Below are 57,438 nucleotides of genomic sequence, written 5' to 3'. Positions count from 1 at the left end.
TCGGCTCATGAACCCAAAACAACGAAGGAGAAGCCTAGGAACTTGACCACCACCAACACGAGCGATACCTAAAGGCGGGTCACTTCTCGGCGCAAATCCCGGGTCAGCTCTCAGTGCAAATCAACAACCAAGTCTTCGCCGGACTTTTTCGTCACCTCTGGCGGGAACTATGAATTCAACATCGAAGCTGTAATATCGGACCAACCTCTAGGCCAGACCGGGGAGGGAGGGAGTGTACTGAACTTCAAAAACCGCTGCGCGCTTAAGCTTGCCGGAAAAATTAGAGACAAGTTGAGGCTCTACCGAGGCAGTGACGGCAAGAAGCATCCATACAACTCCCTGAGCCACGTTCGGGGAAAGCCGTTTGTGATCGCAATAGCGCCCTTCGATAGCGAACACTCTCTTTTGCAGAACAACGAGCTGATAAATCTCGTGCTGTTCGGGATTGGTTCGCCCGTAGTTGAGGGAGGCGTAATCAGACAAAACAAGGTGGCTTCGATCATAACCGCTTCCGGAGCGCCGGTCGAAATGGGGATCTTCACAAATGACTCCTTCAAGGAGATCAGTGCAGTAATTTTCTCGACTGTCGCGACATTTGGGAAAGCAGTCGTAGAGAGCAAGATCGAGAGACTCGTGAGGGCAACTCGCTATAGAACGATCGAGAAGGAAAGACTTCCCATCTCCTCACCCCTATGGCAGCTCGGCGTCCACCGATTTCAGCTTGATAACTTTTACTATCTCCTGACCCAAAGATGGGATTTCGGCCACATTGTCACGGGGTCGGATATGCACATCCGGCATTCTAGTTTTCATCGGGAAAGCCACCTGGATGGGTTGCATCTTTACTTCAATCCATACGCGGAGGTGCCATTTGAACCGAGCTTCATGTGGCCAAATGAAGTCTCTCTGAACTATTATGACCCGGCGACTAACCAGCCGGACCAGATACATCCCGATCAGGCGCTCGTTTCTCGACAGGTTTTCGAGCCGAACTTTTTCTGGATGCAACATCTCCTCAATAGCTATGGCTTTCTTTGATTTAACCTACTGCCTCACGTGAGGTCGCACGGACGACGTCGATGCTTTGTTGTCAGTGAAGGCGACCGGCGACCTGACTGCGCTGTACTACCTCGACAAACCGCTCAGAGAGCACGTCGCAAAAACCATGCGGGAAGAGTGAAATTTCAAATACTTAGCGAAAACAGAGATGGGGCGAAGGTTCGATACCCGTCAAGGCGAAGATTTGAACCGAGAGTCTTCTGTGGTGATGGGAACACACGTTCTGATAATGCCCCAAACTATTTATCTGTAGACGGAGCCGAAACGATCGGGTGGTTCAAAATATCATTTACTTATGGCACTGGGGCAGGGCTGCTATCGCTTGGTGATCGCCAGAGGATTCGTTTAGTCGGCCGTTCTCCAATGACAATTTGCCAACAACGAAAACCGGCTTTGAGCTTTTCGGCCGGGGGAGTTCGTCGCGAAGTGTAATTGGAACACCTCGGCTGAAGGAATTCTCGCGTTTTGCCTGTATAACCAGCCGTGTGTCCGTTCGAATGACAGTTCCGAGAGGGATATCATTCTGGTCAGGATCGAACAGGGTGGTTTCATCGATTTCCACGCGGACGTCAGGCACGATGAGCCCGCGCCAATCATGATTATTTGCACTCTCAAAGAAATGAAATGCGAACCGCCCCGAAAGGATCACCGCAGCCGCTGCTCCGTCTATAGAGCCAATCAAAGCCGTTTCCTCATACGAGCTACGTGGCAAGATCAAGCTCAACGGAGCGGCATTGGCGAACGTTCCTACTGTAAATTCATCTGGAGATAACATCTTCTTCCTTTAGTATTGGGAACCTTGTAACGGACCGATCAAAATGTCCCAAAGCAACTCGGCTGCTCCCTCCTGCGAGAGCTTCTGATTGCGATTCCTCCCAAACGAGGCCATACCCATGCTTGTCAGGTAGAGGGTCTGGTCATCGGCCTCAATGTTCAGTGATTCGTTCATACTGTTGCTCGTGGTAGCTTCTCCTTGGACATAGTTGATGCCGCGTCCCCAAGCGTCCCCACCGATGTACACCGTTCCCCGCGCCACATCCTTTCCATCGCGATAGATCGTTGCGAAGAACCGAGTGGCGTCTACCCGCCGAAATGCTCCGTCGAAGCCGGGGCTGCGGGCGCCAAGTTCCTCTAGGGAATTCTCGAAGAACCGGGCAATGTATTCAAATGTGTCGTGTTTGAACAGATCCTTCTCCCGCTGCGTAAAGGTCTTGCCAAGCCGCAGATTGCTTGATCGCGGACCATCCGCCAAAGGGGAAGGGGTGGGCGTTGTGATCGAGCTCGTACGGATACCGTGGAAGGGAGGCTTGGCTGTTCCAACGATACGCGCTGTGGCTTCCCGCACTGCTTTGGCTACCTGTAGGAAGGCGTCATCGATGTCCGTCCATTGTGTGACTGGCTTGCCGTCCAGCGGAACCGCTTTGAGTTTGCCGAACGGCGAATGGTGCCAATCGCACGCCCGAAGAATAACGGGAATGACAATAGCCTCTCTTTTCTCGTGACGCTCCATAGCGCGACTCATCTCGATGTCGTAGCAGTAGTCGGATGCCAAAAAGTCTGCGCTGATGAGCAGGAGGATAATCTCATCCGTGTTGATATGGTCGTCGATCGCTGGGTGTATCTCTTCCCCGGCGCCGATGCGCCGGTCGTGCCAGGTTTCGATAACACCCTGCCGTTTTAGCATGAACAGCTGCTTTTCAAGCTGATCCCTCAGCGCCTCATCTACATGCGAATATGAAAAGAAAACGCTCGGCATTTTTCCCCCTTTGTTGAGTGAAATATGGAGTACTTTGCCTGCGACTGGCAAGGTACTAACCGAGGGTTTCCAATTTTCATAGCACACGGCAGAAGTTCGGTATGGAAACTTGCCGCGTCTCATCCCAAAGATATTGTTATCCCGGCAACTTTGATTATGAGCGATCGTTAATCTGTTTAGCAGAACACACGATTGCGTTTGGCAGCTACCGACCTCATTGTCGCGATTCAGTTCGCTCCACGCGCTACGTGAAACTTGCCGTTCTTTTGCTCGCGATGAACGGCTAGGCGAGACAAAACAGGGTTTTATCGGAATTGTAGACCTTTACGCTACAATCTAAAACGCTTGAAATTCGTCTATTATCGGCATTTTCAAAGGAAGATTTCCAAGACGTCTGCGGCGCGTACAACTGATGGTTTACTGATCACCGACGATTTTGTACAAGGTTGATGAAGGGAGATGCATCAGCACGTATCTGCAAGGCCGTCGCCTAAGTTCAAGGTCTGCCGTGTCTGAAATTCAATCTTAAACCTTCAGAGTCGCGCGCCAAGCGATGGCGTCCTTTGAAAAGGTTGTCTTCCCGAAAGTACCGAAAATACAAGCCAGTTTGAATCGCGACACTATGCTTGGCAAGGCGGACGGCATTACATCATCGGTGAAAGTTAAGTCAGCACCACTATTTTACCACCGGCCCTGTTCTCTTCCATGCAGCGATGCGCCTCGACGATCTCGTCAAGCTGAAAGGTCCTGCCCACTTGCACCCGTAATTTCCCCGCCGCGATCTGTTCGACCAATCGCTGGATTGGTGTCAACATGAAGTCGTCCGGGCCGCCATCATATGTCGTGAGGCCGACGGTCGACGGGATTGAGTCCATTGGACTGAAATTGTCGAATGCCCATTTGTTACCGACCATGCCCGTCATGCAGACAATGCCATTTTGCCGGGCGCAGCGCAGGGAATCCAAAAGCGTTGTCGTGCCCACCAGTTCGAGCACCTTGTCAAAGCCATTGGTGTTCATGTCTTCGATCTGGGGAGCTATCAACCCTGCATCAATAAACACCTGATCGGCTCCGTTTGTGCGAAGCAGTTCTTCACGGTCCTGATTGCGGGTCGTTGCTGCAACAAAAGCACCGTGGTTTTTGGCAATTGCCGCAGCGGCCAGGCCGACTGATGTTGTACCTCCGCGGATCAACAGCCGATCGCCTTTTTCCAGCCGCAGCGATTTGAACAGGGACCCCCACGCCGTCTGAAGCATTTCAGGGACTGCCCCGAGCACTTCCCAAGGGAGTGATGTATTCAGAACCTGCACTTGCGCTACGGGAACACAGGTATATTCAGCGTAGCTTCCGTCGAATTGGCGGCCCATTCCGCCCATCGCAGTCGCGACGATATCGCCCTTGCGAAACTCACCGCCAGGTGCATCTTCGACAAGACCAACGGCCTCGATACCGAGAACGCGTGGCAACGTCACGCTTGGTGACAGACCTTGCCGCGTGAATAATTCAGAGCGGTTGAGACCGAATGCCCTGACCCGGATCAATACCTCACCAAGCTGTGGCACGGGGACTGGCCGGCTCTCGATTGTAAGAACTTCAGGCCCGCCTGGTTTCCGCATTACTGCTGCCTTCATGTTTGTCATCGTCTGGATCCTATCCTGGATTAAAGCTGGTCAAGTGAAATCCACTGCCACAACGCATAACCTGCCAAACTTATGTGCCTGCGGCGTATATGCCAACAATTGCTCGGCAGGCTTGATCTGGTCACTGTTGGATCATGCTGACACTTATGGACTTGCCTTCAATTCTGTGCGGGTGGATTGGTTGACGAGAAAATATAACGGGCAAAGCGCCATGTACCGTCATTATCGCGCCGGAAGAGAAACATTTCTTGATTGCCTTCCATGGTTTGTTTCTTGTTGGCCAGCACCGTAGCGGTTCCCTTCGAGTGGGTCCGGGCATATGCCCAGCCATCGGAAAACTCTCCCATCTCATCAATACCGAAGCGAACATCCAGCTTGATGGCCTGGAAGATTTTGCCATACGTGTCGCGAACGGCGTCCCTGCCGATCTGGGTGGGGAAGTTTTGCGGCATGAAAACCGCATCATCGGTGTAAAGCATCATCACCTCGTCGAGATTGGAAGCATTCAGCGCTTTTTCATAACGGTCCAATTGCTTTGTCAGGGCCGCCTTGACTGCCGGACTCGCTTGAGGTGTTTGAGCAATAGCCGAGGTTGCAGCCAGCGTAGCCACGGCAAAGGACGAAAGTGCGGTGCGCACAGACATTTTCATGGGACTATTCCTTTTGTTTGAGTCAAAGACGAACGACAAGTTTGCCAAGACCGCGATTGCTCTCGATCACAGTGTGGGCGCGACGTATGTCGTCAAAATTGAACGTTTCAGAGCGCAGCGACGGAATTCGGCCCGCGGCAACTTCTTCCGCAACCCAGCGAAGTGGTGATTCAGACAAAGGCATGGCAGGTGTTCCCAGCAATCCACTCTGGAAGAAGTTCAGTCTTATTGCGGCCGGCAGATCCTGCATCAGATGAAACTCGTTGAGCACAGGTGCTCCGCCAAGAAGGCCGATCATGCTGACGGCTCCAAACGGCTTCAATGTCTTGATCGTGTCGCGCAGTGTCGAAGCGCCGACAACTTCAAGGGCACTGTCGATCCCGTTCGGAAACAGTTTGCGCACTTCATCTGAGATTGTGCCGTTGTCGACAACGACATGATCAGCGCCAGCTTTGCGCAGCCGGTCGCCGTTTCCAGCTGATCGGCTGGTTGCGATAACGGTCAATCCCCGTGCCTTGGCATATGCGACGGCGGCGAGACCAACTGACGATGTTGCACCACGTACCAGAATGGTTTGGCTCGCCTCGATTGCGAGGCTCTGGTCCAGCGCTCCCCAGACAGTGAGATAGGCTTCAGGCAGTGCGGCCAGTTCTTCCCAGGCAAGATCAATACCATCAAGGCTGACGACATTGCTGCGCAAAACCGTTACCTCTTCGGCGTAACTGCCCGGGCGGCTGAACTGCATGCCACCCATGGCAGTAGCAACACGCTCGCCGATCCGGAATGTACCGGACGCGTCGCTAGCAATCTCGCCCACAGCTTCAATTCCCGGGGTGCGTGGGCCCGTGATGTCTCCCATTTTTCCGGCACGAAGATAGGTCTCTGCCCGGTTCAGGCCAAATGCACGAACTGTAATCTTTACCTCGTCCGCAGTTGGCTGAAGTGATTGCACATCTTTCATTTGCAGGACTTCAGGGCCGCCCACCTTGTCGATTACATATGCTTTCATTTTCGATACTCCGTCAGGTATGTAGCTTTTGATTTGATGAGTATCTTCCTATTGTTTTGTGTAGAATAGCCGGGAAAATGGCACTTTAACTTTCATATTTGAGAGGATTATATGGATCTCAATGCTGTTCAGATGTTTGTCATGGTTGTGCGTACAGGCAGTTTGACCGCTGCAGCGGAGCGGCTTCAGATACCGCTGCCAACTCTCAGCAGGCGCATCCGTGAGCTCGAACGGGAACTCAAGGTGCAACTTCTGGAAAGAAGCGTGCGAGGGGCGAAGCTGACGGCATCGGGCATGAGGCTTTACGAACATGCAGGCCGAAGTATTGAAGTATTGGGAGAATCCATGGAAGCGGTGATGGGTGATCAGGCCCAACTGCGGGGGTTGTTGCGGTTATCATTGCCTCCAAGTTTCAAACCCTGGTGGGATTTACTAGCGGCATTTCAGAAGAAGTATCCCGATATCCGACTCCACATCTATTCCACCGATCGCCGTGTCGATCTCGTCGAGGACGGTGTCGATGTCGCTCTTCGGGTGGGTGCGATTGCCCATGAGGCCATGGTTGCCCGAAAAGTCATCGCTTACCGCCATGTCGTCGTTGCCAGCCAGGCGCTGTTGGAAGAGTTCGGAATTCCATCGACGCCCGCAGAGCTCCATCGGTTCCCCTGCGCCATTTGGAGTCAAGACGGACATTCCAACAGAACCTGGCGGCTTGGGAATGACACGTTCGAGCACTCAGCCCTTCTTTCGACCAACGATTATGCCCATCTGTGCGAACGAGCACTCAGTGGTGACGTCGTGACAGAGCTTCCGCCATTTTTGGCTGAGAAGTACATTCGCGAAGGTCGCCTTGTTGCGCTCCTGCCTGACCATTTGATGCCCACCCAGCAGATAAATCTGCTTTACCCCTCACATCGGCATCCTTCGACGATCGTGCGGGCGTATCTGGAATTCTGTAAGAACGAGCTTGGATCGGTCATGCATTCCACCTGAGAACGGGAGTGGGAAACACTTCAAATATCCAACCCGCGTGATTCAGTAATGTGCGGGTGTTCCATAAGACTCGCTCGCTAATTTTCATTTTCCGCGAGCGCGAGAGGGTACTCGCTTCTTAAACCTTTGTTTTTTATAATCAATCCATCATTTTCTAGTGACTTGCGGGTTTGTACGAACGGCTGACCGAGGTTAGGAACCAATGTTTTGCGGAGAGGGTTATCGATTGAGATTGGTGATCATTGCCAAGGTAATGAGCTTGTGAAACGGTATGATAGCAGGAAGGTAGAGCTTGCCGAACAGGTTCTTGCGCCTTACCAGCGTCATCACGCTGACAAGTTTTTCCCCGCCATCATTGTGGACATCGATCACGGCGCGGAAGTCGAGATGGCGATCGTCGAAGCCAAGCACCACTTGGTGCACGGACTGGCTGACAACTGGAAAGACGCCAACCATTTCCATCTCGGCGGGAGAATGGGCCGTAGAAGACTTGATGCCGAAGGGCGCAACAACCGTATTGCGGATCGCCATCAGCACCCGTACCCATCGCGGAAAATGCCCAAGCACCAATCTAGCAGCATCCATGGCCGTCAGATCACGGTCTTTGATACGCAACTGGTAGCAATCCGCCCAGTCGGCCTCGGCCAAAGCCGGATGCGGCAATCTTGGATGGACCTTGGTTGGTTTCTGGAGGGTGCGCACGAGTGGACCTTTTGCTTGCGTTGCTGCCGAAATCTACCACACTGGAAAACTCTGCCGTAGACAAACCGGCGGCTGTGACAATGTGCTTCAGAGCTGAGAAATCCGATACATCCTGTCGTAGAAGCCAAAAGCTGGCTTTCTGGATGGCCAAATTGATAGGTTGCCAGCGACCATCGGAACAAGTCGTAGAGAAATCCTCAAGTACATGGGAGCAACGCTAGTGATCAGCACGACGCCGGCCATCGCGGACGGAAAGCATACCAACTGGCAAATCGCTGCTCCGGGCGAGGCAGGATTCAAATCCGATCCGGTAAAGCGCTTTGACGATCTAGGGGAGCATAAGCATTTGTGGGGCGGTCAGGCGGCAAGTGCCGCTTCATCGTATTCTTGATTGTCGTTTGCTATGCTGGTGTACCATCGCTGGAAGGTCGAACGAAGGGAACCATCAAGCGTCTGAGTGCGGGTTTGCAGCAGAAGATGGGCACCTTCTCTGCTCCATTGCATTTGCTGCTTCTTGGCGAAACGCTGGGATATGACAGCATTGACGGTTGCCTCGACGAAAGCTGAACAGATGCGTTCACCGCAATTGATCAGGCGTGCATTGTTGGAGGCGATGTAGGATCGGAACTCGTCGATGGCGGTCAAGAACTTGCGCATGTTAGGATAGTCCGTTTCGAGAGCTTCCGCATCAAATTGCAGGTCTGCGATTTCGTCGCGCGGACGATAGCCGTTGCCATGCCAGAGATGCCATTTGATTTTGCGTAAGCCTTCAAGCAGATCCTGCCCAGCCTGCTCGTCGTAGTTTTCGACTCCCTGCGCGAACTGGCGAAGGACTGTGATGCGCATGGTGATGTGGAACCAGTCCAGGACATGCTCACTCGCCGGTGCGATCATTTCGGCAAGCGATCGAACCTCTTCGCCGCCATCGGTGATGAAGGTGATATCCTGATTGGCCTGAACACCTTGCTTGATGAGATGGTCAATGATGCGGCGTTGCGGCTTGCGATCATGACCTTGGACGAAGCCGATATAGCGCGGTTCACCGTTGTCGGGTAGCGAACGACCCACGATCAGTTCGAAATTCTTTTTGCGGTTATCGCGGTCTCGGATGTAGCCGCCATCCAGACCGATAACGATGCGGCCATCCGGAACAGGCAGATTCATCCAGCCACGCGGGCAGGGCATCCTGCATAAAGGACACTCGTTCTTCGGTCAGCTCCCGCTCGATGCGGCGCGCCGCGCGCAATGCATGCTGCCGAACTGTCGTGGCATTGGCACCGCAATTGATCGGCAGCACATCAGCCAACAGCTCCGCAGCGGCGGCATAGGGCACGAGTGAAGCCCATCGGGTCTCCAGATAAAGGCGTTCGGGCGCGATGTGATCGGAGATCAGTTCCCGCAGCGGTGAGATTGTTGCAGGACAGTTCGCACCGTCAACCCGTGGCAGGTAATAGCGCGGGCTCTTCAGGCGTTCATTCGTTTTCCGGCGCTCGGGCTCCGGTTTCCCACGAGCCATACCGTGTCGTGTGAATAGTGAATTGGTAAAGGTGGATGCCTTCCCATCCCATCGCGACCTGAAGGACGCCATGAAACTCGCACAACGTCATTGTCGAGGCAACCTGAACCCTACGCCATACCATCGGGCTCACGCCCTTTAGCCATATGCGGAATTGTAGTGTGAAAGCCTCATCCTCCGAAGCTGCCGTTTGTTCAGCAGTTTTCCGTACCGCCCGTTTTGCCCTCTTCACATCCGCCAGTCCCATCGAAATTCAATGACGGCGACATACTCCTTTCTATCCCGCCCCACAAAAGCTTAAGCTCCCCTACTTGAGAATTTCTCGACGACTTTTTCCGGTGGTCATTGGTCACCTCTCAATTTGCTGGGCGCGGCATCGCCTTCGGATATCTGCTTTCACTTGGAAGAACCGGTTACTTTAACGCTTCCCGGATCGCGTGGGTGGCGGCTAGAGCGGTCTGGCTCCGCTCGACATTCAGAAATTCCGGCCAGCTCGAAAACTTGACGACGGCGAAGTCGGATTGCCGATCGATGTAAACAAACTGCCCGAAGACACCACGCGCCATGTAAGCGCATCGCTTGGAATCCTCGATCCAGAACTGATTGTGATAGGCTCCCTCGGGAAGCACGTCGTGGTAAATGCTGCCGAATAATTCCGGGCGTCCTCCAGTGCTCGTTTCCAAAATCCAAGTACGTGGAACTATCTGACGTCCGTCGTAGCCCCGTCCGGCGTTCAGATGAAGCAGGGCGAAGCGGGCGTAATCGCGGAGCGTCGCGTTGAAGCCGCCGTCGGCCAGTGCGAAGCCTTTCGCGTCGACAGTGAAGTATGCGTCTTCGCCTGCCCCCATGGGTACCCACAATTCACGGCTGACTAATTCGGCGAGCGGAACGCCAGAGGCGTTTTGCAGCACGAAGGCAAGCACATCGGTTTCGATCGACCTGTAGCGGAACGAAGCGCCATGAGCGCATTCGCTAGCCTTTAGCGTCAGTATCAGATCCCATACGCTTTTTGGCCATAACGGGTTGCTAGTCTGTTTCCAACCGGAAGCGGCGTCCAGTTGCGCCATATGCGAATCGACAGCCGTGTAGGTTTCATCGAAAACCACGCCGCTGGTCATGTCGAGCACATGCTGGACGGATGCGCCACGATAGGCGGTGGCTTCCAGTTCCGGAAGATAGTGCGTCACCGGCAACTGCGGATCGATCATGTCGCGTTCAATCAAAATCCCGGCAACAGTCCCCACAATCGACTTGGAGACCGACTGCGAAAGATGCGGTGTGCGCTCGGTCATACCGTTCAGATAACGCTCGGCAACGATTTTGCCGCGATGCAGGACAAGGAAGCCATCGGTAAAGTCTGTCTGCAAGAAGCCGCCGATCGTTTCTTTCCGTCCATTGATTTCGAAACTGACCGTTTCGATATCCTGCAAGTCGACGTGCAGCGGGCTCGCAGGACCTGGACCGCGCCAGACCTGTGCGGTCGGCGTCATATCGCGCACGTGCTGGAAGGTCCAGCGGTTCCACGGAGCACGGTCCCAAGCATCATGCGGAACAACCATCTTGCCAAACGTCATCGGGTCACTAACGGCGCTAGAATTATTGTCATTCATAGTCGATCGATTCCTAATCGATTTTATTTTCAGTCCTTGCCACGAGCATAGCTCCCGCCGACAAATTCGCCGAGCAGGGACCCCATTTCGTTCATTGTGGCAAAGTTCTTTTTGGCCATGGGGCCGAGCCGGATGGCGACTGTATCAATCATCAGATTCAGAATGACACTGAGGCTGGCAGTGGAATCCCAGAATGTTTTTACGTGGGTATGAGCCTCGAATACGAAGTGCGTATAGGAGAACGCCCAGTGGCTGAACTTGTCGGTGACGATGACCAGCGGCATGTCGAGCGATTTCAATTTTTCCGCGAGCTTCACCCCTCGCGTGGCATAGGCGGCGGTGTCGATCAGAACGACCAGGCTGTGTTTGGGGTCGGCGGCGATAATTTCGCCGAAAGTGCCGCTGGAATTTTCGACGAAGATGACGTTTGGGCGGGCCCAGAGCAGACGGCTGGCGAAATCCATGGCCAGACCTTTCGATGCCTGGAAGCCGACCACATAGATTGTCCGGGTCTTGGCCAAGGCCTCAGTGGCCACATCCCAAATGTCGGTTGCGGATAGCGCGTAGGCCTTGACGATGGCGTTCAGTTCTAGGCGCAGGCTCTCCTGCAGCGCTTGCTGGCGGCTGTCGCGCACCTGGAAGCGTGCCATATAGTCGTCAATCTCACTGTCTTTCTCTGCGACCGAATTTCGAAGCCGGTTCTTCAGATCGCGCAAATTATCGAAACCCAGACCGCGAACGAAACGCGTTACGGTCATTTCGCTGACGCCGACCGCATGGGCAATGCTACCGCCGGTTTCGAATGGCAGCATCTGAACATTGTCGAGCAGGTAGCCGGCGAGGTTCTTTTCCGACGGCGAAAAATCGTTCATGCGGGTGCGCAGGATCGCCTCGATGTCGATTCTTGTTCCGCCGTTGTCCGCATTTGATCCTTTGCTGGCGGCATTTGTTCTGTTTTTCATGCGAGCTCCATGGTGGAGGCATACATTTCCGGCAGGCCCTGATTCCAGATACCCTCGCCGTCAAGTCCTTGTTCAAGCTGACGTGCCACCGCGAGCAGCATATCCTCACGGCCAAAACGCGCCACAAGTTGAATGCCTATCGGCAGGCCCGTCACACTCCGGCCCGTCGGCAGCGAGATTGCCGGTTGGCCCGTCGCATTGAACAGCGCCGTAAAGGTCTCCTTGGGCTCGAGATCGGCGAATACCCCGTCCGCATCGATGCCGGGTCGGGCGGGATCGTAGGTTCCGATCGTTTCAGGCAGGATGGCACTGGTGGGGGTCAGCAGAAGATCGTAGCCGGAAAGGAAGCGTCCCAATTGGCGGGTCACCCCATCGTAAATCGCAAGTGCTTCCATGAGTTGGGCGGCGCGTAACGTCAAACCATGGCGGTGCAGGGCGAGGACGCTGGCCCCCAAAGTTTTTTCATCGATGTCCCTTCCCATTTGCCCGGCCAATCCCACCAGTCCTGCGGCGCTGTCCGCCGCCCATATGGTTATTTGGGCGGCCAGGAACGTGGCATAGTCGAACTTTGGCGAAGCCTCTTCAACGTGGTGGCCAAGGTCGGCGAGCCTGGCGGCGGTGGCTTCCACCGCGGCCGTGACTTCTCTGTCGACTTTGCAGCCCGACCAGGGTTTCGTGCAAAACGCTATGCGCAATTCTTTCGGAGCTACATTCATGGCATCGCAATAGCTGCCTGGGGGCGGTGCGATCTCATAGCCGTCGCCTGCATCTGGGCCATGACACAGGTCGAGAAGCAGCGCCGTGTCGCGAACCGATCGAGTCAGCATGAAAGACGTGCCCAACCCCAGCAGGGGCGCGACAGAGCCCGGCGATCCGGTGACGCGGCCGCGCGACGGCTTGAGGCCGATCAGCCCGCAAAAGGACGCCGGGTTCCGGATCGATCCCCCGCCATCGCTCCCCTGAGCGAATGGAACGATGCCGGCAGCGACGGCCGCCGCAGCCCCGCCGCTGGAACCTGAAACGCCATGAGCCAAATTCCACGGATTGCGCGTGGCACCGTAGAGCAGCGTCTCGGTGGTTGCCGGCACGCCGAACTCCGAGCTGGTGGTGCGGCCCGCGTTGATGAGCCCACCGTCACGCAGGCGCGTCCAATAGACAGCGTCGCGCGGAGCTTTGAAGCCCATGGCAAGACGGCTTCCGAATTCAGCTGGCCGTCCTGCCTCGACAGGAAAGTCTTTGGTTAGCGTTGGGATGCCATGAAAGGGGCCGCCAAGCGGCCGGTCGGGGAGTGCGTCGATGGCGTCTTGATAAAGTTCGACAACCGCGTTTATTGCAGGATTAACCGCTGCAACGGCCTGCACGACGCATCGCCCCAACTCCTTCGGCGTGACATCGCCCTTTTTCAGCAGTTCGCTGAGGCTGGTTCCGTCGTTGGCAACATATTCGTCGAGGCGCATGGTCAAATCTTCATAATGCGAGAGTAGGTGAAGGAACGAGGGAACCGATCGATTCGACAAGTTCTTGGGTGTATGGATCGCGCGGTTTGGTCAGCACTTGCCGCGCTGGGCCGCTCTCTACGATACGGCCGGCCTTGAAGACATAAACGCGCTGGCAGAAGCTGCTCACGACACGGAGATCATGGGAAATGTAGAGCAGCGTGAGCGCGCGCTCGCGTTGCAGGCGGGTCAATAGGTCCAGGATTTGGGCCTGGGTCGTCACGTCGAGTGCCGATGTGATTTCGTCTGCGATAAGGACTTGCGGTTTGAGAGCAAGTGCCCGGGCCAGGCCGACGCGCTGGCATTGCCCTCCCGAAAGCTGGCGCGGCTTGCGATCACGCAGTATGCCCGGTAATTCAACCAACTCGAGCAGTTCATCCGCTTGGCGTTGTGCCGTGCGCCGGTCTGCCAGCCCGTGCCGCCAGATCGGCTCCGCGATGGCTTCCGAGACAGTCATGCGGGGGTTCAGCGAATCGTATGGATTCTGGAACACCATCTGGATGCTGCGGCAAAATCGGGTCAGCGTTTCGCCACGCAAAGCCTGAACATTCTGCCCGTCAAACCGGATGGCTCCGCCGCTTGCGCCGTTCTGCCGGATGATGGCGCGCGCCAGAGTGCTTTTGCCCGACCCGCTTTCACCGACGATTCCGACCGTCTCGCCCTCGGCGATCTGCATATTTACGCCGTCGAGAGCAAGAAATTCGCGGGCACTTTTGAGACGGAGGCCACTGGCGAGGTCGCGTTTGCCGGGAAACGACACGGAGAGATTTTCGATCGTGAGCAGGGGGGAGCGCGCCGGGGCTGATCCGGCTGATCCGGCCCCTGCCGGGCGACGGCCAGGTTGGGAATCGATGAGCAGTTTCGTATAGGGGTGCTGCGGCTTGTTGACAATCTGGTCAGTCTTTCCCTGCTCCACTATCTCGCCGTGACGCATCACCACGACCCGCGAGCAGACATCGGCAACGACGCCGAGGTCGTGCGAGATGAGGACGATCGCGAGACCGCGCTCGCGGTTCAGTTTCGTCAGGAGTGTCAAGATACGAGCCTGCACTGTCACATCCAGCGCAGTCGTCGGTTCGTCGGCAATCAGCAGTTTGGGACCGCAACCGATTGCCGCGGCGATCATGGCGCGTTGCTTCATGCCGCCCGAGAACTCATGCGGATACGAACGAGCGCGAAGTTCCGGATCTCGAATCCCAACCGCCTCGAGCAACCTGACGGCGCGATCTTGGCCTTCGCTTCGGCCAATCCCCTGATGCCGGATCATTGGCTCAGCGATCTGTTGACCAATTCGCTTCAGCGGATCGAGGTGCGAAGCCGGATTCTGGAAAATCATTGCCATTTCGGGAGCGCGGATAGAACGCCAACTGGCTTCGTCCAGTCCGAGCAACTGGCGACCGTTCAATTTTACACTCCCAGAGGCGTTGGCGGTGCCGGGCAAAAGTCCCATCAAGGCACGGCAGGTAATGGATTTTCCCGAGCCGCTTTCTCCAACAATGCCGATGATCTCGCCGGGCTGAACGGCAAAGGAAATGCCCTTTACGACGGCCAAATGGCCAAACGCAACGGTAAGCTCTCTGACGTCCAGCAGCGGCTGATTTTTTTCCTCTGTCATGACGCTTGCGCTCGTTGCAGTTGCCCGAGGCCGTCGCCCAGAAAAGCAAAACCGAGTCCGAGCGAGATTGCCGCAAGACCGGGAAAGAAGCAGATCCACCAAGCTTGGAGCACAAAGGACTGGCCATCGGCGATCATCACGCCCCATTCGGCGAGCGGCGGTTGCGCACCCATTCCGATGAATCCGAAACTCGCGCCCGCAAGCATCACCAGCACTGCATCGCTAACACCGTAAGCGATAATTGATCCCATGACATTTGGCAGGACATGATGCAGCAGGATGGCGGGCTGTGAAAAGCCAAGACATTGTGCAGCCTGAATGTACTCGGACTCCTTGACGACCAATACCTCGGCCCGAACCAACCGTGCATAGGTCACCCATCCGACGAGTGCCAAAGCGATAATGAAATTGCTCAGTCCAGGCCCCAGCACACCGACAATCGCGAGCACCAGGACGAAGAATGGGAACGCTGCGGTCAGATCATAGATGCGCATGAAAATGACATCGACCACGCCGCCGAAGTAACCGCTGAGCAGTCCAAGCGTTGTTCCGATCAACAGTGGCGGCAGCACACCGACGACACAAAGAAGCAGATCCACCCGCGATGCATGGAGAACGCGCGAAAACACGTCGCGGCCAACCTGGTCGGTGCCGAACCAGTGCTCGGCACTTGGAGCACCCAGCATGTGGACGATGTCGATCGCGTCAGGATCGTGGGGCGCAATGAAGTTCGCCGTCAGTGCGACCAGGAACCAGCCGCCCAGGATAGCGGCCGCCGCGAGCATCGGCCCGGTCAGCCGCACCGACCGCAAGGTCTCGAACAGGATTTTGACATGCCGCATTTTCTGTTACCTCAAAGCCGGACCCGGGGATCAATGAAAGCCGTTAGTAGGTCGACAACGAGCGTGATGATCACGGTGGCCAGCGCAAACGTCAGCGTCAATCCCTGCACGACATAGTAGTCGCGGCCCAGAAGCGAGCCGATCATCAGCGCGCCCAGTCCGGGGACGGCATAGACAGTCTCGACTATGATCGTTCCGCCGATCAGGAAGGCCACCATGACACCCAGCAGATTGAGCGTCGGCAAAACCGCGTTGGGCAAAATGGTGCGCCAGAAAATCTCCCCTTCCCCAGCACCTTGAGCACGTGCGGTCGTCACGAAATCAGCTGTTGTCTTTTCGATCAATGCGGCGCGCAGGCTCTGCGTCAGGACCGGAACGAGCCAGATTGATGTGGAGAGCGCCGGCAGGAACAAATGGTGCAGATGGCCAAAAAAGCCCTGGCCATAGCCCGACACTGGAAACCATCCGAGTCCGGCCCCGAAGAAACGCGACATCATGATGGCCAGCCAAAATACCGGGATTGTGAGGCCTGCGATGCCCAAAACGCGGATGATCTGATCGGCAACTCCGCCTGGTCTGCGGGCGCTAGCGATTGCCAACATGATCGTCGGAGGCACGGCAAGCAAGACGACGTATCCGGTAAGAAACAGCGTCGGCCACATGAATTGGTGGATTAATGCGCTTACCGGCCGCTGGAAACGCAGCGACTGGCCAATATCGCCTGCGAGAAGGTTGGCGACATATGTGATAAATTGTTGCCACAGCGGCTGATCCAACCCGTTTTGATGGCGGATTGCAGCAATCGTCTCGGCGCTGGCGCGGTCTCCGGCGAGCAATCGAGCAGGATCGCCCGGAGCCAGATGGAGCAACATGAACGTCACCACACAGATGCCAGCCAAAACACCCGGCAGTTGGAGCAAGCGACGCGAGATGAGTGGAAGTAGGGTCAATCCAGAGTCCTCCGAAGGAAAAGGGCCGGCGACGTGCCTTCGTGAGGTAGCGTCGCCCGCATTGCATCATCTCATTTGGCGATGACCATATCTTCGAGCGTCCACTGCATGGTCGGCGTCAACTTGATGCCCGTAAGACGCTTGGCGTAAGCGACCGCGTTCGGCGCGTAGTAAAGCGGTATCTGTGACACTTCCTCGGTGGTGATCTCCTGGATTTCCTTGTAGATGGCGGCGCGTTTTACTGGGTCGGTCTCTTTGGTGCCCTGTTCTACGAGCTTGTCGACTTTCGCATTGTTGTAGAATGTGTTGAAAGAATTCGAGCCGCAGGTACCGCAAAGCGCCCAGCGAACCGCCAAATCGGGATCGGGTGTTTCATTATACCACCAGGTTGCGGCGGCATCGTAATCACCCTTCCCGGTCGCGTCCCACCAAGCGCCGGAATCGACGTTGACTATGGTCGGTTTCAAGCCAATGGCCTGCCATTGCGCCTGAAGCAGAAGGGCCAGCTGCTGCTCTGCCGCGCCTCCAGTGGCCAGTATTTTGACTTCTCTCCCCTGCATGCCGGATTCAGCCAGCAACTGTTTGGCTTTGGCAGGATCAGGGGCAATGCCGGGATTTTCCTTGTCGTGAAAATCGACGGCCCCCGGCAACGTCGTATTGGCTGGTTCGGCGTATCCGTTCGTTACCGCCTTTGTCATCGCCTTGTTGTCGACGGCATGCGCGGCGGCTTGGCGCGCCTGCAAATTGGAAAACGGCTCGCGCTTATTGTTGAGCAACGTCACGTAAATTGTCGTGGAAGGTTCAAGGCGCATATCAATGTTTTCGCCCGTTTTCAACTCGTCGATCTGCGCCCACTGCACCCCGCGCACTACATCGATATCGCCAGCCTTCAACATCGCAATCCGGGTCTCCGGCGAGGCGATCTCCAGAAGTTCCACCGTCGCATCGGATTTTGGATAGCCTTTGCGCCAGTAATGTTCGTTGGGCAGAAGCACGAGCTTTTCGTTGGGCATCCATTCCTTCACCACATAGGGGCCCGAAGTGAGCGGGACGCCCGAGAATGCCTTTTCTGCGCCCTGCTTTTCAACATCCACCTTGGAGACGATGCCCATGTTCCAGATTTCGAGATTGCCCAGAAACGGTGAGAACGTGAATTTCAGCTTGAATGTGACGGTCTTGGGGTCAGTTGCCGTCACAGAGTTCACTGCGCTTAGCGGGGCAGGATAGGCAGATTGCTTGTCAGTGCGGATGCGCTCGAGGCTGAAGGCCACATCTGTCGCGGTTAGCGGCGAGCCGTCGCTGAACTTCGCTTCCCGCAAATGGAAGGTGTAGGTAAGCCCGTCTGCCGAAACATCCCAGCTTTCAGCGAGGCCAGGCTCGAGATTCCCGCTCTGCGGATTGCGTTGCAACAACCGGGCATACAGTTGGCCGTAGGTTTCAATGTTGCCGGCCGCCGCCGAGCGTAGTGGATCCAGAGTCGTGGTCGGAAAAGGCGAAGCGATACGGATTGTCTCGGCGGCGACAGCGGGTGCTGCAACTCCCGCACAATACGCGATGACTGCAGTTCCCGCCGCCAGTGCGCGGGCCGTCCTGAACAGGTGCATTTTGGTAGTCCTCCTAAGCGTTCTGCGTAGCGTCCACGCCTTTCGCACAAATGTTATGTTATTTATATCACAACAGTCAATAGTAATTTTATAAATCTAACTTTTTTGACTTGCAGCGGCGTTCAGGCTGGTTGATCCGGGCAATCGCCTGATCGCCGACACTTTGGAACGGGAATGGAACGACAATCAACGCATGCTGGCTGATGTTCGGGAGGAAAGAGAGCGTGTTTTACACGAGAGACCGGTAACCTTGCTGGGGTGCACACGAATTGTTAATGCCGGGTGAGCCATGAGGCAGAGACCTATTCCCTTTTTCGCCGGGTCTGCCCGGACTGCCATACGTTCCGCGCTATCAAGGATTACACGACGCGCCGCATCAGAACTGTCTTCGGCACGGTGAAGGTTCGCAACCCCCGCGGGATGCTGTGCAGGGATTGCCATCCTGGCATGGTGGGCGCCTTCGCTCCGCTGAAGGAAATCTGCCCCGATCGGGCGACGTCTGAGTTGATGGAACTGACGGCGCGGCTGGGAAGTATTATGCCCTATAGGCAGGCAGCGAATGTACTCACCAAATTTCTGCCTGTTGAGCCAACCGAGACGCACGCGACCGTGCGCAAGCGCACCATCAGGGTCGGCGAGCGGATCGACGATCAGGTTGCAAAGGAAGAATCGCACGCGAGAAGGAAGATGGAGGAGCGGCAGCAGCTCGAACTGCCGCTTCCCGGTGATCGACGTAGAGAGTTCATCATCAGCATCGACACGGCCCATGTCCGTAGCGCAGAACCCAATTCAGCGCGAAACTTCGAGCTCGTTGTGGCCCGATGCAGTCGTGGCGGTAGTGGTGATGTCGGTGGCCGCTATTTCGTCACCGCCAGCACCCAGCAGAAGGCAATCCGGGATCGAGCGCTGCATACGCTTCGACGGGAAGGGTATTGCGGCTATGGCGGCGTCACCGTGCTCTCAGATGGCGCTGAAATCCTCAAGCGCCTGCCTCGCGCCATGCCGAGACCGACAACCCATATTATCGACTGGTTCCACATTGCCATGAGGGTCCAGCCCATGCAGCAGATCTCGGACAGCATGGTACGATCCCAATCCGGTCTCTCGCAAACTCTCTCATCCATCGACAAGGAGATCAGAGCCGTGAAGTGGCGGCTGTGGCACGGACGTGTTGATCGCGCGATCCGTGACCTTGAGGGGTTATTGGCAAGGCTGAAGCCCTCACAGCAAAAAAGCGTCGTCTCTATTGCAAGGCTTCACAGTCTCGGTTCGCAACTCCTAACCTATATTCGTTCGAACCGCGGTGCGATCGCCAACTATGGACAGCGCTACCGAGAAGGACTTTGTGTCGCCACCAGCCTCGCCGAGTCTGCCGTGAACTCGGTGGTTGGAAAGCGGATGGTCAAGAAGCAACAGATGCGCTGGACTCTCCATGGTGCTCACATGCCAATGCAGGTTCGGACGGCCGAGTTCAATGGTGAGCTACGCGATCGATTGCGGGCACCCTTCCGACAGCCAGCGCCGAGCTTGCCTTCCCTGTTCAACCCCAAACCGCCGCTCCTGCGCGCCGCCTAACCCCACAGAAGTTACCGGTCTCGAGCCTTAAGGCTGACCGAGCGCAGCCTGCGCGCCGCTTGATGTTCTTCTTCCGTTCGAGCTTAGCGTGTCTGGGGGAACAGCTCTTGTTCTGACCCCAACATGCGCATTCCACTGCAAGCCACCGCTTGATAACAAGTGCGCGGCGGCTGGGAGATCGCTCAAGAGCGAGCGACGACCGATGTGAGAATGCCGAGCAAATATATGAGACGTTTGTTTCCGCTGCGACCACACCAAAACCGAGGGTCTTTATATGGGATATGTCTCGTCGAAATTTCAGTTGCGGGTAAGAATGCGCGTCCTGCGATTGAACCGTTCATGCAATTTAGGACTGACCAGAATTGTCCAGCGATGGATCGCAGAATGATCGATCAAAATGACGGCCCTTGAACATCACCATTCCCGTCTTCACCATTCGGCAAAGGAGCCGTCCTTGTGCCGCCAGATCGGGTTGCGCCAGCGGTGTCCTTCCTTGGCGCGTTCGACGACGTATTCCTCATTGATTTCAATGCCGAGGCCCGGACCTTCCGGAATTGCCACATAACCATCCTCGTAGTGAAAGACGGATTTGTCCTTGGCGTAGTCGAGCAAATCATTGGTACTGTTGTAGTGGATACCGAGGCTTTGTTCCTGGATAAAGGCGTTGTAACTGACAGCATCAAGCTGCAGGCAAGCTGCCAGTGCGATCGGGCCAAGCGGGCAATGGGGTGCCAGCGCCACGTCGTAGGCTTCGGCCATGGCTGCGATCTTGCGGCATTCCGTAATGCCGCCCGCGTGAGACAGGTCGGGCTGGATGATATCAACGGCCCCTTGCTCAAGAACGCTCTTGAAATCCCAGCGGCTATAAAGGCGCTCGCCCAGTGCAATCGGCGCTGATGAAAAAGCGGCAATTTCCTTGAGCGCCTCACGGTTCTCGCTCAGCACCGGTTCTTCGATGAACATCAGGCGATAGGGATCGAGTTCCTTGACCAGAGCCCGTGCCATCGGCCGGTGAACACGGCCGTGAAAATCGACGGCGATGCCGATGTTCGGTCCGACTGCCTGGCGAACAGTCGCGACACGCTCGATGACGGCATCGATCTTGTCGTGGCTGTCTACGATCTGCAATTCTTCCGTGCCGTTCATCTTGAGTGCGGTGAAGCCGCGGCTGGTGACGTCAAGGGCGCCGGCGGCGATGTCAGCCGGCCGGTCACCGCCGATCCAGGAATATACCTTGATCCGGTCGCGGAGTTTGCCGCCGAGAAGCGCATGGACAGGCACGCCCAGTGCTTTGCCCTTGATGTCCCAAAGCGCCTGATCGACACCGGCGATCGCACTCATCAGGATAGGGCCGCCGCGATAGAAGGCGCCGCGATACATCACCGTCCAGTGATCCTCGATCAGACGCGGATCCTTGCCGATCAGATAATCGGCAAGTTCCGTGATCGCGGTTTCAACCGTGTGCGCCCGGCCTTCGACAACGGGTTCGCCCCAGCCGCTGACACCCTCGTCGGTTTCAATTTTCAGAAAGAGCCAGCGCGGGGGAACAATGAATGTCTTGAGTGCGGTGATTTTCATCGTCTGTCTGACCTTTAAACGGTTTTGCCTGCATTGATGGATTTTGCCGCGGCAAGATCGCGTGCGGCGAGGTCCAGGATGTCACTGGCGGCCTTGCGTGCAGCGGCAGCGTCGCGCATCCGCAATGCTTCGACCATGGCGCGGTGCGCTTTGATCGCCTCGCTTCTCTGATCGTTGGAAGTGGTGGCGGTGGTTTCGAGAACGAATTTCAGTGCCGCGTCGATCAGTCCGCCAATCTGACGGAACACCGGGTTGTGGCTCGCCGCATACAGAATCTGGTGGAACGCTATGTCTGAACGCGAGAACTGTTCCACATCGTTCGCTGCGTCGGCCATGCCCTGCCAGGCAAGTTCGAGATCGGCGATTTCCTGCAGCGTGGCCCTGCTCGCTGCAAGTTCCGCAACCAGCGGTTCTATGGCGCGGCGTGTTTCAAGGATGGCGTCGAACAGGCGGTCGTCCAGGAGGTGCGGCGCATGCCATTCCAGCACCTGGGGGTCGATGATGTTCCAGTTATCCGGATCACATACGGTTGTTCCGATCCGCGGACGGCTGCTGACCAATCCCTTGGCGGCCAAAACCTTCAGCGCCTCCCGGATAACCGTCCGGCTAACGCCATAGGCGTCGCCGAGGTCGCTTTCCCGCGGCAAAAGGCTGCCGCTTGGATAACGGCCGGCAAATATGTCACGTGCAAGCGCGCGCACCACATCCGGCATCACGCGGGGGCGGCGTGTTTTCTGCGCGCCTGCAGTCGACGGATCAGTGGTTTGGCTCATCATTTCTTCCCCTCTGTGACGCAACGGCGTCACAGCCTTATCGATCATCGTGTCGAGAATTCCAATCCCTCGAGCAATAGACTATTTATCATACCAGAGCAATTGACGAGTATGATAAAAATGATTAATTGTACCATCACGATCGGAAAACGGGATCGTGCTTTTGGGAGGAATGACAATGAATTTAATCAAGACGGCGATTCTCGCCGGCGCACTCGCAACGATGTCTGTCGTGTCCATGGTTCCTGCCAGTGCGCAGGATGCCAAAATCGGATTCATCGTGAAACAGCCGGAGGAGCCCTGGTTCCAGGATGAGTGGAAATTTGCCGACCAGGCAGCCAAGGAGAAGGGATTTACCCTCGTCAAGATTGGCGCTGAGGATGGCGAGAAGCTGATGTCGGCAATCGACAATCTTGGCGCGCAAGGCGCTCAGGGCTTTGTCGTCTGCACGCCCGATGTGAAGCTCGGACCGGGCATTGTGGCGAAGGCGGCTGCGAACAATCTCAAGATGATGACGGTCGATGACCGTTTGGTCGATGCAGCCGGCAAACCGCTTGAGGATGTGCCGCATATGGGGATTTCCGCCACCAAGATCGGCGAAGCCGTCGGGCAGGGCATCGTTGACGAGATGAAGGCACGCGGCTGGAAGCCGGAAGAAGTGGGGGCCATTCGCGTTTCCTACGATCAGCTGCCGACGGCCGTTGACCGTGTCGAGGGTGCCATTTCGGTGCTGAAGGCAAATGGCTTCAAGGCTGAGAATATCTTTCCGGCCCCGCAGGCAAAGACGGACACCGAAGCTGCTCTGAATGCTGCAACCGTGGTGTTGAATGCGCATGCCGGTATCAAGAAGTGGGTCGCTTTCGGCCTCAATGATGAGGCGGTGCTCGGCGCTGTGCGCGCGACGGAGAGTGTGGGCATTCCGGCGGACGGTGTGATCGGCGTTGGCATCGGCGGGGCGGACTCGGCGATCAACGAGTTCAAGAAGCCGACAGCTACCGGTTTTGTCGGGACTGTTATCATTTCCCCCAAGCGTCATGGCTATGAGACCGCCACCAACATGTATGAGTGGGTGGCGAACGGCAAGCAGCCGGAAAAGCTTACCCTGACATCGGGCGCTCTCGCCAAGCGGGATACCTTCCAGCAGGTGCGCAAGGAACTCGGTATCGAGTAATCCTCGCCGTATATTGAAATCCCTGGCGGCGGTTTGTTCCGCCGCCAAGCTGGAGGGGAAGCCACGTGTCGTTTTTACAGTTCTCAAATCTTACGAAGACCTATCCCGGCGTGAAAGCGCTATCCGGCATCAGTTTCGATGTACGCAAGGGTGCCGTGCATGGATTGATGGGTGAGAACGGTGCCGGTAAATCAACCCTCATCCGAATTCTGTCCGGAGATCAGCATGCCAACGAGGGCGAAATACGCATTGACGGCGACGTTCAGGCGTATGGCTCTTCAAGAGACGCGTTCGAACATGGTGTGATCGTCATCCACCAGGAGCTGCAGCTCGTGCCCGAGTTGACCGTGGCGGAAAACCTGTATCTAGGCCGATTCCCGGCAAAGGCGGGTGTAGTTGCCTCTGCAAAAATGTTCGCCGATGTCACCGAAAAACTGAAGAATGCAGGAATCGATATCGACCCGCGCCAGAAGGTAAAGGCGCTGTCCATCGGTGAACGGCAGATGGTGGAAATCGCCAAGGCAGTGATGCTCGATGCACGGGTGATTGCCCTTGATGAGCCGACCTCTTCGCTTTCTTCCCGCGAAAGTGAAATTCTTTTCACGCTGATTGACCGCTTGCGGGCCGAAGGCAAGGTTATCCTCTATGTTTCGCATCGGCTGGATGAGGTTTTCAGGCTTTGCGACAGTTTGACGGTTTTGCGCGATGGCAAGCTCGCAGCACACCATGAGACGTTGCAAGGTGTAACGCGTGATCAGATCGTAGCCGAAATGGTCGGGCGGGAAATCAACGATATCTGGGGCTGGCGCGGCCGTGAGGCAGGCGCCGTGCGTCTGAAGGTGGAGAATGTTTCCGGAGAACGCCTGCCGGAGCCTGCGAGCTTTGATGTGCGCGCCGGCGAGATTGTCGGCTTCTTCGGCCTTATAGGTGCGGGCCGTTCCGAACTGATGCGACTGGTCTTCGGGGCCGATCCGCAGTTTTCCGGTGCAACCTCGATCGACGGTGCCCAGGTGAAAGCCGGGAACCCGCGTCAGGCGATCCGGTCGGGGATTGTTCTGTGCTCGGAGGACCGCAAGCATGACGGTATTCTCCAGGGGCGCTCGATCGAAGAGAACATCAATGTTTCGTCACGCCGCCATTACAGCCCGTTCGGATTGCTTGACCGGAAGAGGGAGGTGGAGGTTGCGGAAACCTTCATCAAGCGCCTGAAGGTACGCACCCCTTCGCGCAAGCAGGACATCGTCAACCTCTCCGGCGGCAATCAGCAGAAAGTCATATTGGGCCGCTGGCTGGCGGAGCAGGGTGTGAAGGTCCTGATCGTCGATGAACCGACGCGTGGCATCGATGTCGGCGCCAAGTCCGAAATCTACGAGATTCTCTACGAACTTGCCGAAAGCGGGATGGGCATCGTCGTGGTTTCGAGCGAACTGCCCGAGGTGATGGGTATCTGTGACCGTATCCTGGTCATGTGCGCCGGGAAAATCGCGGCCGGGTTGAACCGTGACCAGTTTGAAGAAAATGCGATCCTGGCAGCGGCGCTTCCGGACGTGAAGCAGCCAACAGAAATTGCGTATTGAGGACACAGGCATGACCAATCAGTTGAAGAAGATTTTGCTGGGGGACCAGGGCATCGTCCTGATTTTCATCGTGGCCTTCACGATCGTGGCATTGCTGGTTCCCAATTTCCTGACCGAACGCAATATGCTTGGCCTGCTGCAGTCGGTGGTTACGGTGGGGATTGTCGCCTGCACCATGATGTTTTGTCTCGCAGCGCGGGACTTCGATCTGTCGGTCGGCTCGACTGCGGCTTTCACCGGGATGGTGGCTGTCATGGCGTCGAACACCACCGGATCAATACTGGTAGGGATCGGTGCAGCACTTCTGTGCGGTGCGTTCGTCGGGTTCGTCAACGGCTTCGTCATTGCAAAGTTCAGGATCAACGCTCTCATCACCACATTGGCGACCATGCAGATTGTGCGCGGCCTTGCCCTGATATCGTCGGATGGGCGCGCCATAGGCATCAATGATCCGGGTTTCTATCAGTTGGCGCTCTCGAAATTGTTCGGCATCCCGACGCCGGTCTGGATACTTGCTGGCCTCTTCGTGATCTTTGGCTTTGTCTTGAACCGCACGGTCTTCGGCAAGAATACCCTGGCCATTGGCGGCAATCCGGAGGCGTCGCGCCTGGCCGGCGTCAATGTCGACAAGACCAGAATCTGGATTTTTGCCTTGCAAGGTGTGGTCTGTGCCGTGGCGGGGATATTGCTCGCGTCCCGTATTACGTCAGGTCAACCGAATGCGGCAGTCGGCCTTGAACTTTCAGTCATATCCGCCTGTGTTCTCGGCGGCGTATCGCTTGCGGGCGGACGAGCCACGATGGCGGGTGTCATTGTGGGCGTGATGATCATGGGCATTGCGGAGAACGTCATGAACCTCATGAACATTCCCGCCTTCTATCAGTATATCGTGCGCGGCCTCATCCTGCTCTTGGCGGTGATGCTCGACAATCTGCGGTCCAGCGCATTCATCAGGCGATAAAATGCCATCCGGGAAACAGTCAGCCCCAGCGGATTTTCTGGTCCTGCACAATGCGCATATGACTGTCCGCGTCGCCTCAAAGGGCGGCGCGGTGGTGGATGGCAAGACGTCGGATGGCCGTTTCTTTCTGCGCCCTTACACCGGGACGGAACAGAAATTCACGGTGCAACGGGCGGCATGTTTTCCGCTTGTTCCAATCGGCAACCGGGTCGCCGGCAACGGTTTCCACTTTGGCGGCAAGCGTCGATCATTCGTTCCGAATACGCAGGAATGCCTTTATCTCCATGGTGACGGCTGGCTTGGCGACTGGAATGTGCTGGAGGCATCGGTTGAAGCGGTGACACTGGAATTCAGCAGGAAGGCGGATGAAAATTCCCCTTATGCTTACAGGGCAATGCAAACAATCCGGCTCACGGGCACCACGCTTGACATGCAGCTTGCCATAACCAATAGCGGCGACGAGACACTGCCTTTCGGTATTGGATTTCATCCCTTTTTTCCGCGAACGCCCAAAACGACCTTGAAGGCATCGGCAGTCCGTTGGTGGACGGAGGCGCCATCGCATCTTCCACATACCCTTGAAGCGTCGCCTGAGGATATGGTTTTTGCAGGTTCAACGTCGCTACCGGATCGCTGGATCAACAACGCATTCGAGGGTTGGGACGGCAAGGCCACCATTGCATGGCCGGAGCACAACCTTTCTCTCAGCTTGGAAGCCATGGAAGTCTTCGCGCGGTTCATGCTCTTTGCGCCAGACACTGACCGCAGTTTCTTCTGCTTCGAGCCGATGAGCCATACGCCGAATGCGCTGGCCTCGGTCGAAGCCGATCCCATGGGGCTCGCATTGCTGGCTCCGGCGGAGGAAATCAGCGGCGGACTATCACTGACAATTCTTGATGGGAGTGAAGTGCCATGACGAACCGACTTGCCGGAAAAAGGATAGTCATCACAGGCGCTGCGCAGGGGATTGGTCTGGCAATCACCGAGGCGTGCCTGGCGGAAGGTGCCCGGCTTTTTCTCATCGATCGGGACCGTGCATTGCTCGAAAGCGCGGTAGATGAATTGCGGGCAAGGTCAATTTCCGTTGGATTTGCCATAGCTGATATCAGCGATGCTGCGGCTGTTCTTGCCGCCGTCAATCAGGCTGCATCTGAAATCGGCGCGATCAACGCCCTGATCAACAATGCCGGCATCAATGTGTTCTCCACCCCTCTCGGAACCACGGAAGAGCAGTGGAACCGCAACTTTGATGTCAATGTCAAAGGCGCGTGGAACTGCAGCAAGGCTGTACTGCCATCGATGCTGGAGCAGGGCGGCGGCGTCATCCTGAACATCGCCTCGACGCACAGCTTTACGATCATACCGCAGACTTTTCCCTATCCGGTCGCCAAACATGCCCTGCTTGGCCTGACCAAATCGCTTGCACTCGAATATGCGGGCAAAGGGGTGCGGGTGAATGCGCTGGCACCCGGCTATGTGGAAACGCAGAAGGTGCTCGACTATTGGAACAGCTTTGAAGACCCGGCTGCGGCGCGCGCTAAGACACTCGCCCTTCATCCGGGCGGGCGCATCGCCTCCCCGCAGGAGATCGCGCAGGCGGCTGTGTTCATGATTTCCGATGAGTGCCCGTTCATGAACGCCGCCTGCCTTGTCGTGGACGGCGGTCTCAGCCAGCAGCAACACCCGAACAATTAGCAAAGACAGAGCATTTATCATGACGAAGAGACGATCCCAGCATTGGTTTGGCGGCAACGGCAAGGATGCATTCATCCATCGCAGCTGGATGAAAAATGGCGGATTGCCGGATGATGCCTTTGATGGCCGTCCGGTGATCGGTATCTGCAATACATTTTCTGAATTCACGCCGTGCAATGCGCATTTCCGCGGTCTCGTCGAACATATCAAGGCGGGCGTGCTGGAGGCGGGCGGGTTGCCGCTGGAATTCCCCGTCTTCTCCTGCGGCGAATCCAATCTGCGGCCAACGGCGATGCTGTTTCGCAATCTGGCGTCGATGGACGTCGAGGAATCGATCCGGGGCAATCCCATGGACGGCGTGGTCCTCATGGCAGGCTGCGACAAGACCACGCCATCCCTGGTCATGGGCGCGGCATCCTGCGACCTGCCGTCCATCGTGATATCGGGCGGCCCCATGCTGAACGGCCGCTTCAAGGGAAAGCAGATCGGTTCGGGAACGGATGTGTGGAAATTCTCGGAGGATGTCCGGGCAGGCGTCATGAGCGAACAGGAGTTTGCCAATGCTGAAAGTGCCATGTCCCGGTCGCCGGGACATTGCATGACCATGGGCACCGCGTCGACAATGGCATCGATGGTTGAGGCATTGGGAATTGCCCTGCCGGGAAATGCCGCCTATCCGGCGGTCGATGCGCATCGCGCACGCCTTGCCCGCATGACCGGGCGCCGTATCGTTGAGATGGTGCATGAAGATCTGCGGCTTTCGGCGATCTTGAAGCGCGAGGCCTTTGCCAATGCCATCCGGATAAACGGGGCTATCGGGGGCTCGACCAATGCCGTCGTTCATCTGCTGGCCATTGCCGGACGGATCGGTTGCGAATTGTCACTCGACGATTGGGACAGGTTCGGGCGCGACATTCCCACCATCCTTGATCTCATGCCATCGGGGCGTTTCCTGATGGAGGATTTCTGTTACGCAGGCGGACTTCCGGCCGTCATGAAAGAGATAGCTGCCCTGATCGAGCTTGATGCAATGACCGTCACCGGCAAAACCGTGGGCGAAAACATTGCCCAGGCGGAAAATTTCGATCCGGAAGTTATCCGTCCGACGGAAAAAGCTTTGACGGCGCAAGGCGGCATAGCTGTGTTGCGCGGCAACCTTGCGCCCTCGGGCGCGATCATAAAGCCCTCCGCTGCATCGCCTGAACTCATGCGCCATCGCGGGCGTGCCGTGGTTTTTGAAGACATCGACCACTACAAGGCCGTCATTGACGATCCGGCGCTGGATATTGACGAAACCTGCATCATGGTATTGAAGAATTGCGGCCCCAAGGGGTATCCTGGAATGGCCGAGGTCGGCAACATGGCTCTGCCGCAGAAGCTGCTGCAGAAGGGCGTGCGCGACATGGTGCGTATCTCCGATGCCCGTATGTCAGGGACGGCATTCGGGACGGTTGTCCTCCACGTCGCACCGGAAGCGGCCGTCGGCGGTCCGCTGGCCCTGGTGCGCAACGGCGACTTCATCGAACTCGACGTCGAAGCACGCAAACTTCATCTGGATGTGTCTGACGCTGAATTGGACCTGCGCCGTCAGTCCTGGCAGGCTCCTGTCCCGGCAATGGAAGGCGGGTACCAGCATCTTTATACAGAGCGTGTTCTGCAGGCTGACCGCGGGGCTGACCTTGATTTTCTGGTGGGGTGTCGCGGTGCCGGGATACCGCGTGAGAGCCATTGAAGCTTCGCTCGCTTCAACCGACGGACTGCAGAAACCCCGTGGTATGCTGCAGGACCTTCTCCATATTGGAGCGTGCGGCTTCGGGATCGCCGCGCGCTATCGCATCGGCAACCTCGCCGTGATTGTCGAGGTTGTGGGTGAATGTGCCAACCGTATGGGGGAAAATTGCGTCCAGAATGGACTCGATCGTCTGGCGCAGGCTCTGCAGAACAGGGTTGTGCGTTGCGTCCAGAATAGCAAGATGGAACTGCTTGTCGGCGAGTATGGCCTCCTGCGGTGATGCGTGGCCTGTCTTCATCCGTTCATAGGCTGCGACGATCTCCGCGCGCTGTTTCTGTGTTGCCCGCAGGGCGGCAAGAGCTGCAGCGCCGGGCTCGATGATCTGCCGTGCCTCGGCGAATGCCAGAAGATCGCTCTTGGCGGCCTTGCCGTTTGCCAGCCAGCTGATGAGCTCGCCATCCATCCACATCCACTGCTCACGCGGGTTGACATGGGTTCCATGTCGCTGGCGCACGGTCACCAGGCCTTTGGCCGACAGGATCTTGGTGGCTTCGCGAATGACGGTACGGCTGACCTCGTATTCTTGCTCAAGCACCGTTTCCGAGGGCAGGAGTGCCCCGGGCGCAAACTCGCCGCTTGCGATGCGGGCCCCGAGCGCTGCCACTACAATCCGGGTTCGGTTCGGCTTCCGGATACTCATGGCTTTTACCTCATCGACCAATTGTTGCGTGCTTCATCACCCATACACAATCGGAGTGGAACTCCAAAAAAGTTTCTTGCCTATCAAACATCATATGTTAAACGTATGATGTTTGATAGGCCGCTTGGGAGAGCGGCTCTGGGGAGGAATAAATGACTGCTTACAACACGTCCGACGCGATCAGGCGCGTCAACCGACGCATTTTGCCCTTTGTGATGCTGCTTTATCTGGTCGCCTATATCGACCGGTCGAACATCTCCGTAGCGGCATTGGGGATGAACGCGGAATTGCAACTGACAGAGCGCATGTACGGGATTGCGGCTGGCCTGTTCTTTGCCACCTACATCGTCTTCGAAATTCCCAGCAATATCGCGCTGACGCGATTTGGCGCACGCCGGTGGATCGCCCGCATCATGGTAACATGGGGAATCATCGCCGCAGGCATGGCGCTGGTAACAAGCGCTTACCAGCTTTACGGCATGCGTCTTCTGCTCGGCGCAGCGGAAGCCGGGTTTACACCGGGAATCATCTACTACCTTGCCAGATGGTATCCATCGAGGGATCGCGCCCATGCCATGTCGTTCTTCTATATCGGCGCTGCTCTTGCTTCCGTTATCGGCTTGCCTCTTTCAGGATTGCTGTTGAATGCCCACGGTGTACTGGGCGTTTCGGGCTGGCGGTGGGTTTTCCTCATCGAAGGCGTACCGGCCATCCTGTTGGGTTTCCTGGTTCTCAGGTTCCTGCCGGACCGGCCCGCCGATGCACGCTGGCTGACGCCGGAGCAGCAGAGCGGTCTGGAACAGGCGATCCAGAGCGAACAGGCGGCGGTTGTATCACACAAGACCGCGTGGGTTGCAGCGTTTGCTGATATGCACATCTGGTTGCTGGCGGTGTTCTGGCTGCTGCAGGCCTTCGGCACAATCGGGTTGACACTTTTCATGCCTTTGATCGTCAAAGATCTGTCGGGCAGCAACAATCTGATCGTCAGTCTGCTTTCAGCAGTGCCATTTGTTGCAGCCTGCATTTTCATGTTTCTCAATGGCCGGCATTCCGATGCGACCGGCGAAAGAGCTCTGCATCTCGGCCTTCCCCTTGTCGCGTCAGGCGTTGCGATCATCGCGGCAGTGTTTTCCGGTGACATCTATGTCCGCTACGCCTTGCTCGTTCTTTCCGTTGGACTGAACTGGGCGGTCATTCCGATATTCTGGGCTGTCACCACGGAATATGTATCCGGCGTTGCCGCTGCTGTCTCCATCGCGTTGATCAACGCCCTTGCGAATGTCGCCGGTCTTGCTCTGCCACCGGTTATCGGCAGCATCCGGCAGGCAACAGGCAACTATAATATAGCCTTGGGCCTTGTTGCTGCTGCGCTTGTCATCGGCGGGATATTGGGCATTGCCCTTGCACGCCGTGCTCGTTCCAATCTGCCATTGCCTATTCTGGGGAAACAATTTTGAACGCTACATCCAATGATTTTTCCGGCATCCACGCCATTTTGTACGCCTTCTTCAATCGGGACGAAAAACTCGATCGCCAAGCCATGCGCAAGCAGACCGAGATTGCCATTTCGACCGGCGTGCAGGGTATCGCCGCGCTTGGGTTGGCGACGGAAGTCGCCAAATTGACCGAACATGAGAGGCGGACGGTCATGGATTGGCTGGCCGAGGACAATGCCGGACGCCTGCCGTTGGCCTTTACGATCTTCGGCACATCTGTTGCCGAACAGATCGCGCAGGTGCGCCATGCCGAACGGGTGGGGGCGAACTGGGTTATCCTCCAGCCGCCCATTGCCGGAAGCTTCAATGCACAGGAATACATAGCCTTTTTCGGAAGGGTGGCCGATGCCACGTCATTGCCCGTCGCCATACAGAATGCGCCGGCATTTCTGGGCCGCGGCCTCGGGGCAGCGGATATGACGGCTCTTACCACCCGTCACCCCAATATCCGCCTGCTGAAAGCCGAGGCATCGGCTGTGGATGTCGAAACCCTCATTCAGGCAATAGGCAGCAGCGTTCCGGTGTTCAATGGCCGCGGCGGACTTGAACTGATCGATGGGCTCAATGGAGGCTGCGCCGGTTATATCCTTGCGCCGGACATCATCGATTATGCCGTACGGGCCTATAAGGATTACAGGTCCGGCAATCTGGCATCGGCGGAAGACACCTATGCGCAGATGCTGCCCGCCGTGGCGTTTGTCATGCAGGGAATCGAACATCTGATGTGTTACGGCAAACGCCTCTTCGCCGCACGGGCTGGGATCGAGGTTTTCGATCGAGCTCCGGCGATGCGCCCGACCGCCTTCGGTGAGCGGCTGGTGCAGCTTCACGCCCGGCGCCTCGGCCGGTTCGGACAAACACCAGTAACAGGCACCCAGCAACAGCCGGCCTGATGGATTCGGCTGCTTCACCCACAATGCCTCTTGGAGAATATCATGGTCGTAGAAAAACAGTTGATAAGCAAGATATCGTGGCGCTTGATGCCATTCCTCGGCATCCTCTATCTGATCGCCTATATCGATCGGCAGAATGTCAGCTTTGCCAAACTGCAGATGGTCGATGCTCTCGGCATGAGCGAGTATGCCTATGGGCTCGGAGCGTCGCTGTTTTTTATCGGCTATTTCATCTTTGAAGTTCCAAGCAACCTGTTTCTGGAAAAATTCGGTGCGAGCCGATGGTTCGCCCGAATTCTCGTCTCATGGGGCCTGGTGACCATAGCGCTGGCATTCACGCAGAGCGCCGGCATGTTTTACGTCCTTCGTTTTCTGCTGGGTGTGTGTGAGGCCGGCTTTTTCCCCGGCGTGCTTTATCTCATGACGCTGTGGTATCCAGCGCGTTATCGCGGCGCAATGGTCGGTCTCTTCATGATATTCAGCGCCGTGGCCAATGCGATCGGAGCGCCGCTTGGCGGATCGTTGTTGGCCATGGATGGCCTTCTTGGCCTCAAAGGCTGGGAATGGGTATTTCTTGTTACCGGCGTTCCCGCGGTGATTGCCGGGATCGTGACGTGGTTCTATCTGGACGACCGGCCGGAAAAGGCAACATTCCTGACAGCAGCGGAAAAGGATTGGCTGAAAAAGCGCATCGACGACGAGAATTCAAATCTTGGGACGGAAGGCGGCCATGCATTCAAGGCGCTCCTTGACCCGCGTGTCCTGCTCATGTCGGTATGTTTCATCGGCTTTCCGCTCTCGGCCTATGGTTTGAGCTATTGGTTGCCAACCGTTCTGAAAAGCTTCGGCATCGGCAATGTTGCCAACGGTTTTCTGAACATCATTCCCTGGGTGGTGGTGTCTGTGGCGCTTTATGTCGTGCCGCATATGGCGGCGCGGGCACGCTGGCAGACACCCTACATCGTCGTACCAGCCTTTTTTGGCGCGATCTGCCTGGTCTTATCTGCCGTGATTTCCAATCAGACGCTGCAGTTTGCTTTTCTTTGCCTTGCCGCCGGTGGAATATTCGCCGGGCAACCCGTTTTCTGGAGCATGCCCTCGCGGTTTCTCAGAGGCGCCGGCGCGGCAGCGGGGTTGGCCGCGATCAATTCGGTCGGCAATCTGGGCGGGTTCATTGCTCAAAACGTCGTGCCATGGATAAAGGATGCGACGGGCAGCACGATTGCACCGATGTTCTTTCTCGCGGCATGTTTAACGGTGGCGGGATGCCTTGTATTCATCGTCGAGCGGCTGATTTCTCGGGGTGAAGAGCAGCCTCAAGTACGCGAGAAAATTTCATGAAGCGGCTTCAGACCCTGGTTGGCCCACCCGGTTGGTCAATGAAGATTGGAGACCGGTTCAGTCGACAGCGTCAACATATCAACTTCAGGCAGCCGCAGCACTGACAAACCAACAATTCCTGCTTTGCTTGAGGGCGATGTGCTGTTGCCGTGGATGGATGTGGCTGGACCCACCTCCGAGAGACCATTAGTCTGTCAATGTTCGCCATAGCGGGTTTCATTTGATTGACCACTGTGGACGCGATAACGCAATGCGAATGAGAGGGAAGCTCATGAGACTGGGATTCATCGGATCCGGCGCGATAACTGAGGCGGTCGTGACCGGCCTAATGAAATCAAGATCCGATGTCGAAACCCTTGTTGTCTCGCCTCGCAGTTCAAGCGTCGCTGCCCGACTTGACGAAATGTTTCCGATCGTGCGCGTAGGAAAAGACAACCAGGATGTGGTTGACAGCACCGACATCGTGTTTCTTGCGGTAAGACCGCAAATTGCCGAGGAAGTGATCGGGGAACTCAGATTTCGCGACGATCAACATGTGGTGAGCTTTATTGCCGCTATCCAAATCGAAGCGCTTGCCAGGTGGATTGACGCGCCCGTCACGATTACCCGGGCAATTCCTCTTCCATTTGTGGCTGATCTACAGGGCGCCACAGCCATATATCCGCCTCATGACCAGATAGCTGATCTGTTTTCTTCGTTGGGAACCGCAGTTCAGGCAAAAGATCTCAAGCAGTACGATCTTTTTGGCGCGGCGAGTGCGTTGATGGGCACATATTTCGGCCTGTTGGAAACAAGCGCCCGCTGGCTTGAAGCGGAAGGAATGTCCTATGACCAAGCGAGCACCTATTTAAGGCAGCTGTTTGGGGGCCTGTCCCACGCAACGGGCGCAGCGGAGGCGCGATCGTTCGAGGCGATGGCGTCCGATTTTTCGACAAAGGGCGGTCTGAATGAGCAGGTCTTGACGGAGTTTACCGAGAACGGCGGCACACAGGCTCTGACGCTGGCTCTTGGATCCGTACTCAAACGCATAGAGCAGCGATAATGTGTGCCGAACAGCTGCCACAGGCAAAGTGACGTTGCAGCGCACAGGAACCACCGCAGGATGTACCACGGTGGCAAGTCACCTATTCGATGACTGCAATCACTGCGGCACAGTCCCCGGCATTGACCAATCCGGGAAAATGCCGGGCGGCAAGAATCCCTGAAAGTTGGGCCTTGATCTCCGCTGGCGCTGTTCCGGTTCGGCCGATGGGATAGATACGGGCGATGACCTGACCCGCGGTGACCGGATCGCCCAGATCGGCCATCGTTTCGATCATGCCGGCATCTTCGGCGAACGAGAAACAGTCTGCCGAGGGCATGTCGATCCACCGTGTTTCATGCAGCTCGACATCACCGCTCAAAATACCGGTATGCCGCAGAAAATTGCTGACGCCGCGCTTGGCAATACGGATTGTTTCAGCACTGGCTGTACCGCCCCCGCCAAGCTCGGTTGTAACGAAGGTCTTGCCCAGTTCTTCAACCGTGGTGTCGTACATGCCGACCGCATCGATCTCCAGCATCCGCATGGACCAGGGCGCCGAGAACGCCTTGACCGCATCGAAACCACGCGCTTCCTGGGCCTTGTCTGGCAGGACGTGAGCAGCGGCGAACGGCAGGAAATCGAGTGTCTTGCCGCCCGAATGAAAATCCAGAACCACATCGGCGCGGGGCAACAGCTCCCGCGTGAAATAGTCGGCGATCTTCTGCGTGACGGTCCCGTCGGGCCGCCCCGGGAAACTGCGGTTCATGTTGCCCTTGTCAATGGGCGAAGTGCGTGTCCCGGCGCGGAAGGCCGGATAGTTCATGGCGGGGACGATGATCACAGTGCCGTTGACCTCTTTCGGGTCGAGCGTGCGCGCCAGATCCGAGAGAGCGATTGGTCCTTCGTATTCGTCGCCGTGGTTCCCGCCCGTCAAAAGCGCTGTCGGACCCTTGCCATTGCGGATGACCGCAATGGGAATCATGACCGACCCCCAAGCGGAATCATCCCTGCTGTAAGGCAGGCGCAGGAAGCCATGCTGCACGCCGTCCCTGTCAAAATCGACGGTCGGCGTGATGGGGGATGGGGCTAGAAGATTAGCTGATGTCATGGGTATCAATTCTTCACAAAAAGCTGCCGGGGCACGTTGGCAAGACATTCGACGCCGGTTTCCGTGATCAGAATGCTTTCGGTGATCTCGAGACCCATGGTTTCAAGCCAGAGACCGGTCATGAAATGGAATGTCATGCCCGGTTCCAGCACGGTTTTGTCCCCGGGGCGCAGGCTCATGGTGCGCTCGCCCCAATCCGGCGGATAGGAAATCCCGATGGGGTAACCGGTGCGGTTGTCCTTGATGATGCCGTATTTCATGAGCACGCCGAAAAAGGCATTGGCAATGTCTTCGCAGGTATTGCCCGGTTTGGCGGCGGCAAGCCCTGCTTCCATCCCCTCAAGCGTCGCCTTTTCCGCATCCAGAAACGCCTGGGTTGGTTTGCCCAGGAAAACCGTACGGGACAGCGGTACGTGATAGCGGTTGAAGCAACCGGCGATTTCGAAGAACGTGCCTTCGCCGCTCTTCATGGGCTGGTCATCCCAGGTCAGGTGGGGGGCAGATGCATCCGCCCCGGATGGAAGCAGCGGCACGATGGCCGGATAGTCGCCGCCGAATGCTTTGGTTCCGCGAATGCCGGCATCGTAGATTTCGGCAACGAGATCGCATTTGCGCATGCCGACTTCGATTTTGTCGACGATCCGCTGGTGCATGAGTTCGACAATGCGTGCGGCCTTGCGCATATAGTCGAGCTCAGTCTTGCTTTTCACGGCGCGCTGCCAGTTGACGAGTGCGGTTCCATCGACAAACCGGGCATTGGGCAAATGTTTTTGCAACGAGGCGAAGGCTGCTGCCGTGAACCAGTAATTGTCCATCTCGACGCCGATGGTCTTCTTGCTCCATCCGCGCTCGTCCAGAAGTTTTGACAGAAAATCCATCGGGTGACGTTCAGTGGATTGAACGTAGTGATCGGGATAGCCGACGATATTGTCGTGCTCGAGATAGGCGGTACGCTTCGCGCCGTTCGCATCCTGCCCGCGGCCGTACCAGATAGGTTCGCCTTCCGGTGGAACGATCACTGCCTGATGCACGTAAAACGACCAGCCATCATAACCCGTCAGCCATGCCATGTTGGAGGGATCGCTGCAGATCAGTACGTCGATGCCCTTTTTCTCCATGGACTTGCGGGTTTTTGCCAGCCTCTGCGCAAACTCGTCGCGGCTGAACTTCAGATTGGGCTCGGTCATTCTGGTTTCCTTACTTTCGAATATCAACTTTCAAACGCCGTACCGGCACCGGCCCTTTGGGCACGGTCACGGGCAAGCGTGGCAATGGCGGTGTCTTGGACGCCGGTACCGGTCAGATCGGTAATGGTGATCGCATGGTCCGATTGTCGGCCGGCGCTGGTGCCGGCAATGATGGCACCGAGTTCCGGAAAGGCCTGGTTCTCGGGAATAAGGCCTGCGGCTATGGCGTGATGGAGTTCGCCCAGCCGCCGCGTCTGTTTCAGGCTGTCGGCCACATAGAGATCGGCAAACCGGATAACGGCCGGATCAATTTCGTTCTTGTGCTCGGCATCGGACCCCATTGCGGTCACATGCTGACCGGGTTCCAGCCACTCCGCCCGAAGCAATGGCTTCTCGGATGGCGTTGTCGTGACGATGACATGGCTCCCTGCAACGGCTTTCGACGGATCGCTTTCAACGAAGATCCGGATGCCAAGCTCTGCCCGTATATTGGCTGCTGTCGCTTCGGCTTTTTGCGGATCACGCGCCCACAGGCGCGCTTCGCCAATGGGACGAACCAGTGTCAGTGCCTTGAGCTGCAGTTGTGCCTGCACGCCCGCACCGAAGATCGTTGCAATGCTTGCGTCCTTGCGGGCGAGATATTTCGCTGCCACTGCTCCGGCGGCCGCTGTGCGGACATCCGTCAGATAGCCGTTGTCGAGCAGCAAAGCTTCGACCAGTCCCGTCTTGCTGGAGAACAGCACCATCATGCCGTTGACGCTGGGAAGGCCGATCTGGGGATTGTTGAAAAAGCCGGGGCTGATCTTGATCGCAAAGGCATCGATACCGGGCACATAGGCGGTTTTGACATCCACTTCGCCGCGATGTTCGGGGATGTCGAGCCGCAGGATCGGCGGCATGGCAACGGCCTTCGTAGCAAGGGCTTCAAAGGCAGCTTCGATGCATGCAACCGCATCCAGATCGAGAGAAACGATGCGGCGCAGTTCGGCTTCGGTGAGAATGGTCATGCGGGACATGGCATGGTCTCCCCTGCCTGATATCCGGCGACAATGCGGCGGTGCTGGTCCATGTCGATATTGCGGCCGGACAGCAGGGCGATCACCGTTCCCTGCAACCGGATCTTGCCTGCAAGGAGCGCTCCGATACCGACGGCCGCCGCGCCTTCGATGATTTCCCGCTCCTGCGCGTAGGCGTGGACGATGCCCGCCGCTATTTCTTCTTCAGAGAGCAGCACGACCTCATCGACGAGCGCGCGCACCATCCCGAAGGTCACGTTATTGCTGAGGCCGATGCCGCCGCCGAGGGAATCCGCCAGGCTTTGCCGTTCCACAACGCTGACGGGGTGACCGGCTTTCAGGCTGGCGGCCATTGCCGCGCCGTTCTGCATGGAAATGCCGATGATCCTGGTTTTTGGCTTCAAGCCTTTGATTGCCGCAGCAATCCCGGCGATGAGCCCGCCGCCGGAAAGCGGGACGAGAACGGTTTCCACGTCCGGCACGTCCTCGACGATCTCCAGTCCAATCGTTCCCTGACCGGCAACGATAGCCGGGTCGTCAAAGGGCGGAACCATGACGAGACCGTCCCTTGCGACGATCTTCTCGACTTCCTCCTGGGCCTCATCCTGCGACGTGCCGACAATCCGGATTTCCGCGCCGAGCTTGCGGATCTCATCCACCTTGTTGCCAGGCACAAGGTTCGACATGCAGATAACGGAGCGAATGCTTTGCAGCCCTGAAGCATAGGCGAGGGCGCGGCCGTGATTGCCGGTTGACGCGGTGACAACACCGCGCTGTCTTTCATCCGGTGACAGGCTGTTCAAGGCGTTGAGGGCGCCCCGCAGCTTGAATGCTCCGGTGATCTGCCGGTGTTCCAGTTTGAGATGGACGGGCAGTCCCATTCGTTCGGTCAGGCTTGCCGAGGGAACCGCGGGGGTGCGCAGGATGTGCGGTGCAATCACGGCGCGGGCTGCCTTGATCTCGGTCAGGGTGACGAATGTTCGGGTCATGCTGATTTACCAGGCAGCCAGGGGATGGGTCATCAACTGTCCCAGTTCCGGTCGTGGTTGATTTTCGCCGCACAGACGCAATGTTGCCCATGCCGTGGCGAGATTACTTGTGACAACGGGTTTGCCGATCACTGCTTCGATCTGCGGGGCGGCGATGGCGGCGCGCAATGCGGTGCAGGATATGAACAGGGCATCGCAATCCGGAGCCGTGGCTTCAGTTGCTGCTGCTACGAGCGATGCGGGCTTAATGCGTGCCATTTCCCGGTCGTCTTCAAGACCGAAACAGGTGAAGCGGGCAATATCGAAACCCTTGGCCTGGAAATAAGCCAGCATCGGGGTACTTGTCTCGACTGTATAGGGCGTAAGCACACTGATCCGGCGGGCGCCGAAGGCATTGAGACCCTGAACGGCGGCGAGCGGTGGAGTAATGACCGGCACGCCCGGCTTGGCGGCCTTGATCGCGGCCTCGACCGCATCGTCACCGATAACCACCGATGCGGAGGTGCAGGAATAGCAGATCGCGTCGAGATCCTCGTCGGGCAGGATCAATCCGGCGCCAACCGTCAGTCCGGGCTGCATGCGACGCAGATTCTCCGGTGTCGTCGGATTGGCATAGGGGATGCGCGCCGTATAGAGCCCGATCGTGTCGCTGGCGACCAAGCGCTGAAAGTCCGGTTCCGTCGTGTGATCCGTGGCCAGGATCACGAGACCGATGCGCCTGGCAATGGGGCGGTCATCGAAGCCAAGCGGCGTCATCGTCTGGGTGACCTTGCTCGGAATACCCATATTATCTCTCCTCGATCTGCCCATAGCGGCGTTCGAGCCAGCGCAGGGCAATGACGGACACAAGACTGATCACCAGGAAGAATGCGCCTACCAGCGTGATCGGCTCAATGTAGCGATAGTTGTAATTGGCGATGCTGCGCGCCTGGTTCATCAGCTCAAGCACGGTGATGGCGGAAAGCAACGGCGTTTCCTTGAACATGGCGATGAAGTAGTTGGCGAGTGCGGGGATCATCGGCGGCAGGGCTTGCGGCAGAATGATCCGGGTCCAGGTCTGGAACGCCGAGAGATTGCAGGCGCGGGCAGCTTCCCACTGGCCGCGCGCCACGTTGTCAATGCCACCGCGATAGACCTCCGCCGTATAGGTGCCGTAGTGCAGGCCAAGACCGATGACGCCGGCGACCAGCGGTGAAAGGGTAATGCCCGCATCGGGCAGCACGTAGAAGATGAAATACAGCTGCACGAGCAACGGCGTGCCGCGAATGAAGTCGGCAAGAAAGCCAACCGGTTTCGAGACAAAGACATTCTTCGAGCGGCGCAGGATGGCCAAGCCAAGGCCGATAATGGCAGCAAGCACCGATCCCAGAAGGGTTGCCAGAATGGTGATCTTCACGCCCTCGATCATGGTCGGAAGAATTTCGACAACAAAGGCCCAATCCCACTCCATCTCAGGACCTCACGCCGTCAAGGCCGCGGGTCAGATAACGCTCCAATCCGCGGATCGAGGCGGAGATGACCGACGACATAAGGAAGTAGAGAACGAGAATGGTCAGGAATGGCATCAATGTGCTGCCTGTCTGCGCGCGCACGACCTGCGCCTGGAACGTCATGTCCGAAAGTGAAATCAGTGACACCACGGCGGAGGCCTTCAAAAGCTCGATCGCATTGTTGCCAAAAGTTGGCAGCATCAGCACGAAGGCCTGCGGCAGAATGATATGGCGCAAGCTCTGCCAGCGGCTGAAGTTCAGCGCAATGCACGCCTCATACTGTTCCCGGCCGATGGACTTGATCGCGCCGCGTACGACTTCGGCGCCATAGGCTCCCACGTTGAGACCCAGCGCCAGAACACCTGCCTGCAGCGGTGTGAGCGAGAAGCCGAGCAGCGGCAGCACGAAATAGGCCCAGAAAAGCTGGACAAAGATGGATGTGCCGCGAAAGAATTCGATATAGGTGGTGGCCAATGCGCGCACAGCCCGGAAGCGCGATATCCGGCCGAGCCCGGCGATAAAGGCCATGATCAGCGCAAGCACCGACCCCATCAGGGTCAGCTTGATCGTAACCAGCGCCCCTTCCAGAATCAGCTGTAAGTATCCGGCCCATTGGCCCATCGGTCATGCTCTCATTCGTGACGGAAATTGCGGGTGATCACTCCGGTTTCAACACCGGAGTGATCGTGACAGGGTGTGTGTCAGCCGGCGCAAAGCTTGTCGCGCGTGGTTGACATGGCAGCCTTGGCGGAGAAGCCGTAGGGTTCGACAATCCTTGCAAATTCACCTGATGTCTTCATCTCGGCGAGGACCTTGTCGAACTCGTCACGCAGGGTGGTCTGGTCTTTGCGGAAGGCAGCGCCATCGCAATAGACCGGCGCGTTGACGACGGGAGCGAAGACTTCGACATTCGGATCATTGGCCTTCTTGACCAGATCGTTGATCGAAAGAACCGGCAGGGAATACACATCGATACGCCCGTCCTGCAGCATCTTGATGCCGCTTTGGCCATCGGGGACAACGATCACGCGGTCACGCGGCACGCCGGCTTCCAGCGCCAGCCGCTCTTCCGTGCCGCCACCGGGCGCACCGATCGTCGCTTTCGCATCCACGGCGATATCCTTGTAGCTCTTGAAGCCCTTGGGGTTACCCTTCTTGACCAGAAAAGCTTCGGCATCGCACAGGATCGGCTCAGAATAGGCAACGGCCTTGCAGCGCTCCGGTTTCATGAACAAGCCGGCTGTCACCACATCATGACGTCCTGCCTGAAGGCCCGGGATCATGGCGCCATACTCGGAAATGGAGGCGACCACGTCGGCGACGCCGAGCTTCTTGAAGACGGCCCGGGCGACATCAGGGCCCGCGCCGGACACCGTGCCATCCGGCTTGACCGCGGTGAAAGGTGGTTCATTGGCAATGGCAATGCGGGCAAAGCCCTGCGCTTTCAGTTTGTCGAGCGCTTCATCCGCTTTTGCAGGCATGGAAAGCGCCATGGCGGACAGTGCAATCGCTCCGATCGACGCACTCATTGTTTTCAAGTTCAACATGTTCCCAACTCCTCAGTTTTCTTTGTTTTAAGGTGTGCAGGTGCCGCCCCGGTCAAACCCTGTGACCGGCGGCGATGATCTTTTTCAGGAATGCCTGCGTGCGTTCCTGTTTGGGATGGCGGAAAATTTCTTCGGGTTTGCCATCCTCGATGATCTTGCCCCGGTCAAAGAACAGGACCCGATCGGCAAATTCGTGGGCAAACCCCATTTCGTGGGTGACGAGCAGCATGGTCATGTCCGTTTCCTCGGACAGACGCCACAGGACGTTGAGCACTTCCTCGACCAGTTCAGGATCCAGTGCTGACGTCACTTCGTCAAAAAGCATGATCTTGGGTTGCAGCGCCAGGGCACGGGCAATGGCAACACGCTGTTTCTGCCCGCCCGACAGCTGCGAAGGCATTGATTTGGCCTTGTCGGCAAGCCCGACCATCTCAAGCAATTGCACGGCCTGCTCTTCGGCCTGCCTGCGCGGCGTGTTTTTCGTCAGCATGGGTGCCAGCGTCACGTTATCGAGAACGCATTTGTGGGGGAACAGATTGAAGAGCTGGAACACCATGCCAATCTGGGCGCGCATTTTGTGCAGATGGTTTTCGTCAGCCGGTTGCAGGCCGCCATTCTTCTGCATCCGGTAGAGATTTTCGCCTGCAACGCGAATATCGCCGCTGTCGATGCCTTCCAGTGTCATGAGAATACGCAGGATCGTGGTCTTGCCGGAACCGGACGGTCCTATAAGCGCCAGCTTCTCACCCGGCGCGACATTGAATGACAACTGATCAAGAACCTTGAACGCGCCGAAGCTCTTGCTGATGCCGTCGATCTCGATGATCGGCGGCTGAGCCGTGGTTGCTGTTCTTGTGTCGTTGATTGGCGGCATGCGTCTCTCCCTCTGGTTGAGACCGGCTATGCCTAAACGATGAGAGACTTATCAAATCATGTCAATTATAAAAATTAAATCATGACAATATAAGTTTTATTGCCATGAAATTGCGCGCTTTGACTAAATGGCGAGCAACAGGTGTTCGGGATCACCCTGCAGCAGACTTCCGACGACCGTGAGGCCACGCAGCAATTCCTCTTCCGTGGTGGAGCCGAGGGATATGCGCACGGCCGGTGTCCAGTCTTCCTGCGAAATGCGGAATGATGCACCGGGTGCAATAGCCACATTCTGCAGGCGCGCCTGAGCGACGAAGGTCTCTTCCGTTCGCCCGTCAGTCAGTGGCAGCCAGATGTGCAGGCTTTGCGGATGCGAGCGAAAAAATGTGCCCGAAAGCACCTGGGATGCAATTTCATGTCTGCGCCGCAGAGCTTCGCGCTGCCATTCGACCAGCTCCATGGCCGTGCCGTCCTCAACCCAGCGTGTGGCGATCTCCGCGACCATCGGGGTTGCCATCCAGTTGGAAACGAGGTGGCGGTTGGCGACGGCGGCGACGTAACGGTCGGGTGCCGCGAGATAGCCGATGCGCAAACCGGGTACGACAGTCTTGGTAAAGCTGGTGAAATAGAGGGTCCGCTCTGGAGCCAGTGCGGCAATCGGCGGCGGGCGATCCTCGACCAGAGGGCCGAGTATGTCGCTTTCGACGATGGCAATATCGCGCTTGCGTGCAACCTCGACAATCTGGGCGCGGCGGACCGATCCCATCACCGTGGCATACGGATTGATCGCTGCCGGCTGTACAAATAGCGCGCGAATGCTGGATTCCTTGCACGCGGCGTCCAACGCCTCGGGGATGATACCCTGATCGTCAATGGCGATGCCTTTGAGCGTGAGGCCCAGATAGGAGGCGAGTGGCACAAGGGTATGGTGCCCGGTGGCCTCGGTCGCAATCGTTGAACCGACAGGCGCAACGCTCATGATCGCGACTGTCATCGCAGCGGTCGCGCCGTTGGTAATGCTGATATTCGAGGCAGGGACATCAAGGCCGCACGCGCGCAGCCATTTGACTGCAGTGGTGCGGTGGCGCGGAAAAACCACGTTCGGGCGGAACGACAGGGCCGAACTTGCCGGCAGGGTTTCGGACAACCAGCCCAGCGCCTTCTTCAAACGCTCATGATGCATTTTCTCGCAGACAGGCTTGAGAATCGAAAGGTCAATCACTTCGCCGAGCCGTTCCGGCAGATAGGGTTGATCGATTTCGCGCCGCTGCGCCTTGACGAAACTGCCGCGCCCGGTTTCGCCAGAAAGCATGCCGCGGCGAATGAGTTCCTCATAGGCGCGGCTGACCGTCTGAACGGACAGGTGCAGATCCTCTGCCATCTTCCGGTGGGTCGGCAGGCGGGCGCCTGCTTCCAGCGTGCCGTCACCGATGGCGCGCGCAATCTGGTCCGCCAGGGAGAGATAGGCAGGGCGGGTGAGTGAACTGATATCGGGTCGCCATAATGTCATGATTTTAGATTGATTGAAATCAGGTCAATTGACAATGAGAAAAACACAAGGCCATGATCAATCCACTCTTTGAACTGGAACAGTGATGGGCGCACCAAGGCTTGACGCAATCGACATCCGTATTCTCGACGCTATCCAAAGGGACGGACGGATCACCAAACTCGCCCTTGCCGAACGTGCTGGTATCTCTCCGACGCCGTGCTGGACAAGGCTTCGCCGGCTGGAAAAGGCGGGGATTATCACAGGCTACCATGCGCGTCTGGCTCTCCGGCTGGTTGCGCCGGTTGCCAGCATTCTGGTGGAAGTCACTCTTGCATCGCACAGGCAGGCGGATTTCGAGCGGTTTGAGCGGGCGATCAAGCTTTTGCCTGAGGTGACCTCGTGCTGGTCGGTTGGCGGCGGTGTCGATTACATTCTGAAAATTGTCGCCCGGGACATCGATGCCTATCAGCGGCTGATTGATGATCTGTTGCAGCGGGAGCTCGGTATCGACCGGTATTTTTCCTACATCATCACCAAGACGGTGAAGGAGGAAACGGCGTTGCCTGTTCATGACCTGATGCAGCCGGAAGGCTGACACTCCGGTCCATCTCTCCAAATCAGGGGGCTTAATCAGACAATCTTTCTCTGCGGGCGGCGCGTTACAGTCACTCTCTCCAGACGGGATGGGCGAGCATCGCTGGATATTCTCAGGGAGAGCCCGATGTCTGCCCATTTCGCACGACCCGAACGCCATGATGGACTTGACCGCCTGCAGGACCGCAGGATGTTGCGCGATCTTGCCTATATTGATGGCCATTGGAGCTCAGCTAAAGGTGGGCAGACATTCGAGGTGCGTGACCCGGCATCGGGAATGCCGGTGGCATGGGTCGCCGCTCTCGGTCCGCAGGAAACGTCTCTTGCCATCGATGCGGCGTCACGCGCGTTCCGTTCATGGCGCTCGTTGCTGCCGCAACAGCGTGCTGCCGTTTTACGCAAATGGTACGATCTCGTTCTGGCGGCAAAAGAAGATCTCGCGCTGATCATGACGCTCGAGCAAGGCAAGCCGCTGGATGAGTCGCGCGGAGAGATCGAATACGCCGCATCCTTCATCGAGTTCTACGCGGAGGAGGGTAAGCGGCTGAACGCGGAAGGCGTGACCAGCCATCTGCCCGGTGCGCAGATGATGGTCAGCCGTGAAGCGATTGGCGTTGTCGGCATCGTCACCCCGTGGAATTTCCCGTCTGCCATGCTGACCCGCAAGGCAGCTGCTGCTCTTGCGGCCGGTTGCACCGTTGTCGCGCATCCCTCATCCGAGACGCCGTTGTCAGCCCTTGCCCTGGCGGAACTGGCAGAGCGGGCCGGGGTGCCAGCCGGTGTTTTCAATATCATCACCGGCAAGGCAGCACCTATCGTCGAGGCGCTTTGTGCCGATCCGCGTGTGCGGGCCTTGAGTTTCACGGGCTCGACCGAGGTCGGACGTCTGATTGCAGCGCAGTGCGCACCGACAATGAAGAATCTCGTCATGGAACTGGGTGGACACGCGCCCCTGATTATCTTTGCCGATAGCGATATTGATCGCGCCGTGGAAATTGCGATCGGCGCAAAGTTTGCCACTTCTGGCCAGGACTGTCTGGCGGCCAATCGCATTTATGTGGAGCGGTCGGTGCATGACGTTTTTGTTGCTGCGTTTGCCCGGAAAATTGCGGTGTTGAAAGTGGCATCCGGTCTGACGCAAGGTGCGGAAATCGGCCCGTTGATGCACGAAAAGGCCGTGCAGAAGGTCGAAGAACAGGTGCAGGATGCGCTCGGTCGCGGTGCAGAGTGTCTTGCCGGCGGCAAGCGTCACGCAGCCGGCCCTCTGTTTTTTCAGCCGACGCTGCTGACCAATGTTCCCGACACCGCGCTGATCATGCGCGAGGAAACATTCGGACCGGTGGCCGCTGTGACCGTGTTTGATGACGAGGATGAGGTCATCCGCCGTGCCAATGATACGGAATATGGTCTTGTGGCCTATGTCGTTACCCGCGACGGCCAGCGCATGCTGCGTCTGGGCCGGGCGCTCGAATATGGCATGGTTGCGATCAACCGGGTGAAAATCACCGGTGCACCCATCCCCTTTGGCGGCGTGAAGCAATCCGGTCTCGGACGGGAAGGATCGCGCCACGGCATCGAAGCCTTCACCGAACTCAAATATCTCTGCCTCGAAGCAAGCTGAGGCAAAAAAGCAGGAGCAATAGACATGTTGGACCGTTCGAACGAGCTGAACGCCTGGGACCGCGACCACTTTTTCCATCCCTCCACCCATATGGGCACCCATGCCCGCGGCGAAAGCCCGACGCGGGTGATAAAGGGCGGCGAAGGCGTGCATATTTTTGATGTGAACGGCAGGAAAAGCCTTGATGCCTTTGCTGGGCTCTACTGCGTCAATGTCGGGTACGGGCGGCAGGAAATAGCCGGTGCGATTGCGCAGCAGGCCAAAGAGCTTGCCTATTATCATGCCTATGTCGGCCATGGCACCGAAGTCTCGATCAAGCTGGCCAAGATGATCATAGACCGGGCGCCGGAAGGAATGAGCCGGGTTTATTTCGGTCTTTCCGGGTCCGATGCCAACGAAACCAACATCAAGCTGATCTGGTACTACAACAACGTGCTTGGACGGCCGGACAAGAAGAAGATCATTTCCCGCTGGCGCGGTTATCATGGCTCAGGCGTCATGACGGGAAGCCTGACGGGTCTCGACCTCTTCCACAATGCCTTCGACCTGCCCCGGGCACCGATCCTGCATACGGAAGCGCCGTATTATTTCCGCCGGGAAGACCGCTCGATGAGCGAAGAGCAGTTCTCCCAGCATTGTGCCGACAAACTGGAGGAAATGATCCTTGCGGAAGGGCCCGAGACCGTGGCGGCATTCATCGGCGAACCGATCCTTGGCACCGGAGGTATCGTGCCGCCGCCTGCCGGGTACTGGGAGAAAATACAGGCCGTTCTCAACACATATGATGTGCTTCTGGTCGCCGATGAGGTTGTGACGGGTTTTGGCCGTCTGGGCACCATGTTCGGTTCCGATCATTATGGCATCAAGCCTGATCTGATCACGATTGCCAAGGGCCTGACCTCGGCCTATGCGCCGCTCTCCGGCGTCGTCGTGGGAGACAAGGTCTGGCAGGTTCTGGTGCAGGGCTCGGACAAACTCGGATCACTCGGTCATGGATGGACCTATTCGGCTCATCCGATCTGTGCCGCTGCCGGCGTTGCCAATCTGGAACTGATCGACACGCTGGATCTCGTGACCAACGCAGGAGAGACCGGCGCCTATTTCCGCAACGCACTTACCGAAGCACTGGGACATCATCCCATCGTCGGTGAGGTGCGTGGTGACGGCATGCTGGCTGCGGTTGAATTCGTCAAAGACCGGGACGACAGGGTGTTCTTTGACGCGTCGCAAAAGGTCGGCCCGCAAATTGCGGCAGCACTGGCGGAACGCGGTGTGATCGGGCGGGCCATGCCGCAGGGCGATATCCTCGGATTTGCGCCTCCATTGTGTCTCACGCGGGACGAGGCGGATATTGTCGTCAACGCGGCCGTTGCGGCTGTCGATGCCGTTGCAAAAGCGCTCTGAGGTCCGGGATGATGGATACGGTTTCCCGAACAATGTCAGCCGTCTTGCTGACGGGGCACGGCGATCTCGACAAGCTGGTGTACCGGACCGATGTGCCGGTGGCGCAACCGGCGGCAGGCGAGGTTCTGATCGAAATCTCCGCCTGCGGCATGAACAACACGGATGTGTGGGTGCGCCAGGGCGCTTATGGTACGGAGAATGATGCGAGCGCGGTTTCCAGCTGGCGGCGGCAGGACCCGACGCTCACCTTTCCGCGCATCCAGGGCACGGATATTGTCGGCCACGTCGTGGCTGTAGGCGCAGGTGTTGCCTATAGTCGTATCGGCGAGCGCGTCATGGTGGATTTTTCCATCTATAACCGTGAAGACGACAGTCTTGCCGACATTGATTATATCGGTCATGGCCGCGATGGCGGCTACGCGGAATATGTCGCGGTGCCCGGTGAAAATGCCCATGTGGTCAACACCGATTTGAGCGATATCGAACTGGCGACCTTCTGTTGTGCTTATCTGACCGGCGAACAGATGCTTGAGCGAGCCGGATTGAAATCCGGTGAACGGGTTCTTGTCACGGGTGCTTCGGGCGGTGTTGGCTCGGGCATCGTTCAATTGGCGCGGGCGCGCGGTGCCATTCCCTATGCGGTGGTTGGCGCCGGCAAGGAGCAGGCGCTGCTTGATATCGGCGCCGAGGCAGTGATTACCCGCGGTGACGGTGATCTTGTCACTGCCGTGGAGCGTGTTCTCAACGGCAAGCCCATCGATGTGGTTGCCGATCTTGTCGGTGGCCCCCTGTTCAATGATCTTCTGCGCATCCTGCGGCCGGAAGGCCGCTATACGACGGCCGGTGCCATCGGCGGACCTGTGGTACAACTCGACCTTCGGACCATGTATCTGAAACAGCTGCAACTACACGGATCGTCCCAGGGCACACGCGGCGATTTCCGCCGCATTGTCCGCTATATCGAGGAAGGCAAGATCAAACCGCTTGTCGGTGGTGTCTACCCGCTCTCCGAATTCCACCGCGCGCAGAGTGATTTCATGGCGAAGGCATTTGTCGGTAAACTCGTCGTCGTACCCGATGCGAAATATGAGCTGGCTTGAGTAAGGGTAGAATGGCGTCGCCCAGCAGCGTTACCCCGCCGGTTTGCCATGGCTGCTGCGCGCTCGATCTTTGCCGGCAGGCGCGTCACGGCGCACTGAACTCGATGACCGATCCAAGACACCGTCAGAGCTTTATCGGGTGCGTCCGCATCAAGTTGTCAAACGACAGATTCCCGGCGCCTCCAACGACCAGGGCAAACATGCCGCCCGCAATGGCGAGATCCTTTTCGAAATGCAGCAGCTCGTTCTGGTTGGCGAAATTGGTGTGGAACAGTACCGCGGTCAGCAGGCAGAATATCCCCAGCGCCAAAGCGCCAAGGCGGGCGTAAAAGCCAAAAGCAATGGAAATGCCAGCACAGATCTGAAGGGCGATGGTCGCCAGGGCAAGCGGTGCGTTCACACCAAGTTTTGCCATGACTGCAATTGTCCCATCCAGGTTTGCGGCCAGCGTAAAACCCTCGTGCAGAAATATCCAGGCCAGCAACAGCCGGCTGAACAGCATCAAAACATCGGCGAGATGCGTGCCTTTTGCCATCATGTTCACGACGTTTTCTCCCTTTGGGCTGGCGAAAAGGCAGGCGGCGGTGGGCCGCCTGCCGTAGCGTTATCTGGTGCCGTTTGAGGCAATGAATTTTTGCAGGTCTTCAAGCTCTTCACAGCCATTCGGACAGAGCCGTGTCAGCGATGCCACCTGCTCGTTCGCCTTGTCCATTTTGCCGGTCTCGACATAGAGCTCGCCCAAATATTCACGGGCGGCCTTGTGATCAGGCTGGAGTTCCAAGGCTTTGGTATAATAGGTCAGGGATGTCTCGAAATCACCTGTCTTGCGCAGTGTGTAGCCGAGAAGGTTGTAGACGTCGGCCTGTGGGCTGTCTTCGGCCAGCCCGCGCAGCTCCTCCAAAGCGCCGGTATAGTTCTTTGCTGCGATCTTTGCGCGCGCTGATGTCAGATCCGGAGCGCCTGCCGTCTCCATATTATCGACGGCGTAGGCCGGGGCGACAACGGTGCCGGGCATAAGGGTTGCAGCTGTGACAAGGCTTACAAAGCCGATGAATGCAGTCTTGATCATGATCCTATCTCCTTTGTGTTTCTAAGCTTGGACGGTGGCCGTGAAGCCATAGGCGTTGCCGTCCTTGACGAAGGTGCCCGAGCCGGGGAACGGAAAGTGAGAACCGCAGATCTGTATCTTGTCAGCGATCACACGATCGATGAGCTTGCGGCGGGTGGTAATGGCGGTCGGGCCATCCTGATCGTAGCTGCCTTGCCATTCCGGGTGGGGCGCGAGCAGGGCAGGCACGTACATCGTGTCGGCCGAGACAAGCAATTGCTCATTGCCGGAGGTGACAAGGAAAGCGGAGTGTCCGGGTGTATGACCAGGTGCCGCAATCAGGTGTATGCCGGGGGCGACTTCCGCGCCGTCCTTGACCAGATGCCAGTTCTTCCATGTCGGGAAAACCTGGGCAATACGCTTGCCGGCCGGTTTGCGGCCCTCTGCCAGCTTGTCAACGCGTCCCGGTTCGGTCCACCAATTGTATTCGGTCTCGTTCACGACCAGTTCGGCATTTGGAAATACCGGGGCATTCGTCTCCTTTTCCATCAATCCCCACACATGATCGGGGTGGAAGTGCGAGATGATGACGGTGTCGATCTTTGTATGATCTATTCCGGCCGCCTGCATGTTTGCCGGCAGATGGGTGGCATTCGCCTGCCATTGGCCAACGCCGGAGCCCGCATCCATCATCACCAGCCGGTCGCCGATTTTCAGTACGACGACAGTCAGCGGAATGGGCATGAATTCAGTGGTCAGGCCCGCCTTTGCCAAGGCCTGCTTGGTCTCGTCGACAGAAGCATTTTTGATGAATGCCGGGTCATGCGGTTTGCGCCAGATACCGTCATAGATGGCCGTGATCTCGACCGATCCGACCTTGTATTTGTAGAAGCCCACGGACGGTTCGATTGGCGTTTCAGCCCATGCCGGCGGGATAAATTCGAGTTGCCTGGAAAGCCCGAAAGCCGCCGCAGCGGCCGCGGACCCGAGAACGGCGCGACGTGTAATGTCGAACATTGGAATTCTCCTTCAATGGAAAGCTCTAGCCAAACGGAGAACATGGTTCGATCAAGTGCCTCCGCTGATGAAATAGATTGAGATCAGCAGGGGTTTATTCGCATTGGCCGCAGGTTTTTATGCAAGGCATTGAAAATGTTGGAGCAATTCTGACGGACAGGAGCTGCGCAAGGCACCGTAAAACGGTGTAAGATGAGCATTCTGCGCCAGCGGCGAAATAATTTGCGGGTTTCGGGAATATTCTGACGTTTTGTTCGATCTAGGTAACAAACGGCTTGTGGAATTTCGGAGAGGATTCAAGCGCGGCGACCGTGCCGCTTGGGAACACCATGACACAAATGCACCTGGCGACCATATCCATGCTTGTTCCAAATTCCACCCGTGCGGCGCCTGCCTGGCGGTTGCGGCTTGTGGGTATGCGCGCATTTCTGGCAAATGTGCTGTCGCGGTGCACCCCTGGCAGGCAAGGCGGGGGATTGCCGGGCCTCATTGTGCATATGGCAGGGCTGGCAGGTCATGACGTCGCCTCGGAAAGGGTGCGCCCTGCGGCCGACACTGCAGCGCGATTTAACCGGCTGATCATTCCGCATTTGGACGCTGCTTACAATTTTGCCCGCTTTCTGAGCCGTGACGGGGACGCCGCGCAGGATATTGTTCAGGATGCATTCCTGCGCGCCTATCGCAGCTTTGACGGGTATCGAGGCGGTGACGCGCGATCCTGGGTCTTTGCCATTGTCAGGAATTGCTACCATGTCTGGCTGCAGGAAAATCGCCGCAAGTCTCGCGTTGAAATGCCTCTGACGGACAACAATGACGGGGCGTCACCCTCTATCGCCGAAAACATCGCCACCGAAGAGGATACGCCCGAGGCCGCTTTGATCCGCAAGACGGAATCCGAGCATGTCCGTATGGTCATATATTCGCTCCCCGATGCGTTGCGTGAAATATTGGTGTTGCGCGAACTCGAACAGCTTTCGTATCGGCAGATTGCCGACATCACAGAACTGCCTATTGGGACGGTCATGTCACGGCTCGCCCGTGCCCGGCAGGAATTCGCCAAGGCTTGGCACGGTGAAGCCAGCAACGAGGCGGCAGCATCATGAGCGAGACCAAACCGGAAAAATGCTCCGACTGGGCTGTCATGCTGCACGGCTTCATCGATGGCGAGCTCGATTCAATGCACGCGCTGCAATTTGAAGAGCACCTTGCCACCTGTGCAAATTGTACGGCGGAGCTGGAGAAGTTCGCGGAACTGAAAAACATCATTGGTCAGGGTGGTGTTCGGTGGCAGATGCCCGAGCGTGCTCGCGAGCGGATCGTGACAGCTCTTTCCCGTGAGATCGACGGAGCGTCATCAAGCTCCCCCGCATCGGCATATCGCCTCGCCACGTGGCGGACAGCGGCGGATTTCATCAGGCGCTGGAGTTTTGTTCCGTCATTCGCGGCATTGGCTGCAAGTATTTTTCTCGTATTGTCGGTGCCGCCCCAGACCGCTGTACTCCAGGATGAGATTCTTGCCAGCCACGTGCGATCCCTGCTCGTCGACCACCTGACCGATGTGCAGACATCCGATCAACATACGGTCAAACCCTGGTTCAACGGCAAGATCGATTATTCTCCGCCGGTCATCGACCTCTCAGCACAGGGCTTTCCCCTCGTGGGCGGCCGCGTGGACTATATCAATGGCAGGGTGGTGGCGGTTCTGGTGTACCGCCGGCACGGTCACGTCATCAATGTGTTCATCTGGCCGGCATCTCCCATTGCGGCGGCAAGCAGGACACGCGAGGGCTATAATTTTGCCGAATGGTCCAGTGGCGGCCTGACATTCTGGGCGGTGTCGGATGTCAGCGTTGCTGATCTTGCGGCCTTCCGCGCGGATTTTGTCGCGGCTGTCGAGAAGTAGGGATCACAGGAACAGGTCTTCGGATGACGTGCCGCAGCGGCTCATCCCTATCTCATGTTCGTCAGGCCGGCTGCACGAGATTGGCCATCAGTCTGAAAGCGCCTGGAACCAGCTTGTCGAGCTGATGATGCAGGACAAGGCCGGTGTGGGTGTGCCTGCCCTTGCCGATGCGGGCCGAAATCAGCCCGCCGTTCAGCGGCTGTTCGTTGGCATCATGCATGGACAATAGCGGCTCATAGGCATCGTCAAAATCCGACGCGAAATAAAGCCCGCGTTCCTTGTCCCATCCGTTCCAATCGGCTGGCCCAATGATATTGGGGCCTGTCAGCAGGGGGTGTCGGGGTGACAATATCGTTACCGGGGCATGGGGATCGGTCACGCGCCAGCGCAGTGACGGTGATCCGATTTTCAGATAGCGCGGCGGCGTGACGCTGGAAATCCAACCGTCACTGGGACGATGGTACAGCGTGACGAGATGACCGCCGTTTTCAACGAAGCTGTGCAGGCGCGCTGTCGCTGCACTCAGGTCTTTCCGCAGGCCGAATGTGAAAATGCCGACGACTATGGTGGTAAAGTACGAGAGGTCGCCGCCAAGGGTCTCCGTGTCGAGTTCCGTGATATCCAGTCCCATGCGCTGAAGCCACAGGGCGACCTTGTCGGCTCCGCCGCCGACGTAACCGATCTTGGCGCCTTCCGGCAGCTTCAAGTCCAGCGTCAACACCCGTAGCCGTTCAGGGGCGATGAATACCGAGCGTCCGGTGTGCGGGTAGGAAATGGATGTGGTGCGCATGGCCGGGTGCCCGGATATCTCCGGCGTGATCTGAGTGATCCCGGCGGGCAGCGTCTCGGGGGCAGACAGCAGCCATTTGCCGTCCTGCGGCTTGATTGTCCAGCCGGGCGGCGCGTCAAAGCGCAAAGCAACCGCGGGATCCATCCCGTCGACCCCGATCTGCCAGCTGCGCATCGCATCACCGCGTTTGGCGATGATGGCCTCGGGCAGGAGTGCCAGGGAATGCCTGGGCACGATGCTCAATGGCTCTTCAAGATCGAACGTGCCTCGAACCTGCCGGTTGCCAATTCTGGCGGTAACATTGGCGAAAGCCACGCCGTTTCCACCGAGGCTGGACCAGCTGCGTCCATATGGATTTGTCAGCGCTGCCGCTGCAGACGCTTCGATGTCGAAGGACCGGGACCTTGCGGCGTCCTGCGATCGCGTAACAGCTACGCCGGATGGCAGCACGATCGATATATCGCCGGGGAGCGGAATGGACGGATTGTCCATGTGCACCGTAATGCGGCCGGTGCTTTCGGGTGACAGGTGCTGCGGTTCTGTAACCGCCCGCACGTCTATCCCGGCCGTTTCAAGCAATGCCGCGTCAATTTCCCGCCGCTTGCGATCCAGCCGATGTCCGTGTCGTGTCATGAAGTCCGGCGAGGCCAGCATTTCGATACTGTCGATATGGCCGGCAGCATCCAGGAGAAGCGTGGTGATGCGGTCGCGGTCTGGAAAGGCCTGGATGGCTGCATTGATAGCGTCGTGGGCCGATGCGAGCGCTTGGCTCACGGAATGATCTGCGGTGTTGGCAAGCTCTGCAAATGTCGCCGGAATGTCTTCGAGAATGGAACGTTCGGATCGACTTCCCCTCGGACCATACATCAGATGCAGCGGCCACGCCGATCGCGGCGTATCGCGCCAGACCCCCATGCCCTGGGAGGCATGATAGGCGCGTGACCATTCGCCGATATGATCGTATGCGGCTCCCGTTGCCGCTTCGGTACCCGAGGCGTCGATGGCAATCGTTGCATCCGGCGGGGGAATCTCGTCATCATAGGTGTCGCCGCCGCCCGGCCAGGCGGGAAGGTAGTACTTGGCCACGCGCCATGGTGTCAGGCCCTCGGCAAAATGTTCGGGATAGGCCTCGGCATCCGCTGCGAGGGCAATGGCCGCTTCGGCAGCGCGGGTCATGGCGCGGTGATGACCATGCTGTCCCGGAACATCCAGAAATGTTGGAATGACGATATCCGGCCGCTCCTGCCGATAGGCGCGCACCAGGCGCTCGACGATGCGCTTTTCGTCCCATCGCGCAAATGTCGCGTCGCCGTCTTTGGAAAAACCGAAATCATGCACCGGGTCTTCCGGCCCGTGTCCGAGCCAATGGACATCCGCATCGAGCTGCCGGGCCGCCTCCTCCAATTCACGCGATCGCAGCACGCCGAGCGCGCCCAGCCGCTCAGGCCCGAGCGCATTCTGCCCGCCTTCGCCACGGGTCGAGCAGGCGATCACAACCCGCATTCCCAGGCCGAAGCGGAACATGGCCAAGAGACCGTTCTGCTCGTCATCGGGATGAGCGCCGGTGTTCATGACAGTCACGGTCGATGTCAATCGGGACAGCGCATGGTGCAGCCGGACGAGGGCCGGCCGGGACTTTTGTCGTTCGATCCGCTCATGGGACGTCAGCACGGTATCCTCCTGCCGCTTATAACGTGTTGTGGGCTATGTCTGTTGGCGATGTATCGAGTTTGGGGGTCACGACTTCGAAGAGCGGCAGCGCGGCCGCGCCAAGTGCGGCGGTCAATTGACCCGTCTGGCCGCGCTGGACGCGCGGGAGGGAGCGCGCACGGCGGCTCGCCACAGACACCGGCAAATGATGCATGGCGGAAATGATGTCATCGATGATTGCATCCGGCATGGCTCCGCCCAGCATCACGGTTTCCGGATCAAGAATATTTTCCAGCATCGAAACCATCGGGCTCAAATAGTCCGCGGCCTCGCCAATCCACGCTCTCAGAACGGGATGGTTGGCGGTATGAAGGGCTTCAAGGTCGGAAAATTCGCTGGCGGCGATGCCTGCCTCGCGCAGCTTTTCCTTCAGGGCATGCAGCGAGGCATAGAGTTCGAGGCAGCCGCTCTGGCCGCACGGGCATTGTTTTCCGCGCGGTGCGACCACGATATGTCCGATTTCACCGGCATTGCCGAAAGCACCGCGAAACGGTGTTCCCTCGTGGATGACGCCAAGGCCGATACCGGCTCCGAAGTAAATCATGCAAAAATCAGAAATCGCCTGGCCGGCACCGAATAGCCGCTCGCCTACCACGGCGGCGGTGGCGTCGTTTTCAACGATGACCAGTTCGCCGCTCGCCTCGGATAGAACTTTTGCAGTGTCAATCGCTCCCCAGCCGGGAAGGGTGGTTGGGCCGACGGATGTCATACCATCGATCTCAAACGGTCCGGGCATCACCACGCCGATACCAAGCAGCTTCGATTTGAAGAGGCCCCGAATCTTGTCCACCTCGCCGACAAAGCGGGGAATGAAATGTTCGGGCGTGGTGTTTCTGACGGGAACGATTTCCTTGGAACGCACTTGGCCCGCAAGGTCCAAAACAACGATCACCATGTGATCCGCGGCAATCTCGATGCCGATGGTAATGGCGCCCTCGGGATTGACTGCGAACTGTATGGGAGGCTGGCCACGACCGGACCGCAGGCGTCCGACTTCCATCAGCAGGTTGTCGCTTACCAGTTCATCAACGATATTGGCCACCGCCTGGGCGGTCAGCTGGGTGAGCTTGGCGATGTGCATGCGTCCCAGCGAGCCATGAATGCGCACGACATCCAGCACAACGCGCCGGTTGTGATGCCGGCTGCGCTCGGGGTTTTTGCCGATGGCAATCTGATGCGTACCGCTCATCTGTCGGGTCATGTCGCAAACCTTCGATTCCAGTCTTTTACCGATACCTCCAAGAGGTGTTCTGACGCAATACAATAATTCAAGTAAAGTATGTTATTGACAAATCATCGCTGACGGTGAAGCTTATAAGTAAGCCGCGACAACGTTCGCGGTTGCTGCAGCAGAAACATTGCCATGCGGTGGGATGAGGTCATGGGCATCGCCGATGCCTGGGGAACAAGGAAGCTCTGCATCCGATGATGGATATGGCAGGGCACAGGAGGTTTATATGCGTAAAGGAATTCTATTGGCCGGTCTGCTTGCCGGATTCGCCACGTTTGCCGCAAGCACGGCGCAGGCGGTCGAGATCGAATATTGGCAATATGTGTACGAAACCCGCGTCAAGGCAATGGATCAGCTGATTGCCAATTTCGAGAAGGCCAATCCCGGCATCACCGTCA

General features: G+C 57.5%; 52 protein-coding genes and 2 pseudogenes (1 of these 54 running past the window's edge). 20 read left to right on the top strand and 34 right to left on the bottom strand.

What is annotated here, in order from left to right; all coding sequences use genetic code 11:
- Positions 1-366 precede the first annotated feature (366 nt).
- Entirely contained in the window at positions 367-1,038 is a 672-nt protein-coding gene (locus tag J1W56_RS21670) for a hypothetical protein (RefSeq protein WP_223615367.1), read from the top strand.
- 310 nt (positions 1,039-1,348) lie between these two features.
- On the opposite strand, the gene J1W56_RS21665 is transcribed toward J1W56_RS21670, so the two are convergent.
- From J1W56_RS21665 to J1W56_RS21645, 5 genes are all read right to left on the bottom strand, one after another.
- The gene (locus J1W56_RS21665) at positions 1,349-1,834 is read right to left on the bottom strand and encodes a hypothetical protein (protein ID WP_223615366.1); all 486 of its coding nucleotides are present in this window, start codon (positions 1,832-1,834) and stop codon (positions 1,349-1,351) included.
- Between the two features lie 9 nt (positions 1,835-1,843).
- A complete protein-coding gene (locus J1W56_RS21660; RefSeq protein ID WP_223615365.1) occupies positions 1,844-2,815 on the bottom strand; it encodes a toll/interleukin-1 receptor domain-containing protein in 972 nt (323 codons plus the stop codon).
- Between the two features lie 662 nt (positions 2,816-3,477).
- A complete protein-coding gene (locus tag J1W56_RS21655; protein WP_223615364.1) occupies positions 3,478-4,455 on the bottom strand; it encodes a zinc-binding alcohol dehydrogenase family protein in 978 nt (325 codons plus the stop codon).
- A 158-nt stretch (positions 4,456-4,613) separates the two neighbouring features.
- Complete coding sequence (locus J1W56_RS21650; RefSeq protein WP_223615363.1) at positions 4,614-5,105, bottom strand: YybH family protein; 492 nt, start codon at positions 5,103-5,105, stop codon at positions 4,614-4,616.
- A 22-nt stretch (positions 5,106-5,127) separates the two neighbouring features.
- Complete coding sequence (locus tag J1W56_RS21645) at positions 5,128-6,066, bottom strand: zinc-binding dehydrogenase (RefSeq protein WP_223615362.1); 939 nt, start codon at positions 6,064-6,066, stop codon at positions 5,128-5,130.
- A 159-nt stretch (positions 6,067-6,225) separates the two neighbouring features.
- Between J1W56_RS21645 and J1W56_RS21640 the strand changes: the two genes are divergently transcribed.
- The gene (locus J1W56_RS21640; protein ID WP_223615361.1) at positions 6,226-7,107 is read left to right on the top strand and encodes a LysR family transcriptional regulator; all 882 of its coding nucleotides are present in this window, start codon (positions 6,226-6,228) and stop codon (positions 7,105-7,107) included.
- A gap of 219 nt (positions 7,108-7,326) precedes the next feature.
- Here J1W56_RS21640 and J1W56_RS21635 read toward each other — a convergent pair whose 3' ends face one another.
- From J1W56_RS21635 to J1W56_RS21590, 10 genes and pseudogenes are all read right to left on the bottom strand, one after another.
- Positions 7,327-7,755, bottom strand: a complete 429-nt coding sequence (locus tag J1W56_RS21635; protein ID WP_223615360.1) for a DUF2867 domain-containing protein — start codon at positions 7,753-7,755, stop codon at positions 7,327-7,329.
- 411 nt (positions 7,756-8,166) lie between these two features.
- A pseudogene (locus tag J1W56_RS21630) lies at positions 8,167-9,280 on the bottom strand (ISKra4 family transposase); the annotation flags it as partial.
- A gap of 1 nt (position 9,281) precedes the next feature.
- Entirely contained in the window at positions 9,282-9,449 is a 168-nt protein-coding gene (locus J1W56_RS26000; protein WP_264319169.1) for a plasmid pRiA4b ORF-3 family protein, read from the bottom strand.
- A gap of 289 nt (positions 9,450-9,738) precedes the next feature.
- Positions 9,739-10,935, bottom strand: coding sequence for a serine hydrolase domain-containing protein (locus J1W56_RS21620; protein ID WP_223615358.1), 1,197 nt, complete (start codon positions 10,933-10,935; stop codon positions 9,739-9,741).
- Between the two features lie 29 nt (positions 10,936-10,964).
- On the bottom strand, positions 10,965-11,897 hold the full coding sequence (locus J1W56_RS21615; RefSeq protein WP_223615357.1) for a MurR/RpiR family transcriptional regulator: 933 nt from the start codon (positions 11,895-11,897) through the stop codon (positions 10,965-10,967).
- Positions 11,894-13,354 (bottom strand): amidase, encoded by a 1,461-nt coding sequence (locus tag J1W56_RS21610; RefSeq protein WP_223615356.1) that lies wholly within the window; start codon positions 13,352-13,354, stop codon positions 11,894-11,896. The genes J1W56_RS21615 and J1W56_RS21610 overlap by 4 nt, the downstream gene beginning before the upstream one ends.
- A 10-nt stretch (positions 13,355-13,364) precedes the next feature.
- On the bottom strand, positions 13,365-15,008 hold the full coding sequence (locus tag J1W56_RS21605; RefSeq protein ID WP_223615355.1) for a dipeptide ABC transporter ATP-binding protein: 1,644 nt from the start codon (positions 15,006-15,008) through the stop codon (positions 13,365-13,367).
- Complete coding sequence (locus tag J1W56_RS21600) at positions 15,005-15,850, bottom strand: ABC transporter permease (protein WP_223615354.1); 846 nt, start codon at positions 15,848-15,850, stop codon at positions 15,005-15,007. Before J1W56_RS21600 ends, J1W56_RS21605 begins: the two co-directional genes overlap by 4 nt.
- A gap of 11 nt (positions 15,851-15,861) precedes the next feature.
- Positions 15,862-16,800, bottom strand: coding sequence for an ABC transporter permease (locus tag J1W56_RS21595; RefSeq protein ID WP_223615353.1), 939 nt, complete (start codon positions 16,798-16,800; stop codon positions 15,862-15,864).
- A 71-nt stretch (positions 16,801-16,871) separates the two neighbouring features.
- Entirely contained in the window at positions 16,872-18,404 is a 1,533-nt protein-coding gene (locus tag J1W56_RS21590; RefSeq protein WP_223615352.1) for an ABC transporter substrate-binding protein, read from the bottom strand.
- A gap of 282 nt (positions 18,405-18,686) precedes the next feature.
- Here J1W56_RS21590 and J1W56_RS21585 point away from each other — a divergent pair, with 282 nt between their 5' ends.
- Positions 18,687-19,979 carry an ISKra4 family transposase gene (locus J1W56_RS21585; RefSeq protein WP_223615351.1) on the top strand — a complete coding sequence of 431 codons (1,293 nt, stop codon included), beginning with the start codon at positions 18,687-18,689 and terminating at the stop codon, positions 19,977-19,979.
- A 300-nt stretch (positions 19,980-20,279) separates the two neighbouring features.
- Here the strand turns inward: J1W56_RS21585 and J1W56_RS26185 are convergent.
- The 3 genes and pseudogenes from J1W56_RS26185 to J1W56_RS21575 all read right to left on the bottom strand — a co-directional run.
- Positions 20,280-20,394, bottom strand: a pseudogene (locus J1W56_RS26185) (IS6 family transposase); the annotation flags it as partial.
- A gap of 14 nt (positions 20,395-20,408) precedes the next feature.
- Positions 20,409-21,557, bottom strand: a complete 1,149-nt coding sequence (gene dgoD / locus J1W56_RS21580) for a galactonate dehydratase (protein WP_223615350.1) — start codon at positions 21,555-21,557, stop codon at positions 20,409-20,411.
- Between the two features lie 14 nt (positions 21,558-21,571).
- Positions 21,572-22,330 (bottom strand): FadR/GntR family transcriptional regulator, encoded by a 759-nt coding sequence (locus tag J1W56_RS21575; RefSeq protein ID WP_404928629.1) that lies wholly within the window; start codon positions 22,328-22,330, stop codon positions 21,572-21,574.
- A gap of 178 nt (positions 22,331-22,508) precedes the next feature.
- Here J1W56_RS21575 and J1W56_RS21570 point away from each other — a divergent pair, with 178 nt between their 5' ends.
- From J1W56_RS21570 to J1W56_RS21545, 6 genes are all read left to right on the top strand, one after another.
- Positions 22,509-23,501: an arabinose ABC transporter substrate-binding protein gene (locus J1W56_RS21570; RefSeq protein ID WP_105735011.1), complete on the top strand. Its 993-nt coding sequence runs from the start codon at positions 22,509-22,511 to the stop codon at positions 23,499-23,501.
- A gap of 65 nt (positions 23,502-23,566) precedes the next feature.
- The gene (gene araG / locus J1W56_RS21565; protein WP_223615348.1) at positions 23,567-25,078 is read left to right on the top strand and encodes an L-arabinose ABC transporter ATP-binding protein AraG; all 1,512 of its coding nucleotides are present in this window, start codon (positions 23,567-23,569) and stop codon (positions 25,076-25,078) included.
- A 10-nt stretch (positions 25,079-25,088) separates the two neighbouring features.
- Positions 25,089-26,039: an L-arabinose ABC transporter permease AraH gene (araH, locus tag J1W56_RS21560; RefSeq protein WP_223615347.1), complete on the top strand. Its 951-nt coding sequence runs from the start codon at positions 25,089-25,091 to the stop codon at positions 26,037-26,039.
- Position 26,040: 1 nt separating this feature from the next.
- Positions 26,041-26,955, top strand: a complete 915-nt coding sequence (locus J1W56_RS21555; protein WP_223615346.1) for an aldose 1-epimerase — start codon at positions 26,041-26,043, stop codon at positions 26,953-26,955.
- Positions 26,952-27,734 (top strand): SDR family oxidoreductase, encoded by a 783-nt coding sequence (locus J1W56_RS21550; protein WP_223615345.1) that lies wholly within the window; start codon positions 26,952-26,954, stop codon positions 27,732-27,734. Before J1W56_RS21555 ends, J1W56_RS21550 begins: the two co-directional genes overlap by 4 nt.
- A 19-nt stretch (positions 27,735-27,753) precedes the next feature.
- Positions 27,754-29,466 carry an IlvD/Edd family dehydratase gene (locus tag J1W56_RS21545; RefSeq protein ID WP_223615344.1) on the top strand — a complete coding sequence of 571 codons (1,713 nt, stop codon included), beginning with the start codon at positions 27,754-27,756 and terminating at the stop codon, positions 29,464-29,466.
- Positions 29,467-29,479: 13 nt separating this feature from the next.
- On the opposite strand, the gene J1W56_RS21540 is transcribed toward J1W56_RS21545, so the two are convergent.
- Positions 29,480-30,166: a FadR/GntR family transcriptional regulator gene (locus J1W56_RS21540; protein WP_223615343.1), complete on the bottom strand. Its 687-nt coding sequence runs from the start codon at positions 30,164-30,166 to the stop codon at positions 29,480-29,482.
- Positions 30,167-30,318: 152 nt separating this feature from the next.
- Between J1W56_RS21540 and J1W56_RS21535 the strand changes: the two genes are divergently transcribed.
- The 4 genes from J1W56_RS21535 to J1W56_RS21520 all read left to right on the top strand — a co-directional run bounded on the left by J1W56_RS21535 (position 30,319) and on the right by J1W56_RS21520 (position 34,938).
- A complete protein-coding gene (locus J1W56_RS21535) occupies positions 30,319-31,623 on the top strand; it encodes an MFS transporter (protein ID WP_223615342.1) in 1,305 nt (434 codons plus the stop codon).
- Positions 31,620-32,555 carry a dihydrodipicolinate synthase family protein gene (locus J1W56_RS21530; RefSeq protein WP_223615341.1) on the top strand — a complete coding sequence of 312 codons (936 nt, stop codon included), beginning with the start codon at positions 31,620-31,622 and terminating at the stop codon, positions 32,553-32,555. Before J1W56_RS21535 ends, J1W56_RS21530 begins: the two co-directional genes overlap by 4 nt.
- Before the next feature lie 42 nt (positions 32,556-32,597).
- Complete coding sequence (locus tag J1W56_RS21525) at positions 32,598-33,896, top strand: MFS transporter (RefSeq protein WP_223615340.1); 1,299 nt, start codon at positions 32,598-32,600, stop codon at positions 33,894-33,896.
- A 271-nt stretch (positions 33,897-34,167) separates the two neighbouring features.
- Positions 34,168-34,938, top strand: coding sequence for a pyrroline-5-carboxylate reductase (locus J1W56_RS21520; RefSeq protein ID WP_223615339.1), 771 nt, complete (start codon positions 34,168-34,170; stop codon positions 34,936-34,938).
- Positions 34,939-35,020: 82 nt separating this feature from the next.
- Here J1W56_RS21520 and doeB read toward each other — a convergent pair whose 3' ends face one another.
- From doeB to ehuR, 10 genes are all read right to left on the bottom strand, one after another.
- Positions 35,021-36,028 carry a N(2)-acetyl-L-2,4-diaminobutanoate deacetylase DoeB gene (gene doeB / locus J1W56_RS21515; RefSeq protein ID WP_223615338.1) on the bottom strand — a complete coding sequence of 336 codons (1,008 nt, stop codon included), beginning with the start codon at positions 36,026-36,028 and terminating at the stop codon, positions 35,021-35,023.
- A gap of 5 nt (positions 36,029-36,033) precedes the next feature.
- On the bottom strand, positions 36,034-37,215 hold the full coding sequence (gene doeA, locus J1W56_RS21510) for an ectoine hydrolase DoeA (protein ID WP_223615337.1): 1,182 nt from the start codon (positions 37,213-37,215) through the stop codon (positions 36,034-36,036).
- Between the two features lie 23 nt (positions 37,216-37,238).
- Entirely contained in the window at positions 37,239-38,231 is a 993-nt protein-coding gene (eutC, locus tag J1W56_RS21505; RefSeq protein ID WP_223615336.1) for an ectoine utilization protein EutC, read from the bottom strand.
- Positions 38,219-39,220: a hydroxyectoine utilization dehydratase EutB gene (gene eutB / locus J1W56_RS21500; RefSeq protein WP_223615335.1), complete on the bottom strand. Its 1,002-nt coding sequence runs from the start codon at positions 39,218-39,220 to the stop codon at positions 38,219-38,221. Before eutB ends, eutC begins: the two co-directional genes overlap by 13 nt.
- Before the next feature lie 6 nt (positions 39,221-39,226).
- Positions 39,227-40,006 (bottom strand): ectoine utilization protein EutA, encoded by a 780-nt coding sequence (eutA, locus tag J1W56_RS21495; RefSeq protein WP_223615334.1) that lies wholly within the window; start codon positions 40,004-40,006, stop codon positions 39,227-39,229.
- Between the two features lies 1 nt (position 40,007).
- Positions 40,008-40,670, bottom strand: a complete 663-nt coding sequence (gene ehuD, locus J1W56_RS21490) for an ectoine/hydroxyectoine ABC transporter permease subunit EhuD (protein WP_223615333.1) — start codon at positions 40,668-40,670, stop codon at positions 40,008-40,010.
- Position 40,671: 1 nt separating this feature from the next.
- A complete protein-coding gene (gene ehuC, locus J1W56_RS21485; protein WP_223615332.1) occupies positions 40,672-41,331 on the bottom strand; it encodes an ectoine/hydroxyectoine ABC transporter permease subunit EhuC in 660 nt (219 codons plus the stop codon).
- 80 nt (positions 41,332-41,411) lie between these two features.
- Entirely contained in the window at positions 41,412-42,257 is an 846-nt protein-coding gene (gene ehuB, locus J1W56_RS21480) for an ectoine/hydroxyectoine ABC transporter substrate-binding protein EhuB (RefSeq protein ID WP_374042741.1), read from the bottom strand.
- A 52-nt stretch (positions 42,258-42,309) separates the two neighbouring features.
- Entirely contained in the window at positions 42,310-43,131 is an 822-nt protein-coding gene (gene ehuA, locus J1W56_RS21475) for an ectoine/hydroxyectoine ABC transporter ATP-binding protein EhuA (RefSeq protein ID WP_226904768.1), read from the bottom strand.
- A 123-nt stretch (positions 43,132-43,254) separates the two neighbouring features.
- Positions 43,255-44,640: a MocR-like ectoine utilization transcription factor EhuR gene (gene ehuR / locus J1W56_RS21470; protein WP_223615331.1), complete on the bottom strand. Its 1,386-nt coding sequence runs from the start codon at positions 44,638-44,640 to the stop codon at positions 43,255-43,257.
- 85 nt (positions 44,641-44,725) lie between these two features.
- On the opposite strand from ehuR, the gene J1W56_RS21465 reads away from it, so the two are divergent.
- From J1W56_RS21465 to J1W56_RS21450, 4 genes are all read left to right on the top strand, one after another.
- Complete coding sequence (locus J1W56_RS21465) at positions 44,726-45,217, top strand: Lrp/AsnC family transcriptional regulator (RefSeq protein ID WP_223615330.1); 492 nt, start codon at positions 44,726-44,728, stop codon at positions 45,215-45,217.
- Positions 45,218-45,343: 126 nt separating this feature from the next.
- A complete protein-coding gene (locus J1W56_RS21460; RefSeq protein WP_223615329.1) occupies positions 45,344-46,837 on the top strand; it encodes an NAD-dependent succinate-semialdehyde dehydrogenase in 1,494 nt (497 codons plus the stop codon).
- Between the two features lie 24 nt (positions 46,838-46,861).
- On the top strand, positions 46,862-48,241 hold the full coding sequence (locus J1W56_RS21455; protein WP_223615328.1) for an aspartate aminotransferase family protein: 1,380 nt from the start codon (positions 46,862-46,864) through the stop codon (positions 48,239-48,241).
- A gap of 8 nt (positions 48,242-48,249) precedes the next feature.
- Complete coding sequence (locus J1W56_RS21450) at positions 48,250-49,341, top strand: alcohol dehydrogenase family protein (RefSeq protein ID WP_223615327.1); 1,092 nt, start codon at positions 48,250-48,252, stop codon at positions 49,339-49,341.
- A 124-nt stretch (positions 49,342-49,465) separates the two neighbouring features.
- Here the strand turns inward: J1W56_RS21450 and J1W56_RS21445 are convergent, their stop codons facing one another.
- The 3 genes from J1W56_RS21445 to J1W56_RS21435 form a co-directional block, all read right to left on the bottom strand.
- Complete coding sequence (locus tag J1W56_RS21445) at positions 49,466-49,879, bottom strand: DoxX family protein (protein WP_223615326.1); 414 nt, start codon at positions 49,877-49,879, stop codon at positions 49,466-49,468.
- Positions 49,880-49,945: 66 nt separating this feature from the next.
- Complete coding sequence (locus J1W56_RS21440; protein ID WP_404928641.1) at positions 49,946-50,356, bottom strand: tetratricopeptide repeat protein; 411 nt, start codon at positions 50,354-50,356, stop codon at positions 49,946-49,948.
- A 75-nt stretch (positions 50,357-50,431) separates the two neighbouring features.
- Positions 50,432-51,406: an MBL fold metallo-hydrolase gene (locus J1W56_RS21435; RefSeq protein WP_223615324.1), complete on the bottom strand. Its 975-nt coding sequence runs from the start codon at positions 51,404-51,406 to the stop codon at positions 50,432-50,434.
- Between the two features lie 416 nt (positions 51,407-51,822).
- On the opposite strand from J1W56_RS21435, the gene J1W56_RS21430 reads away from it, so the two are divergent.
- Both J1W56_RS21430 and J1W56_RS21425 read left to right on the top strand, forming a co-directional pair.
- Positions 51,823-52,509 (top strand): sigma-70 family RNA polymerase sigma factor, encoded by a 687-nt coding sequence (locus tag J1W56_RS21430; RefSeq protein ID WP_404928639.1) that lies wholly within the window; start codon positions 51,823-51,825, stop codon positions 52,507-52,509.
- Positions 52,506-53,309 (top strand): anti-sigma factor family protein, encoded by an 804-nt coding sequence (locus tag J1W56_RS21425; protein WP_223615322.1) that lies wholly within the window; start codon positions 52,506-52,508, stop codon positions 53,307-53,309. The genes J1W56_RS21430 and J1W56_RS21425 overlap by 4 nt, the downstream gene beginning before the upstream one ends.
- A gap of 61 nt (positions 53,310-53,370) precedes the next feature.
- Here the strand turns inward: J1W56_RS21425 and J1W56_RS21420 are convergent, their stop codons facing one another.
- A complete protein-coding gene (locus J1W56_RS21420) occupies positions 53,371-55,770 on the bottom strand; it encodes a PIG-L family deacetylase (RefSeq protein ID WP_223615321.1) in 2,400 nt (799 codons plus the stop codon).
- Positions 55,771-55,786: 16 nt separating this feature from the next.
- Positions 55,787-57,010, bottom strand: a complete 1,224-nt coding sequence (locus J1W56_RS21415; protein WP_223615320.1) for an ROK family protein — start codon at positions 57,008-57,010, stop codon at positions 55,787-55,789.
- Positions 57,011-57,266: 256 nt separating this feature from the next.
- Between J1W56_RS21415 and J1W56_RS21410 the strand changes: the two genes are divergently transcribed.
- Positions 57,267-57,438 carry the beginning of an extracellular solute-binding protein gene (locus tag J1W56_RS21410; RefSeq protein WP_223615319.1) on the top strand. 1,076 nt of this gene lie beyond the right edge of the window, so 172 of the gene's 1,248 nt are visible here — the first part of the coding sequence; the start codon lies at positions 57,267-57,269; its stop codon lies off the right edge, out of view.

The sequence above is a fragment of the Phyllobacterium calauticae genome (assembly GCF_019991125.1).
Taxonomy (GTDB): domain Bacteria; phylum Pseudomonadota; class Alphaproteobacteria; order Rhizobiales; family Rhizobiaceae; genus Phyllobacterium; species Phyllobacterium calauticae.
This window is presented reverse-complemented; position numbering and strand designations above follow the sequence as displayed.

What these genes read in the sequence shown, in the direction of transcription:
- doeA (WP_223615337.1), bottom strand. Translation starts at nt 37,215, where the DNA reads ATGACCGAGCCCAATCTGAAGTTCAGCCGCGACGAGTTTGCGCAGAGG.
- J1W56_RS21655 (WP_223615364.1), bottom strand. Translation starts at nt 4,455, where the DNA reads ATGACAAACATGAAGGCAGCAGTAATGCGGAAACCAGGCGGGCCTGAA.
- J1W56_RS21450 (WP_223615327.1), top strand. Translation starts at nt 48,250, where the DNA reads ATGATGGATACGGTTTCCCGAACAATGTCAGCCGTCTTGCTGACGGGG.
- J1W56_RS21575 (WP_404928629.1), bottom strand. Translation starts at nt 22,330, where the DNA reads ATGAGCCAAACCACTGATCCGTCGACTGCAGGCGCGCAGAAAACACGC.
- ehuC (WP_223615332.1), bottom strand. Translation starts at nt 41,331, where the DNA reads ATGGGCCAATGGGCCGGATACTTACAGCTGATTCTGGAAGGGGCGCTG.
- eutC (WP_223615336.1), bottom strand. Translation starts at nt 38,231, where the DNA reads ATGTCCCGCATGACCATTCTCACCGAAGCCGAACTGCGCCGCATCGTT.
- J1W56_RS21520 (WP_223615339.1), top strand. Translation starts at nt 34,168, where the DNA reads ATGAGACTGGGATTCATCGGATCCGGCGCGATAACTGAGGCGGTCGTG.
- ehuB (WP_374042741.1), bottom strand. Translation starts at nt 42,257, where the DNA reads ATGTTGAACTTGAAAACAATGAGTGCGTCGATCGGAGCGATTGCACTG.
- araH (WP_223615347.1), top strand. Translation starts at nt 25,089, where the DNA reads ATGACCAATCAGTTGAAGAAGATTTTGCTGGGGGACCAGGGCATCGTC.
- J1W56_RS21650 (WP_223615363.1), bottom strand. Translation starts at nt 5,105, where the DNA reads ATGAAAATGTCTGTGCGCACCGCACTTTCGTCCTTTGCCGTGGCTACG.
- ehuA (WP_226904768.1), bottom strand. Translation starts at nt 43,131, where the DNA reads ATGCCGCCAATCAACGACACAAGAACAGCAACCACGGCTCAGCCGCCG.
- J1W56_RS21610 (WP_223615356.1), bottom strand. Translation starts at nt 13,354, where the DNA reads ATGCGCCTCGACGAATATGTTGCCAACGACGGAACCAGCCTCAGCGAA.
- J1W56_RS26000 (WP_264319169.1), bottom strand. Translation starts at nt 9,449, where the DNA reads ATGGTATGGCGTAGGGTTCAGGTTGCCTCGACAATGACGTTGTGCGAG.
- doeB (WP_223615338.1), bottom strand. Translation starts at nt 36,028, where the DNA reads ATGACATCAGCTAATCTTCTAGCCCCATCCCCCATCACGCCGACCGTC.
- J1W56_RS21440 (WP_404928641.1), bottom strand. Translation starts at nt 50,356, where the DNA reads ATGCCCGGCACCGTTGTCGCCCCGGCCTACGCCGTCGATAATATGGAG.
- J1W56_RS21445 (WP_223615326.1), bottom strand. Translation starts at nt 49,879, where the DNA reads ATGATGGCAAAAGGCACGCATCTCGCCGATGTTTTGATGCTGTTCAGC.
- eutB (WP_223615335.1), bottom strand. Translation starts at nt 39,220, where the DNA reads ATGACCCGAACATTCGTCACCCTGACCGAGATCAAGGCAGCCCGCGCC.
- J1W56_RS21455 (WP_223615328.1), top strand. Translation starts at nt 46,862, where the DNA reads ATGTTGGACCGTTCGAACGAGCTGAACGCCTGGGACCGCGACCACTTT.
- J1W56_RS21535 (WP_223615342.1), top strand. Translation starts at nt 30,319, where the DNA reads ATGACTGCTTACAACACGTCCGACGCGATCAGGCGCGTCAACCGACGC.
- J1W56_RS21540 (WP_223615343.1), bottom strand. Translation starts at nt 30,166, where the DNA reads ATGAGTATCCGGAAGCCGAACCGAACCCGGATTGTAGTGGCAGCGCTC.
- J1W56_RS21430 (WP_404928639.1), top strand. Translation starts at nt 51,823, where the DNA reads ATGCGCGCATTTCTGGCAAATGTGCTGTCGCGGTGCACCCCTGGCAGG.
- J1W56_RS21435 (WP_223615324.1), bottom strand. Translation starts at nt 51,406, where the DNA reads ATGTTCGACATTACACGTCGCGCCGTTCTCGGGTCCGCGGCCGCTGCG.
- J1W56_RS21665 (WP_223615366.1), bottom strand. Translation starts at nt 1,834, where the DNA reads ATGTTATCTCCAGATGAATTTACAGTAGGAACGTTCGCCAATGCCGCT.
- J1W56_RS21460 (WP_223615329.1), top strand. Translation starts at nt 45,344, where the DNA reads ATGTCTGCCCATTTCGCACGACCCGAACGCCATGATGGACTTGACCGC.
- J1W56_RS21615 (WP_223615357.1), bottom strand. Translation starts at nt 11,897, where the DNA reads ATGAAAAACAGAACAAATGCCGCCAGCAAAGGATCAAATGCGGACAAC.
- J1W56_RS21620 (WP_223615358.1), bottom strand. Translation starts at nt 10,935, where the DNA reads ATGAATGACAATAATTCTAGCGCCGTTAGTGACCCGATGACGTTTGGC.
- J1W56_RS21550 (WP_223615345.1), top strand. Translation starts at nt 26,952, where the DNA reads ATGACGAACCGACTTGCCGGAAAAAGGATAGTCATCACAGGCGCTGCG.
- eutA (WP_223615334.1), bottom strand. Translation starts at nt 40,006, where the DNA reads ATGGGTATTCCGAGCAAGGTCACCCAGACGATGACGCCGCTTGGCTTC.
- J1W56_RS21415 (WP_223615320.1), bottom strand. Translation starts at nt 57,010, where the DNA reads ATGACCCGACAGATGAGCGGTACGCATCAGATTGCCATCGGCAAAAAC.
- J1W56_RS21545 (WP_223615344.1), top strand. Translation starts at nt 27,754, where the DNA reads ATGACGAAGAGACGATCCCAGCATTGGTTTGGCGGCAACGGCAAGGAT.
- J1W56_RS21555 (WP_223615346.1), top strand. Translation starts at nt 26,041, where the DNA reads ATGCCATCCGGGAAACAGTCAGCCCCAGCGGATTTTCTGGTCCTGCAC.
- ehuR (WP_223615331.1), bottom strand. Translation starts at nt 44,640, where the DNA reads ATGACATTATGGCGACCCGATATCAGTTCACTCACCCGCCCTGCCTAT.
- J1W56_RS21660 (WP_223615365.1), bottom strand. Translation starts at nt 2,815, where the DNA reads ATGCCGAGCGTTTTCTTTTCATATTCGCATGTAGATGAGGCGCTGAGG.
- J1W56_RS21605 (WP_223615355.1), bottom strand. Translation starts at nt 15,008, where the DNA reads ATGACAGAGGAAAAAAATCAGCCGCTGCTGGACGTCAGAGAGCTTACC.
- J1W56_RS21590 (WP_223615352.1), bottom strand. Translation starts at nt 18,404, where the DNA reads ATGCACCTGTTCAGGACGGCCCGCGCACTGGCGGCGGGAACTGCAGTC.
- J1W56_RS21570 (WP_105735011.1), top strand. Translation starts at nt 22,509, where the DNA reads ATGAATTTAATCAAGACGGCGATTCTCGCCGGCGCACTCGCAACGATG.
- J1W56_RS21645 (WP_223615362.1), bottom strand. Translation starts at nt 6,066, where the DNA reads ATGAAAGATGTGCAATCACTTCAGCCAACTGCGGACGAGGTAAAGATT.
- J1W56_RS21465 (WP_223615330.1), top strand. Translation starts at nt 44,726, where the DNA reads ATGGGCGCACCAAGGCTTGACGCAATCGACATCCGTATTCTCGACGCT.
- dgoD (WP_223615350.1), bottom strand. Translation starts at nt 21,557, where the DNA reads ATGAAAATCACCGCACTCAAGACATTCATTGTTCCCCCGCGCTGGCTC.
- J1W56_RS21640 (WP_223615361.1), top strand. Translation starts at nt 6,226, where the DNA reads ATGGATCTCAATGCTGTTCAGATGTTTGTCATGGTTGTGCGTACAGGC.
- J1W56_RS21525 (WP_223615340.1), top strand. Translation starts at nt 32,598, where the DNA reads ATGGTCGTAGAAAAACAGTTGATAAGCAAGATATCGTGGCGCTTGATG.
- ehuD (WP_223615333.1), bottom strand. Translation starts at nt 40,670, where the DNA reads ATGGAGTGGGATTGGGCCTTTGTTGTCGAAATTCTTCCGACCATGATC.
- J1W56_RS21600 (WP_223615354.1), bottom strand. Translation starts at nt 15,850, where the DNA reads ATGCGGCATGTCAAAATCCTGTTCGAGACCTTGCGGTCGGTGCGGCTG.
- J1W56_RS21425 (WP_223615322.1), top strand. Translation starts at nt 52,506, where the DNA reads ATGAGCGAGACCAAACCGGAAAAATGCTCCGACTGGGCTGTCATGCTG.